Annotated in this window: 36 protein-coding genes (1 of these 36 only partly in view); 16 read left to right on the top strand and 20 right to left on the bottom strand. The window is 50.8% G+C overall.

Annotation, left to right across the window (positions count from 1 at the left end; translation table 11 throughout):
* Positions 1 to 442: 442 nt before the first annotated feature.
* The gene (locus BLU57_RS04165) at positions 443 to 1,021 is read left to right on the top strand and encodes a PEPxxWA-CTERM sorting domain-containing protein (protein ID WP_176776357.1); all 579 of its coding nucleotides are present in this window, start codon (positions 443 to 445) and stop codon (positions 1,019 to 1,021) included.
* A gap of 81 nt (positions 1,022 to 1,102) precedes the next feature.
* Here BLU57_RS04165 and BLU57_RS04160 read toward each other — a convergent pair whose 3' ends face one another.
* On the bottom strand, positions 1,103 to 1,492 hold the full coding sequence (locus BLU57_RS04160) for a RidA family protein (protein WP_090316630.1): 390 nt from the start codon (positions 1,490 to 1,492) through the stop codon (positions 1,103 to 1,105).
* A 109-nt stretch (positions 1,493 to 1,601) separates the two neighbouring features.
* Here BLU57_RS04160 and sbcB point away from each other — a divergent pair, with 109 nt between their 5' ends.
* Positions 1,602 to 3,032 carry an exodeoxyribonuclease I gene (sbcB, locus tag BLU57_RS04155; protein ID WP_090316627.1) on the top strand — a complete coding sequence of 477 codons (1,431 nt, stop codon included), beginning with the start codon at positions 1,602 to 1,604 and terminating at the stop codon, positions 3,030 to 3,032.
* Between the two features lie 97 nt (positions 3,033 to 3,129).
* Here sbcB and BLU57_RS04150 read toward each other — a convergent pair whose 3' ends face one another.
* On the bottom strand, positions 3,130 to 4,137 hold the full coding sequence (locus tag BLU57_RS04150; RefSeq protein WP_090316624.1) for an STAS-like domain-containing protein: 1,008 nt from the start codon (positions 4,135 to 4,137) through the stop codon (positions 3,130 to 3,132).
* 214 nt (positions 4,138 to 4,351) lie between these two features.
* Between BLU57_RS04150 and ilvA the strand changes: the two genes are divergently transcribed.
* The 7 genes from ilvA (at position 4,352) to BLU57_RS04115 (ending at position 17,596) form a co-directional block, all read left to right on the top strand.
* Positions 4,352 to 5,863, top strand: coding sequence for a threonine ammonia-lyase, biosynthetic (ilvA, locus tag BLU57_RS04145; RefSeq protein ID WP_090316619.1), 1,512 nt, complete (start codon positions 4,352 to 4,354; stop codon positions 5,861 to 5,863).
* Between the two features lie 451 nt (positions 5,864 to 6,314).
* The gene (gene epsA / locus BLU57_RS04140; RefSeq protein WP_090316614.1) at positions 6,315 to 7,181 is read left to right on the top strand and encodes an XrtB/PEP-CTERM-associated transcriptional regulator EpsA; all 867 of its coding nucleotides are present in this window, start codon (positions 6,315 to 6,317) and stop codon (positions 7,179 to 7,181) included.
* Between the two features lie 501 nt (positions 7,182 to 7,682).
* Positions 7,683 to 8,486: an FxDxF family PEP-CTERM protein gene (locus tag BLU57_RS04135; RefSeq protein ID WP_090316611.1), complete on the top strand. Its 804-nt coding sequence runs from the start codon at positions 7,683 to 7,685 to the stop codon at positions 8,484 to 8,486.
* 215 nt (positions 8,487 to 8,701) lie between these two features.
* Positions 8,702 to 9,877: a PEP-CTERM sorting domain-containing protein gene (locus tag BLU57_RS04130; RefSeq protein ID WP_090316666.1), complete on the top strand. Its 1,176-nt coding sequence runs from the start codon at positions 8,702 to 8,704 to the stop codon at positions 9,875 to 9,877.
* A 282-nt stretch (positions 9,878 to 10,159) separates the two neighbouring features.
* Positions 10,160 to 12,265, top strand: a complete 2,106-nt coding sequence (locus BLU57_RS04125; RefSeq protein ID WP_090316606.1) for a methyl-accepting chemotaxis protein — start codon at positions 10,160 to 10,162, stop codon at positions 12,263 to 12,265.
* A 40-nt stretch (positions 12,266 to 12,305) separates the two neighbouring features.
* Positions 12,306 to 16,826, top strand: coding sequence for a hybrid sensor histidine kinase/response regulator (locus BLU57_RS04120; RefSeq protein ID WP_090316603.1), 4,521 nt, complete (start codon positions 12,306 to 12,308; stop codon positions 16,824 to 16,826).
* 62 nt (positions 16,827 to 16,888) lie between these two features.
* Positions 16,889 to 17,596: an NlpC/P60 family protein gene (locus BLU57_RS04115; protein ID WP_256206095.1), complete on the top strand. Its 708-nt coding sequence runs from the start codon at positions 16,889 to 16,891 to the stop codon at positions 17,594 to 17,596.
* A gap of 170 nt (positions 17,597 to 17,766) precedes the next feature.
* Here the strand turns inward: BLU57_RS04115 and BLU57_RS16425 are convergent, their stop codons facing one another.
* The 6 genes from BLU57_RS16425 to BLU57_RS04085 all read right to left on the bottom strand — a co-directional run bounded on the left by BLU57_RS16425 (position 17,767) and on the right by BLU57_RS04085 (position 23,873).
* Positions 17,767 to 18,777 carry a PEP-CTERM sorting domain-containing protein gene (locus BLU57_RS16425; protein WP_090316596.1) on the bottom strand — a complete coding sequence of 337 codons (1,011 nt, stop codon included), beginning with the start codon at positions 18,775 to 18,777 and terminating at the stop codon, positions 17,767 to 17,769.
* A 469-nt stretch (positions 18,778 to 19,246) separates the two neighbouring features.
* The gene (locus BLU57_RS04105; protein ID WP_090316593.1) at positions 19,247 to 20,464 is read right to left on the bottom strand and encodes a class II fructose-bisphosphate aldolase; all 1,218 of its coding nucleotides are present in this window, start codon (positions 20,462 to 20,464) and stop codon (positions 19,247 to 19,249) included.
* A gap of 33 nt (positions 20,465 to 20,497) precedes the next feature.
* The gene (locus BLU57_RS04100) at positions 20,498 to 20,845 is read right to left on the bottom strand and encodes a hypothetical protein (protein ID WP_090316591.1); all 348 of its coding nucleotides are present in this window, start codon (positions 20,843 to 20,845) and stop codon (positions 20,498 to 20,500) included.
* A gap of 26 nt (positions 20,846 to 20,871) precedes the next feature.
* The gene (gene cbbX, locus BLU57_RS04095; protein ID WP_090316588.1) at positions 20,872 to 21,813 is read right to left on the bottom strand and encodes a CbbX protein; all 942 of its coding nucleotides are present in this window, start codon (positions 21,811 to 21,813) and stop codon (positions 20,872 to 20,874) included.
* Positions 21,814 to 21,942: 129 nt separating this feature from the next.
* Positions 21,943 to 22,377 carry a ribulose bisphosphate carboxylase small subunit gene (locus tag BLU57_RS04090; RefSeq protein ID WP_090316586.1) on the bottom strand — a complete coding sequence of 145 codons (435 nt, stop codon included), beginning with the start codon at positions 22,375 to 22,377 and terminating at the stop codon, positions 21,943 to 21,945.
* A 20-nt stretch (positions 22,378 to 22,397) separates the two neighbouring features.
* Positions 22,398 to 23,873, bottom strand: a complete 1,476-nt coding sequence (locus tag BLU57_RS04085; protein ID WP_090316584.1) for a ribulose-bisphosphate carboxylase large subunit — start codon at positions 23,871 to 23,873, stop codon at positions 22,398 to 22,400.
* A 162-nt stretch (positions 23,874 to 24,035) separates the two neighbouring features.
* Between BLU57_RS04085 and BLU57_RS04080 the strand changes: the two genes are divergently transcribed.
* The 3 genes from BLU57_RS04080 to ppsR all read left to right on the top strand — a co-directional run bounded on the left by BLU57_RS04080 (position 24,036) and on the right by ppsR (position 28,260).
* Positions 24,036 to 24,995, top strand: coding sequence for a LysR family transcriptional regulator (locus BLU57_RS04080; RefSeq protein ID WP_090316580.1), 960 nt, complete (start codon positions 24,036 to 24,038; stop codon positions 24,993 to 24,995).
* A 62-nt stretch (positions 24,996 to 25,057) separates the two neighbouring features.
* Positions 25,058 to 27,433 carry a phosphoenolpyruvate synthase gene (gene ppsA, locus BLU57_RS04075; protein WP_090316577.1) on the top strand — a complete coding sequence of 792 codons (2,376 nt, stop codon included), beginning with the start codon at positions 25,058 to 25,060 and terminating at the stop codon, positions 27,431 to 27,433.
* Complete coding sequence (ppsR, locus tag BLU57_RS04070) at positions 27,430 to 28,260, top strand: posphoenolpyruvate synthetase regulatory kinase/phosphorylase PpsR (RefSeq protein ID WP_090316574.1); 831 nt, start codon at positions 27,430 to 27,432, stop codon at positions 28,258 to 28,260. The genes ppsA and ppsR overlap by 4 nt, the downstream gene beginning before the upstream one ends.
* Before the next feature lie 91 nt (positions 28,261 to 28,351).
* Here the strand turns inward: ppsR and BLU57_RS04065 are convergent, their stop codons facing one another.
* The 3 genes from BLU57_RS04065 to mutL form a co-directional block, all read right to left on the bottom strand.
* Positions 28,352 to 28,744: a surface-adhesin E family protein gene (locus BLU57_RS04065; protein ID WP_090316572.1), complete on the bottom strand. Its 393-nt coding sequence runs from the start codon at positions 28,742 to 28,744 to the stop codon at positions 28,352 to 28,354.
* Positions 28,745 to 28,816: 72 nt separating this feature from the next.
* Positions 28,817 to 30,169 carry a carboxypeptidase-like regulatory domain-containing protein gene (locus BLU57_RS04060; RefSeq protein WP_090316570.1) on the bottom strand — a complete coding sequence of 451 codons (1,353 nt, stop codon included), beginning with the start codon at positions 30,167 to 30,169 and terminating at the stop codon, positions 28,817 to 28,819.
* Between the two features lie 113 nt (positions 30,170 to 30,282).
* Entirely contained in the window at positions 30,283 to 32,073 is a 1,791-nt protein-coding gene (mutL, locus tag BLU57_RS04055) for a DNA mismatch repair endonuclease MutL (protein ID WP_090316567.1), read from the bottom strand.
* 100 nt (positions 32,074 to 32,173) lie between these two features.
* Between mutL and BLU57_RS04050 the strand changes: the two genes are divergently transcribed.
* Both BLU57_RS04050 and BLU57_RS04045 read left to right on the top strand, forming a co-directional pair.
* Complete coding sequence (locus tag BLU57_RS04050) at positions 32,174 to 32,773, top strand: glycoside hydrolase family 19 protein (protein WP_090316565.1); 600 nt, start codon at positions 32,174 to 32,176, stop codon at positions 32,771 to 32,773.
* Positions 32,770 to 33,279, top strand: a complete 510-nt coding sequence (locus tag BLU57_RS04045) for a hypothetical protein (RefSeq protein WP_090316562.1) — start codon at positions 32,770 to 32,772, stop codon at positions 33,277 to 33,279. Before BLU57_RS04050 ends, BLU57_RS04045 begins: the two co-directional genes overlap by 4 nt.
* Before the next feature lie 16 nt (positions 33,280 to 33,295).
* Here the strand turns inward: BLU57_RS04045 and BLU57_RS04040 are convergent, their stop codons facing one another.
* The 5 genes from BLU57_RS04040 to BLU57_RS04020 form a co-directional block, all read right to left on the bottom strand.
* Positions 33,296 to 34,597 carry a putative bifunctional diguanylate cyclase/phosphodiesterase gene (locus tag BLU57_RS04040; protein WP_090316560.1) on the bottom strand — a complete coding sequence of 434 codons (1,302 nt, stop codon included), beginning with the start codon at positions 34,595 to 34,597 and terminating at the stop codon, positions 33,296 to 33,298.
* Between the two features lie 29 nt (positions 34,598 to 34,626).
* Positions 34,627 to 35,970 (bottom strand): cyclic di-GMP phosphodiesterase, encoded by a 1,344-nt coding sequence (locus tag BLU57_RS04035; RefSeq protein WP_090316557.1) that lies wholly within the window; start codon positions 35,968 to 35,970, stop codon positions 34,627 to 34,629.
* 144 nt (positions 35,971 to 36,114) lie between these two features.
* Complete coding sequence (locus BLU57_RS04030; RefSeq protein WP_090316554.1) at positions 36,115 to 36,978, bottom strand: hypothetical protein; 864 nt, start codon at positions 36,976 to 36,978, stop codon at positions 36,115 to 36,117.
* Positions 36,979 to 36,989: 11 nt separating this feature from the next.
* On the bottom strand, positions 36,990 to 37,391 hold the full coding sequence (locus BLU57_RS04025; RefSeq protein WP_090316552.1) for an ExbD/TolR family protein: 402 nt from the start codon (positions 37,389 to 37,391) through the stop codon (positions 36,990 to 36,992).
* On the bottom strand, positions 37,378 to 38,025 hold the full coding sequence (locus BLU57_RS04020) for a MotA/TolQ/ExbB proton channel family protein (RefSeq protein ID WP_090316549.1): 648 nt from the start codon (positions 38,023 to 38,025) through the stop codon (positions 37,378 to 37,380). The genes BLU57_RS04025 and BLU57_RS04020 overlap by 14 nt, the downstream gene beginning before the upstream one ends.
* A 321-nt stretch (positions 38,026 to 38,346) precedes the next feature.
* Between BLU57_RS04020 and BLU57_RS04015 the strand changes: the two genes are divergently transcribed.
* Positions 38,347 to 38,730 (top strand): surface-adhesin E family protein, encoded by a 384-nt coding sequence (locus BLU57_RS04015; protein WP_090316546.1) that lies wholly within the window; start codon positions 38,347 to 38,349, stop codon positions 38,728 to 38,730.
* Positions 38,718 to 39,092, top strand: a complete 375-nt coding sequence (locus BLU57_RS04010; RefSeq protein WP_371113137.1) for a DUF488 domain-containing protein — start codon at positions 38,718 to 38,720, stop codon at positions 39,090 to 39,092. Before BLU57_RS04015 ends, BLU57_RS04010 begins: the two co-directional genes overlap by 13 nt.
* A gap of 32 nt (positions 39,093 to 39,124) precedes the next feature.
* On the opposite strand, the gene BLU57_RS04005 is transcribed toward BLU57_RS04010, so the two are convergent.
* The 4 genes in view from BLU57_RS04005 to BLU57_RS16415 are tightly spaced (at most 50 nt apart) and all read right to left on the bottom strand, a layout consistent with a single transcriptional unit that may run on beyond the window.
* A complete protein-coding gene (locus tag BLU57_RS04005; RefSeq protein WP_090316540.1) occupies positions 39,125 to 39,664 on the bottom strand; it encodes a YaeQ family protein in 540 nt (179 codons plus the stop codon).
* A 27-nt stretch (positions 39,665 to 39,691) separates the two neighbouring features.
* A complete protein-coding gene (locus BLU57_RS04000; protein ID WP_090316537.1) occupies positions 39,692 to 40,339 on the bottom strand; it encodes a DUF2959 domain-containing protein in 648 nt (215 codons plus the stop codon).
* Between the two features lie 50 nt (positions 40,340 to 40,389).
* Positions 40,390 to 41,364, bottom strand: a complete 975-nt coding sequence (locus BLU57_RS16420; RefSeq protein ID WP_256206096.1) for a hypothetical protein — start codon at positions 41,362 to 41,364, stop codon at positions 40,390 to 40,392.
* Between the two features lie 15 nt (positions 41,365 to 41,379).
* On the bottom strand, positions 41,380 to 41,741 hold the final stretch of the coding sequence (locus BLU57_RS16415; protein ID WP_256206097.1) for a diacylglycerol kinase family protein. Its footprint extends 643 nt past the window's final position; 362 of the gene's 1,005 nt are visible here — the last part of the coding sequence; its start codon lies off the right edge, out of view; it ends in the stop codon at positions 41,380 to 41,382.

The raw sequence follows: 41,741 nt of genomic DNA, 5'->3' as shown, positions 1-41,741 counted from the left end.
TTCCTGACGATCCAATAATGTTAAGCGAGTGCGTTTGTGTATCTTCATCTACAGTATTCTCCTGAATACTGTAAACAACGCTAGGGATTCTTACAATTGATATCTAGTACGGTTGTACTAATTCTTGGAAATGAAATATAGAACAGCTGTACTGGGAAAAAGGTAGTGATTTCCCATTTCCATAAGTGGTGTGAGGAGTTAGCCTACCGGTGTGTATGCGAATATACACAGGAAGAAGGGATTTATTTGTAAGATATTGAAAGAAATAGCTTCTTCTGTATTGTCTGCGATTTAATTCATTACGAGAGTGAACGGATCCAGAGTTGCCGGATTCTGCTACACGTCGTGGAAACTAAAAGACAAGCAGTATTTAATGAGGTGTCTTATTTCCTGGGGTGAGGTTCATTGTCTACTGCTTATTATAAATATGGGGATCATAAAAATGAAATTACATCACTTAGCTTTTGTTGCAATGGCAGCCTTATTTTCAAATAACGCGATGTCATTAGGTACTGCCACGATTCATCTGAATGGCGGTGATTATATTCAATCTGGAACGGTGGTCAATACATCAAGTGTAGGCATTGACATTGTCCAAGTCGTTTACGATTTGGGCACACAGGCCGATGGTATTGCGATTTGGGAAATCAATAGCAGCACAGGCACACATTCAAATTTCCTGACCGGTAACTGGTACTCAACCGAAACATGGGGTGGTCTGACTGTTGGCAGCGGTGCCAGTTTTAATTTTAGCGGTTTGGATATCGATTTGATTGAAACCGTAGTGCCACCGGTTGTGACCGGTTCTACACTCGGCGGTCCAAGCAGTTTAGCTCATGCAAGCGTTAGCGTTTTCTTCAGTGACGGTTCTTTCGGCACTGCAAGTCTGGTGCAGCAAGATTGGACTCTCAGTCAGGATCTCGTCATCGGTGCTGTTCCGGAACCTGAAACCTATGCCATGCTGATCGCTGGTTTAGGATTGCTGGGTTTTGCCGCTCGCCGCAGACAACAAAACGTTTAATCGGAAATAAGCTGTAAAAAGGAGCGCTCGTTCATTCGAGAGCTCCTTTTTATTTTTTTCGATCAGGAAATACAAATGTCATTAAGCTCCGGTGCTGCGATACGCCGTTACCTGAATTTCGATTTTCATGCGTGGATCGGATAGCCCCGCAGTCAGCATCATGGCGGATGGTCTGACATCACCCAGGTACTTGCGCATCACAGGCCAGCATTTTTCGAAATCCTCCGCCTCGGGAAATACATATGTAACTCGCACCACCTCTTTCATGCTTGAACCCGCTTGCTGCAATGCTGCTTCGATATTTTTGAAGCATTGCTCCGCTTGCTCCGATAAATCATCGGAAATGGTCATCTTGCTGTAATCGAAACCGGTTGTGCCGGATACCAGAATCCAGTTATCCGCGACCACAGCGCGTGAATAGCCGATTTCCTTCTCAAATGTAGAGCCAGAACTGATGAGTTTTGTTGCCATGTTGTGTCATCCTTGTGATTAGGTTTGAAATTTTTTGCGTAAGATACCACTATAATTGCGCAACGAACCAGTTTTTTACCGGCACCATCATCTAAATCCACCCACACCCATGGCTACCACATTCTACTGGCATGACTATGAAACTTTCGGCGCCGATCCCAGGCGCGACCGGCCCGCGCAATTTGCTGGCGTGCGCACCGATGAAGCGCTGAACGAAATCGGTGAGCCATTGGTAATTTATTGCAAACCGGCGCGCGATTACCTGCCGCATCCGGAAGCTTGCCTGCTCACCGGAATTACGCCGCAGCTTGCCGACGAACGTGGACTGTTGGAACCCGAATTCATTGCGCGCATTCACGCGCAGTTTGCGCAACCCGGCACCTGCGGTGTCGGCTATAACTCGCTGCGTTTCGATGATGAAGTCACGCGCTTCACGCTGTATCGTAATTTCTACGATCCGTATGCGCGCGAGTGGCAGCAAGGCAATTCGCGCTGGGACATCATCGATCTGGTGCGCATGACGTATGCGTTGCGTCCGAATGGCATCGTCTGGCCACAACATGAAGAAGGTCAGCCGAGCTTCAAGCTGGAGCATTTGGTGGCCGCCAACGGCATCGTGCACGAATCCGCACACGATGCTTTGTCCGATGTGCGCGCTACCATTGCCTTGGCACGCCTGCTGCGCACGCAGCAACCGCGCTTGTACGACTGGCTGCTGCAACTGCGCGATAAACGCAAGGCGGCAGCACAGCTTGATCTGATCACACACAACCCGGTGTTGCACACCACGCGCATGTATCCGGCTAAAACCGGCTGCACATCGCTGGTCATGCCGCTCATCACCGAACTGGGAAACAACAACAGCGTACTGGTGTATGACTTGCGCCACGATCCGGAAATGTTTTTATCGCTTGATGCAGACGAACTGAGTCAATTGCTGTTTACCCGTAACGATGATTTGCCGGAAGGCACGCAGCGGTTGCCGGTCAAATCGATAAAAATCAACAAATGCCCGGCGCTGGCGCCGCGCAATACGCTGGATCATGAGGCCGCCGAACGCATCGCGCTCGATCTGGATGCGTGTTATCGCCACTGGCAAACCCTGTGTGCAGTACCTGATTTCTTTCAGCGCGTGGCCACTGCGTATACCAGCCGCACGTTCGAGTCTTCCGGTGATGTCGACGTGGCCTTGTATGACGGCTTTCTGGACAACGCGGATGCTGGGTCATTAGCTCAGATCCGGCGCGCTTCACCAAAACAACTGGCCAAAATGCGCTTTGATTTTCATGATCAGCGCTTGCCCGAACTGCTGTTCCGCTACCGTGCACGTAACTGGCCGGAAACCTTGACGCCGGAAGAGATGGAGCGATGGGAGCAGATGCGCTTGCAACGTTTGACGCAAAGCGATGGGAATATGACTTTTGCTGAATTTTCTGCGCAGATTGCGGTATTGCGGAAAGCGCATGAAACTGATGATAGCGCTCAGCAGATACTGGAAGCATTGGATGCATGGAAAGATTTGCTAGGTATTTTAGATTGAAATATGCCTCATTCGCAGTGAAATCAAACGCATTATGCAAAAGTGACAATTCTGCTATTTGTGTACCGTGTCTATATTGGGATGCGGATATGAAACATTATCCTGACTTCGCTCGCGATACCATATCTTTCACGGCGGGTGTCATGTTGACCGGTACTAGCTTAGTGTCTTTATGAGTATTCTGAAACACTCGGAATACCTCATCAGAGAAGGCTTGCCCAATTTCTTCCACCCCCGTGAAGTCAAGGAAGACAGTCTTGAATTTCTCAAAGCGGAATATAAGTCTTTTAGCCTGTGATCTGGATACGAGTTTCTCACCCTCGTATTGGCCTAATCGAACAGGAACAATTGTTTTGGCGAATGTGTATTCTTCAGGCGACGCGAATTTATCAAAAATTTCTTTTGTCGTGCGGGTGCAGTCATTCATCAATTGCATGACTACCAGCGTACCCGGTGCATTTTTGGGGCGCTCGATCAATACATCGTTTAATCCATCTTCATGCATAAAATAAAGATTCCCGGATCGAATATCAAAAAGATCAAATACTTTGCTGGAAAAGAATATCCCTTCTCCCGAATGATGCGCCGGATCCGTAGTGAATTTTCCCTTTGCCAGTTCTAATATTGCTTCGCGCGGATCATACAGATTAAGCGCTTTCTGAATTTTATTGAAGATACCTTCGCCGTCATCGGCGACCCAAGCTTGGGTATATAAAGCATTCCTAACTATCCAGACTGAGATTTTATTGGCGGCGGAATGGTCAATCGCATTGTTTACCATTTCGGTAAAACCATAATTCCAGATATCGCGTACATTTTGAGGCAAGTCTGTCACCAATGGCAGGAATAGCGATGACCAAACTCTATCCTCGCATAAACCTTCCCTACCATATTCTCTGTGAGAGCGGCTTAGCTCAGCAAGCGCATATTCAATACCCCTACCGGCACCCTGTTTCGTAATTAATCCTGTCGAAGCGGCAGTCCGCAATCTTGTGCTTGCAGCCTGACGTGATATACCTAAGGCACTGGCAAGTCTGCTGGAAACATTTTTTCCGTTATCAGAAACTAGCTTCAGTAGGATTCGAGTGGATTCATTAATTGACATTTGACGTATTATACGTAAAGGTTGTATGGATTAATTGTAAATTCATCGGTAAATAAATGTAAACATTTAATGATGCAAATAGAAATATAAAAATTCAGAATTCAAACTTAGATGCTACCGATAACTTCAACAAAGATCATGTAACTCTCGATCATGCTAAAATCCCGTCGCGTTTCTTGATTAAAAAATTCGCCTGGATTTAATACTTCCCACCATGAAAAACAATTACCTTGAAAGAATACTAACCGCACAGGTTTACGATGTGGCGATCGAGAGTCCGCTGGAGCTTGCTGCCAATTTATCCGGGCGCATTCATAATCAGGTGTTGTTGAAACGGGAGGATTTGCAGCAGGTTTTTTCTTTCAAGTTGCGCGGTGCGTATAACAAAATGATCAAGTTAGCGCCCGCGGTGCGCAATCGCGGCGTGATTGCCGCTTCTGCCGGTAATCATGCGCAAGGCGTGGCGCTGGCTGCCAAAAGGCTCAATTGTTCCGCTACCATCGTGATGCCGGTGACCACGCCGCAAATCAAGGTGAATGCTGTCATGGGACATGGCGCTACGGTCGCTTTGCATGGCGATTCGTATAACGATGCGTATGAGCATGCGATCCAGCTGGCTGAGGAAGAACAAGCCACGTTTGTACATCCGTACGATGATCCGGATGTGATCGCCGGGCAAGGGACCGTCGGCATGGAAATCCTGCGCCAGCATACCGGGCCGATTCATGCCATTTTTGTGCCGATCGGCGGCGGCGGGCTGATCGCCGGGATTGCGGCGTATGTAAAACGGCTATATCCGAAAATCAAAATCATTGGGGTTGAGCCGGTCGACGCCGATGCCATGTACCGCTCGCTGCAAAGCGGTCGCCGGGTCAAACTGGCGCAAGTGGGCTTGTTTGCCGATGGCGTGGCGGTGCGGCATGTCGGTAAGGAAACCTTCCGCTTGTGCCGCGAACTGGTCGACGAAGTGATTCTGGTCGATACCGACGCCATTTGCGCGGCAGTCAAGGATGTGTTCGAAGATACGCGCACGATTCTGGAACCTTCCGGCGCGCTGTCGATTGCCGGTATCAAAACGTATGTCGCGCGCGAGAAAATCCTGCATAAAACGCTGGTCGCGATCGCATCCGGTGCCAATATGAATTTCGATCGCTTGCGTCACATTTCCGAACGCGCGGAAATCGGCGAGCAGCGCGAGGCGGTGATGTCGGTGGCGATTCCCGAGCACCCCGGCAGTTTCAAGAAATTCTGCAATTTACTCGGGACTAAGAGCATTACCGAATTCAATTACCGTTATGCCGATCCGAAAGTCGCGCATGTGTTTGTCGGCGTATCGGTGCGCAATCAGGAAGAAACGCAGCAACTGATCAAAGAGTTAAAACAGAGCGGTCTGGCCACGGAAGACATGAGCAACAACGAGATGGCCAAGCTGCATGTGCGCCATTTGGTCGGCGGACGGGCGCAGGCGGTTAAGGATGAAATCATCTACCGCTTCGAATTTCCCGATCGTCCCGGCGCATTGATGAATTTCCTGAACAACCTGAGCCATAATTGGAATATCAGCCTGTTTCACTACCGCAATCACGGCGCTGACTATGGCCGCGTGCTGATCGGCATCCAGGTGCCGCCGGAAGAGAAATCCAGCTTCAGGGCTTTTCTTGATCAGTTGGGTTACCACTATTGGGACGAAACCAAGAATCCCGCGTATAAATTGTTTCTTGGGTGATTCCAAATAATCTAAAAATCTGTTTCAAATGCGGCCTTGTGGATTATAAATCCAGCTATCCGGTACGCCTGTAAAGTCACAGGTCCGCTTGTTTTCCACGCACGGAAATATAAACCTCATTTCATCCCTCGAAACTGCATGACCCGATTGTAAATGGGCAGCTGCCACGCGGACAGTATCCGTTATTCATATGGAATTCTGTGACAATATGCCGCATTGACGCCGCTGGCACGCCCGCATAACAATGCGTGAATACTCATCATATCCGGTTGAAATTCTCGCCCCTCTATAGCGGTAATCCTGATGCGATGTCGGCGGGCTATTGGATTGCTGAAAGACATGATGAGTGAGCAAAGAAAAGCGGCCGCGAGTGACTGCATTCAACCTCATCAAACAATAACTGCGGATTACCTTGAATTGATAGCGATACTCCTCTGGCGGATTGTTTCACATGAATGCTTTACCTTCGGTATTTGACGGAAGTTTAGAGCTTTACTTCAATGTTGTCCGGGAAGGAATTGCCGTGCGCAGTCATTATGACTTATTGAAATGGCTGCAAGGAGATGTGCAGCGCTACCTCCCGCATAAGATCATGCTTGCGGTCTGGATGAGTCCCGGCGCGAATCCGGTTGAATACGATGTTGTTTCGGTACTGCCGGGAGTCAGAACGGGTTTTCTACATTCGGAAAGACTTTTAACCTTGCAACGAGAGCTTTATAGCCTATGGATCACGTCCGGTAATGCGCCTTACCGGCAAAGTCTTGATGCGTGCGATTTTCGATGCGGCGACTCCAGGTCGCTATGCAGCATTGGAGAAGTATGCCGCAGCATGCGGTCTTTGCTCGTGCACGGTGTTAGTGACGAGCGTGCTGGTCGAGATTGTCTCTATATAATATTCAGTGCAAATGATAGTTTCGATGCCGCTGCACTGAGCGTTATGGAGAATCTGCTGCCTTACCTTGACACCGCTTTGCGCCGGATCACACCCTTGGTCCGTCAGCGTGAGGTAGCCCTCCCTCCGGCAGATTTACCACAAAGCAGAAAGAAGTACGGATTGAGCATGCGCGAGACCGAAATACTCGACTGGGTCAGATTGGGTAAAACAAATTCTGAAATTGCTTGCATACTGGAGATCAGTGCCTATACGGTGAAAAACCACCTGCAAAGTATCTTCAGAAAATTGGATGTCTTCAATCGCGTGCAAGCCATTACCAAAGTTGGTCCGGCTCCGGTCATCGTTAATCCCGCATCCTTATTTCCGCCTGCTACTACTTCGCGACACCGTGCTCAAGTCCGGTCAATAAAACAGTTATCCTAGGGAAACGCTGATTAATTGACTACACGAGCGAATCACTTCGTTGCGCGGTACTCGCTCCCTTGCCTATCTTGTTGATATGTCTCGGTTGCTGTGTTACGTGCGCATCGTGCTTCATCTCGTTCGCCGAATTAATCTGTGTTTCCCTAGCAATCTCGGTTGATTATTTGCAGCGATAATTCAGCAGACTTCAATAAATCCTTCCACGCTTGATTGTTCGTCCATCTGCTTCGGGAATCACACGCTTTCCATCTTCCAATTGCGATTCCTAGGATTGTCCGGATGTGATTCGATGCTTCCCGTGAGACTCCAATCAATTGCGCTTCCCGCATGCCCCAACAGTAATCCGCTCGTAGTCAATAGTCATCTCGGACTATTGTGAGAGAAAGATGGACTCGCGCATGCTATCGAACGACTGGAAGCAGTCATTCTCAATACATCGTCGTAGTCTTGCCTGAAAAGGGCGAGCTTTCTCTTACACAGGATATAAAGGATAGAAGACTCATGAGACATTCACTTAACTATGCATTGGTTCTTGCCGGTCTGGTCGCGGGATTCGTTTCTGTGCCTGTCAAGGCGCACATTTTTACACATGATTTCGGCGTTTTCGATGGTTCCACCGGCGCAACGGCAACCATCCTGAGCGGCGTTTCCGGCAATTACGGCTGGATCGACGGTACCGATGCCGATTGGGGCGATACGCACAAGCTATCGGTTTATCAGTTCACACTCACCGGTGCTGCCGATGTGCAACTTTCGTTTGAACAAGCGGTTGCCTTGGGTGGCCGCAACGGACTCAACCCGGGCTTCTCGCTCTATTCGGGACTTGTGCATGACCCGGCTTCGCCAGGCGGTCCGGATCACGATTTCTCCGCCGGATCGATATTCATCCGTGACACGGATAGCGGCGGCGCGGTTACCGAAGGTGCATTCAGGGCGTTGCACGACTGGCGGATTACCAATGAATCCGATCCGGCGGTTGTTCCACCGAGTGTCCTTACCTATATCGGTCACGCGTACGATGGCAGTCAGGACTACGGCACGGGTGTCATTCCCGGTGGCGATGGTTTGCTGGATCATAAGGTTACCCAGACTTTCCATTTGGCTGCGGGCGATTACACCGTATTCGCCGGTGGCAGCGATTATGCCAGTCAATTAGCGGCGGTGAAGAGCCTGGGTGTCAGCGGCACGCTCTCGGTGATCTCGGCGGTTCCTGAGCCGGAGACTTATGCCATGTTGCTGGCGGGATTGGGCTTGGTCGGCGCGCTGACCCGTCAGCGCAATACGGCTGGCAAACCCCGGGAATAAGATTTTACGAGGTGATCTCTGAGGAACTCCTATGCGCAGTCATGCTGTGTTGAGATCAAGTGCGGAATGCTCATTTACCCCTTGAGAACTGCGCTTTTTAACCCGACTCCGCCTTGTCTGACTGCTGTTATTTTTCTCAGAATTTCCCTAGCTTTTTATTGTTTACTGCGAAGGACAAATGCGTTCTTCCACGCCAAATTTTTAAAGGAAAAACTATGAAATCTGAAACGATCCGATATTTCAACGTCAAGTATGCCGGTTTAATTGCGGCTGGCATTCTGTTGCTGGCCATTAACCGGGCCGATGCGGCTGGTTACGTTTTCCACGATCTAGGCACCGCAGGCGGACCTTGGTCCAATGCGCTCGCCATCAATAACGCCGGGCAGATCACCGGCGACAACAGCCGCGGAACTTCCACCCGGGATGACGGCGAGATTCTAACGATATGGCATGGCACCACCATGACCACCAACGCTACCAGCGGTATGGACAGCCGTGGCTGGAGCATTAACGCTTCAGGCGCGGTGACGGGTGGCTTCGCGGACCGTGGCTTCTGGTTCTTTTCTTCAACTTGGAACGCTGCCGGTGTGCGAACCGATCTCGGCGATTTAGCAGGGCGCAAAGACGAATTCTGGAGTGTGGGGGAAGGCATTAACGATCTCGGGCAAATTGTCGGAGCTGCGGTTGCAGCTGATAAAAGTTCCTTTAAACCGTTACTCTGGGACAACAGTACGACACCCACTGTGCTGAACACGCTCGGCGGGCAAACGGGTGAAGCATTCGGAATCAACAACGCCGGACTCGCCGTTGGCAATAGTTTTACCAGCGGGGATACTGCCAGCCATGCAACGTTATGGAATATCAACAATGGTTCGGCTACTGATCTTGGCACGCTCGGCGGCATCGATAGCAGTGCGCTGGCTATCAATGCCAGCGGGCAAATTGCCGGGTGGAGTTATCTCGCCGGTGATTTCGAGCAACATGTCACATTCTGGAACGGTTCCAGCCTAATCGATCTGGGTACATTGGGCGGCCCGAACAGTCAAGCGCTCGCCCTCAACAGTCTGGGGCAAGTAACCGGTTGGAGCGAATTGGCGGACGGCTCGCAGCATGCAACATTCTGGGATGGTAGCGTGCTGATCGACTTGAACAGTTTGCTGGATCCCGCACTGGTCAGCGCTGGCTGGGTACTAAAGGAAGCGGCTGGTATCAACGATCACGGTGAAATTGTCGGTACGGCGGTCAATCATCTTTTAGGTATTGATCAGGGGCATGCCTTTTTGCTATCTCCTGTTCCGGAACCTGAAACCTATGGCATGTTGCTGGCAGGCTTGGGCTTGATCGGTGCTGCGGCTCGCCGTCGTAAAGAAACCGGCAAACATCGAAGGTAAAGTTTCGCTAGTTTCCTTTTTCAGTTGCAAAGAACGGATGAATTCATCCGTTCTTATTTTAAACACCGCGAGCAGGCTGTTCTCGTTCTGCCCTGCAATCAATTGAATTTTTTGGTATAAAGTTCTATAGATTCATAAAAAACATTGTTTTACAGGTCTTATCCTGTCTTTGATTAAGCACTCCAGCAGTTAAGCTGTCGTCCGGTATTTCCCCTGTCTGATGCCGTTTATTTTTGAAAAGAACGGACATTCAGAAAGTCTGACTTCAAGCTGGAGAACACAATGGAAGACAATTTTTCTAAATTCGGATTGCCAACCGGTTTGGTTGCGTTAGGTAAGAAGTTGCCGGTGCTTGCGGCGCCCGCAAAGAAAAATATTCCCAAGGATGCTGCGCTGGTAAACAACAGCTGGGTGCTGGGTGGCGTCGTGATGTTTTTCACTGTGCTGTTGTTGATGACGCTAACAATCAGTGTGCGCCAAGCCAGACAGAATGCGATTCAGCCGGAGTTGGCCGCGCAGTTGCAAATTCAGCATGCGCATATCGCCAATGCCCTACAACAAGCGTTGTTTGGCGAAGCAACAGCCTTCACCCGGTTGCGCGATAGCCGCCAGCAATTCAATCATGACATTTCACTGTTATTGCAAGGCGGTTCGTATCGCGGCACAACCGTGGCAGTTGCGGATGATTCATTAGCGCCTGGCTTGCACACTTATTTCAGAAACTGGCAACTGGAAGATCAAAGGATCGATTTGATTCTGAATCAGCAGGAACCTCTAATACGGCTCAACAACAGCATCAAAGCGGTCAATAATGCACACAGCCAGTTGGCGAGACGTATTGATGAACTGATCAATCGCATGACGGAAGCCGGAAATCTGTCCCAAGAAATACGTACCGTGGAAACGATCAAAATACATGCGCGCACCGTGGCCAAAAATGTGAAGACGCTGCTGCCGCTCGAGTCGCCGCTGGCGGAAATCACTGCGCAACTGGCGCAGGATCATGCGCAAGTTGCCGCGATGATCCAAACCCTGAGTCAAGGCAATCATGGTCTTGGTGCGATTTCCAGCAAGCATGAAGTCATCCAGGATCTGTTATCGCATGCGTATGCGCAATTGAGAAAATTTGACGAGCATTTACATATCATCCGCAAAGAAATTCCTGTCGCGCTGACGATGGAATCCGCAATCGACGAGATTGTGAACAGCCATGCTGCGATGCAGGAACAAGCCGCAACGCTCGACGATGAAATACAACAGCAAAACAGTCATTCCGCGCTGCTGCTGAATACGCTGGCAATGATCCTGGCTGCCTGTGCCGTGCTGGCACTGGTCTTGTTAATCCGGTCGGTGCGCCGCAATACCTATCATCAGGATCTGGCCAACCGCAATGAAGTCGAAAAAGCGCAAAAAGCGATTGTGACACTGTTAGATGACATGAAAAGAATCGCCGACGGCGATCTGACGGTGCGTACCGACATCACTAACCATATGACCGGTGCAATTGCTGACGCCATCAACAGTACCATCGAGGAATTGCACACACTGGTGGAACAGGTCAATCAGGCGGGTGCGCTGGTGGTGAAAGCATCCCATCAGGCGCAGCAAGTTTCGTCCGGTTTGTTAACTGCGGCGCAGCAGCAAACGGATAGAATCGAACAAACCACTCTGGCGGTAGTCGGCATGACGGAATCGATCAGTGACATATCGGACATGGCCACAGAATCCGCCAAAGTCGCGAAACAATCATTGGCCGCAGCGGAGAAAGGCACACTGGCGGTGCGTGAGTCGATCGCCGGAATGAACGAAATCCGCACGCATATCCAAGATACCTCGAAACGGATTAAGCGTCTCGGCGAAAGCTCGCAGGAGATCGGCGAGATTGTCGCGTTGATCACCGACATCACCGATCAAACCAACGTGCTGGCTCTGAACGCAGCGCTGCAGGCCACCGCCGCTGGCGAAGCGGGGCACGGATTTACCGTGATTGCACAAGAAGTGCAGCGTTTGGCGGAACGGTCGGCGGAAGCGAGCAAGCAGATCAGCGAATTGATCATCACCATTCAGGGCGATACACAGGATGCCATCGCGGCGATGGAGCGCAGCACGCTCGGGGTGGCGAAAGGCGCGAAACGTTCCGACGCGGCGGGCCGGGCGCTGGAAGAAATCGAACAAGTATCTAAACAACTGGCCCAGCTGGTCACGCATATTTTTGACGTGACCAACACGCAGACACGGGCGGCGCATAAGGTGGTTGCCAATATGGAAGAAATTCTTCATATTACCCGGCAGACGACACAAGGAACGCTGAAAACCACGGGATCGATCAAACAGATCGCGGGATTCGCGTCCGAACTGAAAGCATCGGTATCCAACTTCAAGGTGTGATGTCCGTGCCGGTTTCTCTATCGATTGATGGTACAAAAATATGAGCGCGCAAGCCAAACTGAATATTGCTTCGATTATCGGGATCAAGGACGGGATTTACCAAGTCTTTGCATTGATCGACCAGAATCTGGAGGTATACAGCCAGCATCCCGGCAAGACAGATCTCATCAAGGATTGCCGCGGTTATATTCATCAGTTGGACGGTCTGCTCGAGATGCTGGGATTGACCAGCATTACCATCGTCACCGGAAAAATGGAGCAACTGGTTGAGGCGCTGATCAGTAAGAAAATTGAACCCAGTCCGCCGGTATTCGATGCGCTGAAGCAATCCACCAAGGCGCTGCTGTTTTACTTGAACGAATTGATCGATGGCGCGGAAGAGAATCCGCTACGGCTGTTCCCGGCGTATCGCGGTTTGATGCAGGTGTACGGTTTTGAAAACGCGCCCGAAAGCGATTTGTTTTTTCCCCGTTTAGCGGCCGCACCGGCATTAAAAGCCGAAGCCGCCGCTATCGACGCGGCTGCCGCCAAGATTCTGGCCAAACAATTGGGTGCCGAGTATCAAGCCGGTTTGCTGAAGTGGCTGCGCGATCCATCGAATCAGGACGGCTTGCGGCAAATGGCCGCCGTGGCGGATAAAATCGAGGCGTTTCCGGGAACTACCGATGCGCGTGCATTCTGGTGGGTGACGGCCGGTTTTCTGGAAGATTTGCTGCAACTGGACAGTAGCCAGATCGATTTGCCGGTTCGCCGTCTGTGCGGAAAGATTGAGCAAACCATCCGCCATTTGGCGGCGGGTACGACCGGTAACACGTCCATGTTAATGCGCGAATTGCTGTACCACATCGCGCATAGCGAATCGGACAGCGCGCGCATCAATGCGATCAAGCACAGCTATACCTGGCCCGGTCAAACCAAGGATCAGGATACGCCGACATTCGAACAATCGGAAACGTTGCGTCCCATATTGGACAGGTTGCGCGATACGTTGATGCAGGCGAACGATATCTGGCGCGAGTTCTGTGCCGGGCATCAGGAGAGCCTGGTTACATTATTGGAATACGTTGACTGGCTCAGCCATCAAGCGCGGCAAACGGAGTGCGCGCCACTGGTGAAATTAATCGATGCCATTGGCGATACGGTGACCTACTTGCACGATCATCCGCAGGAAACGAGTGAAGAGCTGGCGATGGAAATGGCCACGGCACTACTGCTGGTTGAAAGCATTATTGACGATTTCTATAAGCTGCCTGACGATCTGCCGTACCAGATCGACGTGATTGATTCCCGTCTGCACGGCATTACGACGGGCGATATCCAGATCGGCGAATTGCCGCCGGCACCGACATTTAAAGTGCTGGATGGCAAAACACAGGAACAAGAATTATTGGCGCAGGTGGCGCAGGAAATTCTGACGAATCTGGCGCACATCGAAAGCATTCTGGATAAATTCTTTTTTGAACCCGCCCAGCGTTCGGAATTGCCGCTGCTGCCGGATTTGTTCAAGCAGGTCTCCGGTACCTTGGTTATGCTGGATCTGGAGCGTGCGCATACGCTGCTGCATCATTGCCACGGTCTGGTTGAAAAACTATCGAAGCCAGGTTATGAGATTGTCGAAACCGAACAAGTTCTGCTCGTCGACGGATTGAGCAGCTTGGGTTTCTACATCGAAGCATTGCGTAGCGGGCAACCCGATAGCGAGCAGATTGTCGAGGAAGCCATCAAGCTGTTCCAGATCGCCGCTAATGCAACCAATGCAACCCATGCAACCCCGCCGTTGCAAACGGCTACGCAACCTGCCGCCGTGCTAAATGCGGATACTGCACCCGCTGCGGCGGTGAGTGACGCGATCGATCCCGAGCTGCTCGGTATATTCCTGGAAGAAGCGGGTGAAGTGCTGGCGGGTATTGCCGGTGATGTGCGCAAATGCCGCATCAATCCAATCGATCAAGAAGCGCTGGCGAGTGCGCGGCGCGGATTTCACACGTTGAAAGGCAGCGGCCGCATGGTCAGGCTCGATGATCTGAGTGAAGTGGCCTGGAATCTGGAGCAAGTGCTGAATCTTTGGTTAAATGAAAAAAGATCCGCTTCCGATCCGCTGCTCGACTTGGTTGACCAAACTTGCCAAGCGTATGGCGGATGGTGTGATGATCTACGCGAACACGGCGTAGCCGAGGTTGATGCGGACGCAATACTGCGAGCGGCACAAGAACTGCTGACGCGCGTCAAAACTGTTGCAGTACCCCTGGTTCCAGACGAACCGGTTCAGACGGCTCAGCCGGAACAGTTACCGCACGCTGCCGCACCGGCAGATCGGATCAATCCGGAATTGCTGGCGGTATTTCTGGAAGAAACGCACGACATCATTCCGCGCATGGGCGCAAAACTGCGTGCGTGGCGCATGTTGCCGCAAGACGAGGATATCCATCATGCATTGCTGCGTTTGCTGCATACCCTGAAAGGTAGCGCGCGCATGGCGGGCGCCATGCAACTGGGTGAATTGATTCATGCGATGGAAAGCCATGTGGAAACGGCTTTCCGCGAGCGCAATATTTCCGATGCCGCGCTGGATCAGCTGGAAAGTGAATTTGACGCGATCAGCGGCGAGATTGAACAGCTTCAGCGCGATGAAAGCGCTGCTACTCCAGCAAGCGATGCACTGACTGCCGCAGCCGTGGCGATCGCCGAACTGGCCCAACCGCCCGCCGAAGCCACCGGGTTGCTGCAATCCAAAACATTGCTGCGTATCAATTCCGAGTTGATTGACCGCCTCGTCAACGATGCCGGAGAAGCCAGCATTCTGCGCTCAAAAATCGAGGCGCAGCTGAACAATTTCAAGCAATCCTTGCAGGATTTGACGGAAAGTACACATCGCTTGCACGATCAGTTGCGCGAAGTGGAAATCCAGGCGGAAACGCAAATGCAATCGCATCTTGTCCATCAACAGGAAAGCGAACCGGCATTTGATCCGCTCGAATTTGACCGCTTCTCGCGCTTCCAGGAATTGACCCGGCTGATGGCGGAAAGCGTCGATGACATCATCAGCGTGCAAAAAAGCTTGCGGACCACGCAGATTGCTGCTGAGGAAGCGGTTGCGCAGCAAGCGGTGATGAACCGGCAGTTGCAGCAATCGTTGCTGCAAATCCGTACCATCCCGTTCAGTAACTATGCCGAACGTTATTACCGTATCGCCCGGCAAGTGGCCGAGGATTTGGGCAAAAAGGCCAGCCTCGAGATTCACGGTGCCGATGTTGAAATTGATCGCAATGTACTGGAGAAAATCAACCCGCCGCTGGAACATCTGCTGCGTAATGCCATCGCCCATGGTATCGAAGAGCCGGGGGAAAGACAGCGGCTCGGCAAATCCGAAACCGGACAAGTCGAAATCCGGCTGCGTCAGGAAGGTAACGAAGTGACCATCACGTTGAGCGACGATGGCCGCGGCCTGAATTTGCCGCGCATTCGCGAGGAAGCGCAGCAGCTGGGTCTGATCCGCAGCGATGCGGTGCTTGGCGATGACAAGGTGATGTCGCTGATTTTCATGCCCGGCTTGTCGACCACCGATTCGGTGACGGGAATAGCGGGACGCGGCATTGGCCTGGATATCGTGAAGAATGAGATTACGATGCTGGGCGGGCGCATCAGCGTGGAATCCACGCCCAATCAGGGAACGGTTTTCACGATTAACCTGCCACTGACCGTATCGGTTGCGCAAACATTGATGGTTCGCACCGGCAAGCAAACCTATGCGATTCCTGCTTTTATTGTCGAACAGCAATGTGAATTCGATGCGGAAACGTTGCAGAAAATTTACCAGGATCACTGTGTTACCCTCAATGGAAAAACCTATCCATTTGCACATCTGTCGCATTTGCTGGGTGAATCCGGCGTTGTGCCGGAAACCGCTAAACGCAGTCAGGTCTTGTTCCTGCATAGTGGTACCCAGCATCTGGCGGTACATGTCGACGAATTGCTCGGCAGCAACGAAGTAGTGGCGAAGAATATCGGCGCGCAACTGGCGCAAGCGCCCGGCGTGGAAGGCGCCACCATTACCGGTGACGGCGAAGTGATTCTGATCCTGAATCCGGTGAAATTGATGCAGCGCAGCGATGTGCAACAAGTGCTCAGTACACCGGTTACCGCGCTGACTCCGGCGAAGAAAAAGAAAACAGCCGCGCCACCCGCTGTCATGGTGGTGGACGATTCGCTGACCGTGCGCAAAGTCACCTGCCGCCTGTTGGAACGCGAAGGTTGCGATGTGCTGATCGCGAAGAATGGCGCGGAAGCGGTCGACATTCTTCAGGAAACCATTCCAGACGTCATGCTGATCGATTTGGAAATGCCGAAAATGAACGGTTTTGAATTGATCCAGAAAGTACGTGATAATCCCGCAACGGCGCATATGCCGGTGATCATCATTTCGTCGCGCACTGCGGAAAAACACCGGAAAATTGCTAAGGATCTGGGCGTTGATGTATTTCTTGGCAAACCTTACAAAGAGGATGAACTGCTTGATCATTTGTCCGACCTGATCGAGAAACGTAAGAAGTGGAAGCCGTAGAGAGAAATACTGCATAATTCCACCCTGGGCTATGTATTCAATTCATAGAAATTCCGGGAGGGATGATGGCAAGCAGTGCAGTCAAACAAATTCAACAAGCGCTGAAAAATAAAGGTTTTGATCCGGGCGAGATCGACGATATCTGGGGACGCAACACCATCGCCGTGGTGATGCAGTTTCAGCAGCGCCAGGGTCTTGAAGTGGATGGTATCGTGGGTCCGAAAACTACCGCAGCGCTTTTTTCCGGTATGCCGTCGGCTATTTCGGCGAACACCCCATTACTCCCTTGGTTTGAAGAGGCGAGGCATTTAATGGGCACGAAGGAAGTGCTCGGCAACAAGAACAATCCTGACATCATGGATTGGGCGAAGAATCTCGATATCAGTTATGCCGGTGACGATGTGCCGTGGTGTGGGTTATTCGTGGCGCATTGTGTCGGTACCACCCTGCAGCAGGAAGTATTGCCGGGAAATCCATTGGGTGCCCGGCAGTGGGAAAAATTCGGCGTCTCTACCAATCCTCGTCTGGGCGCTATCATGGTGTTCTGGCGTGAATCGCTGGCAAGCGGAAAGGGTCATGTGGGTTTCTATGCCGGTGAGGATGACGATGCCTATCAAATTCTTGGCGGGAATCAATCCGATGCCGTGTGTCTGATGTGGTTGGGCAAAGACAGATTGCGCGGCGCGCGCTGGCCTAAAACGGCCATTTCTCTGAGTACCGGTGTAGTTCTAAAAGACCGGGATGAGGGGCTGTCGGTCAACGAAGCCTGAGCTTTTTAAAATATAGCGTGAGGCTTATACCAGACGGTTTTTCAAGTATGGATGAGCGTGGTAAACGATGAGGAATAGCGAAACTATATTCAAGGAATCGAATAGTATGAATCGCTATTCCCGTAACTTAGCTGAAAATATTCCGGTTAAGTATTTTTAGCGATCAGCATTTATACCGCAGTTTCAGTATGTTGCTTTCTGCGGTATACCGAAAAACCAATTAAGCCAAGGCCAGCCAAAAGCATGGCATAGGTTTCCGGTTCAGGAATAGGTGGTGGCGGTACGCCAATTCCGCAATCAATTCCACACGATAGCCGGTAAACGCCGTCTGCAGCAGCCAGGAATAACGTACCATTCAAAACATCGGGAGCGGTGTAATCACCCCGCGTTCCGCCGCTGGCGATCAGTGTGCTGTTACCCGATACCGGATCAATTAAGACGATATCGCCGGAATTCATGTTGGCGATGATGCTGCCATTGAGTGCATCGTGGCTGGTGATCACGCCAGTGCCGTCAACGCCGAAACCGAAGCCTGGAGAATACGATGTTATAAATGCGCCGGTGGCTATGTCATAAGCGCTGATATTGCCTGAAGCCACATACGCAGTAGTACCGTCCGGTGAAACCGACACACCATCTCCAAACACACCTGAATTGATCACACGGAAGGAACCTGCGCCGCCGTCGGCCAGCGGATCAATATCGATCAAACCGGAACCGCTAGTTGCAATGATGTGACCATTGACTGGATTACCCCACATTCCCAGGTATCCGCTGGTCGTGACGCCGGTAAGCACGTGATCGACCGAGCCATCGGCAGCCATCTGGAAAAATGGACCGTAGGCTTTTCCGCCAGCCGTCGCATAACCGCCGGTGAAGGTGGATGAAGGAACCGATGTTATAGCATCAGCCAAAGTCTGATTATCGACATCGTTGAATACGTAGCGCGTACCAGAGCCAGCTACGTTCACCATGACATGGCCGCTGGCTGCGTCCATGGCTATGCCGAAAGGGCCGCTGCAGCAACCGTCGTAGCCTGGGTTCGTCGATACGAATTCTGACAGTGTGAAACCCAAAGCTACGCCATCGGCAGTTAGCGTCAACGCAGCTTGAGCTTGCGTAGTGCCTAATACACTCAACGCAATGAGTGCGGCATAATGATTTTTTTTAAAATTAAACATATTATTTACCTTTGAAAAAAGTTAAAAATATAGGCCTGTAAGCAATTTATTTATTTTTTAGAATCTCAAGTTGCTCCATATTTTTACAAACGGGCAATCATTCTTGCATTCCGCTCATCATTCATAAGATGAGATAAAAGTGTATTTTTAGAATACACTTTTGGAATTATATCGATATAAATTTTCTAGCGATATAGATTTTTTATATTCTATCGAATCTATATATGGCGGAGCTTTCTGGCTATTTATCAATGAGATGTGACTTATGTTCGCGATATGGTTACCTACGGAGCTCGCTGGCCTAGAACCGCTATTTCTCTTAACAGCAGTGTAGTTCTAAAAGGTAGGAATGAAGGCTTGTCGGTAAATGAAGCTTAATTTTTACACTTAACAGACCAACACTTGGCATATTGGGGTGTGATCCGGTTCTGACCAGAGTCGGATTTTAAAAGCCAGACGCAACTACAGGCTATGCATCTACTAATTCCTTAAACCTAAATTCCGTGTTTGATAAAGTCGGAGCAAAAGTAATACTGATTTTTTCAGGATCAATCGATCGGGATAATTGATTGAAAAAATAGATATACTCCGAATGGGATTGTAAGTTGTTGATGGCATCGGAATGGGATAGCTGAATACGCCAGCATAAGCGATACTGGTTCAATTCAGAAGGCGCCCAGCCGGAGAAAACTTGACGTACACCAGGAATAGTTGTCAAAGTTTTGCGGCTTTGTTCGATCAGGGTATCTAATTGCTGTAAGCGATGACTTTCAACGTAGCACAGGATGATCTGTTCCGCGGACTGCCAAGGACGGCACTGAATCAATACTTCTGCTGCGCGGCCTGCAGAGCCCCAAAGATGCATCCGCTGCTTGATTTGTTCAAATAGGCTCTCCGTTACTCCGTGGAGAACCTCGATATAGCCTTTTCTGGCACGCGTTTTAATATTGGAATGAATGGTTGCTGCTGCAATATCGGAAAGCTCTGTATAACAATTGATTTTGGCGACGCCATTTAAGATTAGCTTATGATATTGATCTTCAATCAAGCCGCTGCCGCCATGCAATACCAGTGGAATTCCAATTTCATCATTAATTCGTTTCAGACGTTTGAAATCGAGTTTTATCCGGCTGTGCTGACGGACATGCAGCGTGTCAATGGATACGGCGAGAAAGTCTATGCCGGTACGGTTGACATATGCTTTTGTTTCTTCGGCTGAAGTATAAATAGCTTCGCCAAGGTGATTGATCGCGTTTTCTCCTTCCAGACCACCGACAAAACCAAGCATACCCTCAATTGCAGCGCCACATGCGTGCGCTAATTCTGCGGCGCGGCTGGTTTGAGCGATATTGTCGGTAAACGATTTTGAGGAAACATCCAGCATGACACTGTTGCATCCCAAGTTAATCGCCTCGGCAATGGATTCGTGCTTTTGCGCATAGTCGAAATGAATAGCTATCGGTACTTTAGCCTGATGTGCGGCTCGTTCAACCGCTGGAATGATTAACCTGAAATCATTCGTTTTGAAGAGCGGCTCGGAAATATTAAGAATGGCGGGTGAACGGCAGGATTCGGCCGCTTTGATAATAGCTTCCAGGAAATCCAGGCTTACTAATCCAAAACCACCGATTGCGTAGTTATTTTGATAAGCATGATTCAACATATCGCGCATATCTACAAGTGGCATTTTTATCCTCAAAAATTTAGGGGCGTGAAAAAATTATTTCAATGCATAATTTTCAAGTACCTGATCCAAGTCATCCAGAGCTGAGCCCATGATAAGACCTGCATAGCTATGGTATAGCCACAATTCACAAGAAATCGGCAGATGTAAGTTACGTCGTCCACGAATCTGAAACTCGCGCCATGCCAGAATAGGTTGGTCATCTTTATTGCTATCAACACATAACCACATAGTCTTGTCTAAGATGACTTCTAATCCACGATGCTTCAGTAATGTAACTCGCAGTGGATAGCCTAATCGTAGTAGCGCAAGCCGCCCGCGGTTATAACATGCTGCTTCGATCGTTTTTGGGAAGATGCGCCAGGGTAAAGTCAGCGTTTCCATCGCTATCGAAAATATGTCTTAAGTTTTTATTTTTTATTTTTTGTATTAGGTTCACTATCCAACGCACTTTCAAGAAAAACACGACTCGCTAGAATATCTTCCGCTTCTAATGTGATGAGATCAGTTTTGGATAATGATTTCTTTGTTCCGGAAAATAATCGATTTGCTTGGCGGAGCCGAGCACGATCAAGCGCGTTACGAACCGAGCGCGCATTGGCAAAATGCTCCGACTTCATGCGCAGACGTATATATTTTCCAAATGCTTCTTCCCCGGCTGAACTGAAACAGTAATTCTGGCTTTCTAACATCAAGTTAGCGATCGCAACTAATTCATCCGGACCGTAATCCGGAAAGTCGATATGGTGCGCTATACGCGAGCGCATGCCGGGATTGCTATGGAAGAATTTATCCATACGATCTTTGTAGCCCGCCAAAATAACGACCAAGTCTTCGCGGTTGTTTTCCATCGTTTGCAACAGAATTTCTATTGATTCTGCGCCATAATCACGTTCGTTTTCTGGTTTGTATAGGTAATAAGCTTCATCGATGAAAAGAACGCCCCCCATCGCTTTTTTTATCACTTCTTTTGTTTTGGGTGCGGTATGTCCAATATATTGACCGACTAAGTCATCTCGGGTCACTGAAACCAGGTGTCCTTCACGCACATAGCCGAGGCGGTGTAAGATTTCTGCCATGCGCAGGGCTACTGTCGTTTTCCCTGTACCAGGATTGCCGGTAAAGCACATGTGTAAGCTGGGCGCACCTGCAGATAGTCCCATTTGTTTGCGAACACGATCGACCAGTAACAACGCGGCCGTTTCGCGAATGCGAGTCTTCACAGGGATTAAACCTATCAGCTCACGATCCAGTTTATCCAGTACTTCCTGGATATTCGATTCGCGGAACTCTGCATCTAAATCAATTAATGTGCCTTCGGATGAAGTTAAGTTTTTAGATTGCTTAGGCATGATTAATCACTCTTTTAGGCCATCATGAGATGGAGATTATGAAATGCATTAATTATATTTATTCTGGTAACTGTCTGTATTATCAGTATCTCTCTCCATGGAGGAGAGAGATACTTCATTCTTATTACCCTAGTAGCGCTCAGTTTCCGGCTTGTCAGTTGCATAGGAATGAATGGTGTAACTAACGCTTCGTCCAGCACCTTCCTGGCGTACTAAACTAAACCCTGGCTCTTTCTTGGGTCGATTGACAATGTATGACATGGTTGGACTTTCCACCCCGCGTGTCGAATTAAATGCGGTTACGCGAATATAGTGGTTTGGAAAAGTTTTGCGGCAACTATTGATTTCCAGCAAGATTCCTGCCGGATCTTTCAAATCAAACATTGGATTGCCAAACATTTCCCAATAGGTATTGCGTGGATGAGGATCGTCAGTGTACTCAATGCCGATTGCCCAACCATTTTTCAACGCATATTTGAGCTGTGCTGAAATTTGCTTGTCGGTCAACGGAGGCAGAAAAGAGAATTGTCCCTGTGTGAGTAAATTCCCGTGATTGGTCATCATAATTGTTTCTCCAGAAAAGATTAAGCGTTTGCAGTTGTGGATGGCACAAAGTCAGCGGTATCCGTGGAATCGTAGTTAAAGGTGATGTCTTTCCACGTATCCAATGCTTGTTTAAGCGGCGTGCACCATTTCGCAGCATCTGCAAGAATTTGCGGGCCTTCTTTTACGTAATCCCGGCCTTCATTGCGCGCCATAATCATAGCTTCAAGTGCTACACGGTTTGCTACTGCGCCAGCCTGAATGCCTTGAGGGTGGCCAATGGTGCCGCCACCGAACTGCAGTATCACATCTTCGCCGAGATAATCGATCAACTGATGCATCTGACCGGCATGAATACCACCGGAAGCAACCGGCATACATTTATTCAATGATGCCCAGTCTTGATCAAAGAACAATCCATGCTCCAGGCTTTTTTCAGTGCGTGTTTCGCGTAAAGTATCGTAAAAACCTTTGATCATTAGCGGATCACCTTCCAGCTTACCAACAACCGTGCCTGCGTGGATATGATCGACACCCGCCATACGCATCCATTTACAAATTACGCGGAAATTCATGCCGTGATTTTTTTGGCGAGAATAGGTTGAATTACCCGCGCGGTGCAAATGCAATATCATGTCGTTCCTGCGCGCCCATTTTGCCATTGACTGAATCGCGGTATAACCGATCACCAAATCAATCATAACGATGACTGACCCCAGAGATTTTGCAAACTCAGCTCTTTCGTACATGTCTTCCATGGTGCCGGCCGTAACATTCAAATAATGACCTTTGACTTCACCCGTAGCGGCAGATGCCTTGTTTACTGCTTCCATGCAATACAGGAAACGATCGCGCCAATGCATAAAAGGTTGTGAATTGATATTCTCATCATCTTTCATGAAATCCAGGCCACCTTTAAGTCCCTCATAAACCACGCGGCCATAGTTCCTGCCCGAGAGACCTAATTTAGGTTTGGTGGTTGCGCCAAGTAATGGGCGGCCAAATTTATCCAAGCGCTCACGTTCAACCACGATACCGGTTGCAGGGCCTTGGAAGGTTTTGAGGTAAGCTACGGGAATGCGCATATCTTCGAGACGCAACGCCTTGACTGCTTTGAAGCCAAACACATTACCAATAATGGAAGCGGTTAAGTTTGCGATCGAACCTTCTTCAAATAAATCTATATCATAGGCAATATAGGCGAAGTATTGCGCTTCGTTGTTAGTACCTGGGCCAGTGTTTGGTACCAGCTCAGACTTATATGCTTTAGCGCGATAGAGTTCGCAAGCAGTCAGTCGATCCGTCCATACCACGGTCCATGTTGCTGTAGATGATTCGCCCGCGACTGCCGCCGCTGCTTCTTCATGATCTACTCCTGGCTGAGGGGTAATACGAAACAGCGCAATGACGTCCGTATCTTTGGGTACATAGCTGGGTTCCCAATAACCCATTTTTTTATAAGGGATAACACCAGATTTGTAACGCTCTTTACCTTCTTTCATAGTTTCAGAAGCCATAATTTTCTCCAAGTTATTGAAAGCACACGCTATAAACCTTAGTCAGGAAGTAGCTATCAGCGAGTGAAAATTATAGTAGAATCATTCAATCATAAATAACAATCAATTGTTCCAATGGTATTGATAGATTTTGTCTATGATTAAAATGGAAAGGAGAGTCTCGTGCGCCATAGCACCATACGACAATTGGAGGTATTCGAAGCGATCGCGCGATTGAAGAGCTTCACGCGTGCGGCCGAAGAATTGTTTCTGACACAACCGACAGTATCGATGCAAATCAAAAAACTGACGGATGAAATTGGCTTGCCATTGTTTGAACAAATCGGTAAAAAAATCTATCTGACTGATGCAGGAAAAGAGCTATATAAAACCTGTCTGGGTATTTTTGAACATTTCTCCCGTTTTGAAATGATCGCATCGGATATGAAAGGTCTGAAATCCGGCAAGCTCCGGCTCGCAGTGGTGACTACCGCGAAATATTTTACGCCGCGTTTGCTGGGTATGTTTTGTCAGAAATATCCAAACATAGATGTCGCGCTAAAAGTGACGAATCGTGAGCGTGTTTTGGAGCGATTAACCAACAATCAAGACGATCTCTACATTCTGGGCCAAGTTCCGGATGCGGTTGATGCCGTAGCGGAAGTGTTTTTAGACAATCCACTGGTTGTTATGGCATCGGCCGATCATCCATTGTCTTGCGAAAAAAATATCAGCATCGAGCGTATTTGCGATGAACTCTTCATTATGCGCGAACCGGGTTCTGGAACGAGAATGGCGACAGAACGTTTTTTTTCAGAGCAAAATAAAAAATTGAAAGTCCGCATGGAGTTGGGAAGCAATGAAGCGATTAAGCAAGCTATTGTCGGTAGACTGGGTATCGCTGTCTTATCAAGACATACCTTGACACTCGATGCGCCGATGGGGCAGCTGGCGATACTCGATGTTGATGGATTTCCAATTGAACGTGATTGGTACTTTGCTTATCCATCCGGTAAACAGTTATCGATTGTAGCGCAGACTTTCTTGGAGTATTTGCGTCAGGCATCGGATTACCTAGATGATTTATCATGCCGCCATGCAATTTCCGGGCATTGCCCGTTATTAAAAGACAGCCAGCATTAAGTTTGCTGCGTAACCGTCTACTAAAAGTTACTTGTTAATTATTCGCCGATAGGAGTTTCCCAATGACACACTATATCGCCTGGTTTGATCAATTGACGATGCACGACGTCGCTCTGGTGGGCGGAAAAAATGCTTCGCTGGGGGAGATGATCAGTCATCTGGCGCAGGCCGATGTTAATGTACCGGCGGGTTTTGCTACTACCACCGAGGCATACCGGGAATTTTTGAACGTCAATGGGCTGACGGATCGTATCAATCAGTTGTTGAACGGCTTGGATGTCGACGACACGCAAGCGCTATCCGCTGCCGGTAAAGCGATACGCGGCTGGGTGCTGAATGCCGCGCTGCCGGATGCATTGTTGCAGGCGGTATCGCAAGCTTACGAGAAACTTGCGGCCAATAGCGGCGAAAATGTGTCGTTTGCGGTGCGTTCGTCGGCAACTGCCGAGGATCTGGCCGACGCATCGTTTGCCGGACAGCAGGAAACGTTGCTGAATGTGCATGGCTTGGATCAAATCATCGCAGCCATCAAGGTGGTGTTTGCTTCGTTGTATAACGACCGGGCGATTGCATACCGCGTGCACCAGGGATTCCCGCACGACAAAGTGTATCTGTCCGCCGGGATTCAGAAAATGGTACGCAGCGACCTGGGCGCGAGCGGTGTGATGTTTACGCTCGATACCGAATCCGGTTTCCGTGAAGCGATTTTTATCACAGCGGCGTATGGATTGGGTGAAACCATCGTGCAGGGCATCGTCAATCCGGATGAGTTCTATGTCTATAAGCGCGGGCTGGCGGCCGGTAACCCCGCCATTTTGTCGCGGCGGTTGGGTACTAAAGCCATCGAGATGGTGTACGCGGATAAAAAGAGCAGCGGCGCTGCATTGACGTTGACGCGCGATGTTGAAACTACGCGGCGCATGCGTTTTTCGCTATCGGATGAGCAAGTCGAAGCGCTGGCGCGGCAAGCGGTGATCATCGAACAGCATTATGGTCGTCCGATGGATATCGAATGGGCCTTGGACGGGCAGGATGGGCAGCTGTACATCGTGCAGGCGCGGCCGGAAACGGTGGAAAGCCGTTCCTCATTGGTGCTGGAGCGCTTCAAGCTGACGGGCCAAGGGGCCGTGCTGGCCGAAGGGCGTGCGATTGGCAGCAAGATCGGTCAGGGAACGGCGCGCCTGATCACGAAGATTGATCAGATGCATCAAATTCAGCCCGGCGATGTCTTGGTGACCGACATGACCGACCCGGATTGGGAACCGATCATGAAACGCGCCTCGGCGATCGTCACCAATCGCGGCGGACGGACTTGTCACGCGGCGATTATCGCGCGCGAAATGGGCATTCCCGCCGTGGTCGGCTGCGGCGATGCCACATCGCAAATCAAGGAAGGCGCGGCAGTTACGGTTTCCTGCGCGGAAGGTGATAGCGGTTATGTTTATGACGGTTTACTGGCCTTTGAACATACCACTGCGGATGCCGGAAAATTGCCGGACTTGCCGCTGAAAATCATGATGAATGTCGGCAATCCGTCGCACGCTTTTTCGTTCTCGCGCATGCCGAATCAAGGCGTGGGGCTGGCCCGGCTGGAATTCATCATCAACAACATGATCGGCATCCATCCCAAGGCGTTGCTGGAATTCGATCAATTGCCCGATGATTTGAAACGGGAAATTGCTAGCCGCATCGCCGGTTATCAAAACCCCATCAGTTTCTATGTGGACAAATTGACCGAGGGCATCGCTACGCTGGCGGCGGCGTTTTATCCGCATGCGGTCATCGTACGCACCTCCGATTTTAAATCCAACGAGTACGCCAATTTGCTCGCGGGCGACCGCTACGAGCCGCACGAAGAAAATCCGATGATCGGCTTTCGCGGCGCATCGCGCTATCTCGCGCCCGCGTTCCGCGATTGTTTTGAACTGGAGTGCCGCGCGTTGCGCAAGGTGCGCGACGACATGGGGCTGACCAACGTTGAGATCATGATTCCGTTCTGCCGCACCTTGGAAGAAGCGGAACAAGTGATCGCGTTGCTCGCTTCGCACGGGTTGGAGCGCGGCAAAAACGGTTTGCGCGTAATCATGATGTGCGAGATTCCATCCAATGCGTTGCTGGCGGAAGAATTCTTACAGTATTTCGACGGTTTTTCGATTGGCTCCAACGACATGACGCAACTCACGCTCGGCGTTGACCGAGACTCCAGTCTGGTCGCGCATGTGTTCGACGAACGCAATCCGGCGGTGAAAAAATTGCTGGCAATGGCCATCGATGCGTGCCGCAAGCAAGGCAAATACATCGGTATTTGCGGGCAAGGACCGTCGGATTATCCGGATTTCGCTGCTTGGTTATATGAGCAAGGCATTGGCAGCCTCTCGTTAAATCCCGATTCGGTGATGCAGACCTGGCTGGATCTGGCTAAGCTGAGCAAGCGATGACGAAGCAAAAACGCACGGTTTTCTATTTGTCCGACCGTACCGGCATCACTGCGGAAACGCTCGGACATAGTTTACTGACGCAATTTGACGGTATCGAGTGGGAGACGGTCAACGTACCCTTTTTGGATGACATGGATAATGCCCAAGCCGTGTTAGCGCAGATTAATCACGCTGCCGAACGCGACGGGCATCGGCCTTTGGTGTTCAGTACTTTGCTGAAACCGGAAATTCTGGAAGTCATCAAACAAGCGAACTGCTGCATATTTGATTTCTTTGAAGCTTTTATCCGCTCCATCGAAGAGGAATTGCATCAGCCGTTTGCGCGCATGGCCGGGCGTTCGCACGGCTTGCAGCATCATTTGTCGTATTTCAAGCGCATTGCCGCGATTAATTACGTGATGGCGCATGACGACGGCGTCAATCCGAAGCATTTCACCGATGCCGACATCATTCTCACCGGTGTTTCGCGCTCCGGTAAAACGCCGACCTGCCTGTATCTGGGGTTGCAATACGGCATCGCTGCGGCAAACTATCCGCTGACGCCGGACGACATGGACGTGCAACAGCTCCCGGCGGTGCTCGAAGCGGTCAAGCACAAACTGTTCGGCCTGACACTGACCCCGGCGCAACTGCACTTCATCCGCCAGGAACGCCGCCCGGACAGTCAATACGCTTCGCTGGCGCAATGCCAGCGGGAAATCCAATGGCAGGAAGCGCTGTTTAGCCGCTACGATATTCCGTATCTCGATACCACGCGCATTTCCATCGAGGAAATCAGCGCGATCATTCTGGATCGCTGCGGGTTGAAGCGGCAGTTGTATGGGTGAACGTTTTGTTAAAGTGGGCCTACGGATAGTACGGCCCTATCAGCTTTTGACTACCCGATGGCCGGTTGATGAATTTGCGGAACAATGAGTTTTACTCACTACACGCTACTTTCCACTCCACTTCTTCCAGACTATCCGGTTTCACCATTTCCCATTTCTGCGGCTGGTTATACGAGCGGATTAGGTCGCCGTGTTCCATGTTCAAGCTAAAGAGCGAGTAGGCGAGGGTACGGATTTGTTTTTCCTGACAGTTGTATTCGCGCCGGATTTTTTCTGATAGAAATTCCGCACCGGCGGCTTTTTGCAGCGCCGGGTAATCGAACAGAACCGCCATTTTGGCCCGGCCTGCTGCTTTGCGGAGCGAGGTTGGATCGGCATACAGAACTGAACCGCCTTTGCGGTCGCTTTCGCTGATGCGGGTCCATTCCGCCATTGTGCCGGTGCTGACGAACATCAGGGTTAAACCAAAGAGTACTTTTCTCATAAAGCCTTATTGTTGTTTTTTGTTATCCGGGCGGAATTGCGCCGGGTGAAAATAATGGAACGTAATATTCCGTTATTTTTGTCCTCCATCATCGACGGCGATTGCCAGGTTCTTTTTCACGATGGCTTGCGCGCGTTCGATTTTTACCGTGTCTTTTTTCAGGATCGCTTCATTGTCGATCGATTTGACGCTGATGCTGTGCTCGCCGACCGGCACGTTACTCAACACATAAAATCCTTGCTCGTCGGTAATCGAATGAATTTGCGGTAATTCGGTCAGGAATACTTCCGCTTTCTTTCCGGCAGCGTCTTGAATGGTGACGACACCGGCAATCGCGCCATATTGTAGTGCTTCGCCGCTTCCCGGGGTGATTTTGTTGGCGATCGAGCGCACCATCAGCAGAATCGTTTCCGATGCGAATCCGGCGGTGAAGGCCAGCACGACCGAATTGGTGATATTACCCGGTTCGATCAGATAATACGCCAGGATAGCCAGTAGTGGCGCTGAGATGTACTGCACCATCTGAAAGATCAGGTGCTCGCGGAATTCGTATTGCGATAATTTGGGTTGTTGTTCCGTGGCGATGTGCTCCGCGCCCGCTTGCTTTTGCAATTCAGGTAATCGCCGGGTGAGGCTGATACTGCCGCCCATCAAAGCCAGGATGATGAAATAGAGCGGAATGAGCAGGCCATCCTTCACTTGGCAGGAGACCGACTTACCAAAGTCTGGGTCGCTGTCTTTAGTGCACTGTTCGATATGTCCGCCGATGTTGATGACCCATGCTTTGCCGGCAGTTCCGCCTCCCGGATTTTGCGTTTTACCAGCATTTTCGGCTTTGGGCGAAGACTGGGAACTCGATTCATTTTCAACTCCGGTTTTAGCTTCCGGCTCCGAGCAAAGCAGGGTTTTTGCTTTCGGATCCAAAGAACAGCCGACAAATACAGCGATCGGCCGTTCACGCAGTGTTTTCAGGTATCGCCCCGCATCGGGTTTTGCCGGTTTTTGTTCAGTGGATTCCTGTTGCACGGTTCCGTCAGAATGGCTGGATGTTTTTTCCACAAAACTGAATAGCGGGTTGATGAAGGGATAAAAAGTCAGCAGCAGTGATATCAACATGAAACTATATGCAAAGATCATCCACTTATTGCGCTGCCGGGATCTTATTTCTTCGATTCTTTTTCTCTCGTCTTGTGTCGATCCTTCTGCCGGTAACGCTTCAATCGGATAAGTGAAGATATGCACGAAGACGATGCACATGGAGATGACGACGGGAAGTATGGGAATGCCGCTTTCGCCATCCAGTATTTTAAAGATATAGATGATTATGCCAAACGATAAGTTAATAACATGAGCGGCGATCCATAGTACGTTAACTTTTGCCCATTCTTTCATTTCCGCAAAGAAATCTCCGCGACCTGCACTCATGTTATTTCCCCTTTTTCAATTTCCAGGATCAAGAAAAAGAACTGCTTTCTGACCACTGATGGTAGCTTAATGTTAATGATCTGTACCGTAAAGCGATTAACTCTCAAAAATCGTTATTTCCCGCGCATGAACAATTTATCCAGTTCGGCCAGACTGGTTTCAAACCACGTTGGTCTGCCGTGATTGCATTGACCGGAGCGCTCGGTTTGTTCCATGTCGCGCAGCAAGGCGTTCATTTCCTCGAGGGTCAATCTGCGGTTGGCGCGGACTGCACCGTGGCAAGCCATCGTGGCGAGGATTTCATTGCGTTGCGCGGTGAGGATCTGGCTGGCGCCGTATTCGCGGATTTCGCGCAGAATGTCGCGCGCGAGCTGGGCGATATCAGTGTCCTTGAGCGAGGCCGGAACCGCGCGTACGGTCAGCGTGGCGGGTGACAGGATCGCGATATCAAACCCCAGTTGTTCCAGTGTGCTGTGATTTTCTTCAACCACGGCAACCTCTAGGCTATCGGCGTGAAGAACGACTGGGATCAACAGCGGTTGCATCGCGATTTCGTGCTGATCGAGCGCTTGTTTGAGTTGTTCGTACATAATCCGTTCGTGTGCCGCATGCATGTCGACAACCACCAAGCCGCGCGCATTCTGCGCCAGGATATAGACGCCGTGCAGTTGTCCCAGCGCGAAACCAAGCGGATGGTTGTCCGATTTTTCTTGCGCAGTGATGGTTTGATCGGGTTCTGCAGTTTGTACAGCGAAAGTATTGGCCGGTGTTGCCGGGTATGCGCGCGGCTCCACGCCAAACAAGGTGCCGTAAAAACTGCCGGGCTGCGACACCGGTGCGGATTGTGCCTGACCGGTCTTGGGGTAGGCAGGGAATGACCGGGCTGGTTGTTCCGGTTCAGCGGTATTCATGGTTCTGCTGGGAGTGGCGAGCGCTTTGTTGATCGCATGAAAAATGAATTGATGCAGTGCGCGCGCTTCACGGAAGCGGACTTCGGTTTTGGTGGGATGCACATTGACATCGACGCTTTCCGGGTCGATTTCGAGAAACAACGCGAAGGCCGGGTGTTTGTCCAGATGCAATACATCGCGGTAGGCTTCGCGCAGCGCGTGCGAAATCAATTTATCGCTGACAAAGCGGTTGTTGACGAAAAAATACTGCGCGTCGCGTGAAGACCGCGCATAAGCTGGTAATGCCACCAGGCCATGCAAGCGCATGTCTGCGGATTGTTCGTCTACCGGCGCCGCCGTTTGCCCGAATTCTTCACCCAGAACCGCCGCGATCCGTTGCGTGGAACTCGTAGCGCGTAACAGGCGGCGCACTGTACCGTTGTGTTGTAACACGAATTCAATTCCGGCTTGCGATAGCGCCAGGCGTTTGAAGGTTTCATCGCAGTGCGCGAACTCGGTAGCTTCTGATTTCAGGAATTTGCGCCGGGCGGGAATGTTGAAGTACATATCGTTGACATCCAGCATCGTTCCACCGGCCAGCGCGGCGGGTTCGGGTTGCGAGACCGCTTTGCCTTCAATGCCGATCTGCCACGCATGGTTTTGCCCGGCTTGACGGCTGGTCAAGGTCAACCGGGAAACAGCCGCGATACTGGCGAGCGCTTCGCCGCGAAAACCCAGGCTGGTGATCCGATGCAGGTCTTCCAATGTGCTGATCTTGCTGGTGCTGTGGCGCGTCAGCGCCAGCAATAATTCGTCTTTGGCGATGCCGCTGCCGTCATCCGTGACGCGAATTTGCTTCACCCCGCCCTGCTGTAATTGTACGGTGATTTTTTTGGCGCCGGCATCGATGCTGTTTTCCAGTATTTCCTTGAGCGCCGACGCAGGGCGTTCGACCACTTCGCCAGCGGCAATTTGGTTAATCAATAATTCGGGGAGCGGTTTAATCGTGGGCATAACAAGCTGCGGTTATAAAATTGTGATTATAATGCGGAAGCAACCAAGTTCATTGTATGCCGACCAGTCATTTCACTGTTAAACATTTGGGAGAGCGAAAATGTTACCCCTGGATAAACTGAAAACCCATGTTCCCGATGCCGTGCTGGCCCAAATCCCGGATTGCGCCGCCAAGTTTGGCATCGATTCACCCTTGCGTCTGGCGCACTTTCTCGCACAATGTGCACACGAAAGCGCAGAATTCAAAGCTTTGGAGGAAAACCTGAATTATTCCGCCGATGGGTTGAGAAAAGTATTTTCAAAATACTTTCCTGGCGATCTGGCGGATAGTTATGCCCGTCAACCGGAGAAAATCGCCTCGCGCGTTTATGCCAATCGCATGGGAAACGGCGACGAGGCTAGCAAAGAAGGCTATAAATACCGTGGCCGAGGCTATATTCAACTGACCGGTAAAGACAATTACAGCGCGTTTGCCAAGGCGATCGGCGATGATGTGACCGCCAGTCCGGATTGGGTCAAAACCAAATATCCGCTGTTATCCGCGGCGTGGTTCTGGAGTACCAGAGCGCTCAATGATCTGGCCGATCAAGGTGCGAGCGATGACGTGGTGACCAGAATCACCAAGAAGGTGAATGGCGGAACGCTGGGGCTGGATGACCGGATTAACCATTTCAAACAATACTACGCGTTATTGACTTGAAAACGGTTGCGTTAATCGGCGGATTGCTCGGTCTGATTGCTGTGCCCGTATGGGCCGGGGAATCGCATTGCCAAACGGATGAGCAAATCATATTTTCGTGTTCATTCGGAAAGAAAATAGTTTCGGTATGCGCGTCGAATGATCTCTCCGCCAGTAAAGGCTATCTGCAATACCGTTTCGGATTGAAAGGCGCGCCGGAGCTGGTGTTTCCCGATTTGGCGAAAGCCGCCCCGGCCGCATCGTACGTGCAAGCGCGAACGTTGATGTTCGCAGGCGGTGGCGGCGGTTATCTGCGTTTTATCAGCGGACAGCATCACTACATCGTGTATAGCGCAATTGGCAAGGGATGGGGTGCGAAAGACGGTGTTGCGGTGGAGAAGAGCGGGCAATTAGTTGCGAACCTGGAATGCCGGGATGTGCCGGTGTCAAAATTAAGCGAGGAGTTTTTCAGCCATACAAGCCTGCCTGCTGACCGGGATGAATTCCAGATTCCGGGGCTTGATTAATACGGTAGAGCACAGTTCAGTTTTCGGTTGCCGTGTGCGGCGAAGTTCTCAAAAAATCGAAGGATTGATTATTGACAGCTTCGATAAGCTCCGGCAGCGGCATGGCTTTGCCGATGAGGTAGCCTTGGATGACGTCACATCCTAATGTCCGTAGGCGCTGGTAAGTCGCAAGATCTTCCACGCCTTCGGCAACCACTGACAGATTCAGGCGGTGCGCGAGAGTGATCATGGAATCGACGATACGCTCATGCTTATGGCGGGTTGCCATATGCCGGACAAATATCATATCGATTTTCACTTCATCCAAAGGCAAATCCAACATGCGCGCCATCGATGAATATCCCGTTCCAAAATCATCCATAGCGAGTTTTAAGCCCATTTTCTTAAGCTGATACAAAGTATCCAGTGTGCCGGCATGATTGGCCATTACCGCTGTTTCGGTCAGTTCAACGGTGATATCGCCAGCCGGTACATTCCACAAAGCTAAGCCTTGCGCGACCAGTTCCGTGAGTTCCGGATCGCGCAGATCGTCGGCAGAAAAGTTAATCGAAATCCCAGCATGTAATCCGGCCTTGCGATACTCGGCGCATTCTCTTAATGCGGTGTGGAAAACCCACAAGGTGAGTTTGGGCATAAGCGCGGTTCCTTCCGCGATCTGGATCAATTTGTCTGTTCGGATCGGCCCATGATTGGGATGATGCCAGCGCAGTAACGCCTCGGTTGCCTTGATCTTGCCGCTGGCGATTTCGATTTGCGGTTGATAGCCCAAATGCAATCCGCCTGTTTCGATGGCGTTTCCCAGATCGGACCAGAGATCAATCTGGAAAAGCAATGGATCTTCCCGTTCGTTAAGAAAAAGCTTGATCGGGTTTTGTTCCAGTTTTGCCTGCCGTACGGCCGCGCTGGCGTTACTCATCAATTGATCGAGCGTGTTGTTGCTTTCATTGAGTAATGCCACGCCAATGCGCGGAGCAAGGATGATGTTTCTTCTGCCAAATGCAAAAGGCTGCGCCAGAATCCGGATAATTTTATGCGCGGCCAGCATGGCATGCGCATCGGTGAGCAAATCGGCCAGCAAACAGCACAATTGATAGCGTCCGGTTATTCCGACCAGATCTTCGGGACCCAAAGCGTTTCTGAGCTGACCGGCGATTTGTTGCAGAATGTCGTCGACGACGGTGAATCCAAGTGCGCCATCCAATTCGGCCAGCCGCTCAAAGTTGACGATCAGCACGGCACTGCGCAGACCGGCCGGATGCGCACTGTTCAATTTGCGGGAGGCTTGTTGCAAGAAATCCTGATAAACAAGTACAGTCATAAATTCACGGTGCCAGTAAGTGCGGCGGCTTATAAGTAATATTTTTGAGGATCGATTCCGTAAGCGCCCTGGGGTAAATCATTGACGATGGCATACTGGATACCGCTTGGGCTTGCGCCAGCGGTTCTTAAGTCCAGGGTCAACGGGGTGCTGTAGGGTTTCTTTCCGGCATCGCAAATGATCATGATGCAAGGAAGAAAGCGTTGTGTGCGATTATGTGTGAGCACGATGGCGATCTCGCCCGTATTGAGCTCAACCAAGCTGCCTACCGGGAACATGCCGACGCACTGGGCAAATTGTTCCACCAAAGTATAATTGAGACCGTTATGCGCATTTTCCTTGAGTTCCTTCAGCGCCTGGAATGGTTTCATGCCCGGCATGCCGGACTCTCCCCAGATGATCTCTTCATAGCAATCGACGATAGCCGCCATGCGCGAATAAGCATGCAATTGATTGGCGTACAAACCGAAAGGGTAGCCATTGCCGTTCTCGCGTTCATGGTGCTGAAGAATAATTTTAATGACTTCTTCCGGCGCGTTACTGAGCTGAGAAACTATTTCTTCTCCATAGGCGATGTGCCGTTTCATCAGTTTGCGCTCGTCAGGGGTGAGCGACATGTTTCTTTTGGCTTGAAACGCTTTGGGTAAACGTAATTTGCCGATATCCATCAGCAATCCGCCCAAACCCAGTATTGACAATTCCTTGCGCGGAAGGCCGAGATGCCGTCCGAAGGCCAGTAAGTGCACCGAAGTTTTGATGGCGTTGTCGTAAAGCGCTTTCCCGGTGGTCTTAAGCTGCGCTAGCAAAATCGCTGCATCGGGATTACGGATAACGCTTTCACACAATGTGTCGACAACCTCATGAGCCTTCTGCATATCGATCTTAATGTCGTGTTCAAGGTTGAAATTGATATCGTTGAACAAGGCAGACGCGATGTTGTAAGATTTTGTGGCGGCAGGAATCTCTTGCTCCGCCGTGCAAATATCCGCATAGGTTTGAACGCGCCGCAGCACATCCAGCGATTCGGTTTCTTGCGCTGAGGCAGGTGGCCGGTGCCAGCTCGCAGCGCCGGATGAAATGCGGGAATCGGCGTGAGGCATGGGGCGGTGCAGCCCTGGAGATTGCTGGAGAGAAGAATCCGGCGGGACAGCGGCATGCGGTGCGTGTTGTTGCGCAATGAATGGCTTACTTCTATCCATGTCCACGTAAACATGCATGCAATAGCGCTTAAGCTCGTCAATGTCATTCTGGGACAGGATCAGGATGCCTTGAATCAGATAGGGTGTTTCAAGCCAAGGGCGATCAAGATCACTGACAAACATTCCCAGTTGTAAGTCATTAACGGACACTTCGATTGTACTATTGCTTATCATTCTAAGAAGGCTGGCGGATAGGTAAATAATATTTATCTATCTGAGTTTAATGTTTAATTCCGGGTTAATAAAAACAGAGATCGTGGAAGCTTTCTCATATTTTATTGTTACGACGTATTGGAGTGTTTCTTAAGTCCGGCAGGCTTACCGTACAGGATTAATAAAGAATTCGCGCATCAGAAATTCTTCCAGTCCTGCAGTATCTTTCTCGCGTGCTGATAACACGACGACACGGTGCAGGCGGTGCGATTCCCAGTTGAAATCTTCCTTGTAATGTTCGCGGATCAATTGAATCATGCGGCGGATAATGGCGAGCTCGACATTACCATCCGGCCCGGCTTCGACGTGAACCGTTTGCAGGCGCGGATTGGTTTGCCCCGTGGTCCAGGCGCGAAATGAGAATTCGGCGGTGCGCGGGCCGATGCGGATAATCTGGAATATGCCGCTGGTGCCGGGGTTTTGCAGATTGCGCCGGATATTGGCCATGCGGATTTCATCCGCGGACAGCTGCTTGGTAGCGGCGGCGGGAGCGGAATCCGGCGTATCGAAAAGCCCTTCTGCGCGGCGGCGCGCTTTGGATTGATTGATATATTCGGAAAGATCCGACGGCGCATCGGCGGGCGGTTGCGGCGGTGCTTTGGTTTTTGCGACTTCTTTCGCCGGAATGGGCGCTTTCGGTTTTACAGGTTTTTCAGCTGCCTTGGGCTTGGTTTGCGGCCTTGCCTGAGCAGGCAACGGCGGCGATTTGGGCGCGGGCTTGGGTTCTTCGATTTTGGGTTTTTCCGGTTCCGGCGGGGGCGGGTTGGGCGCGGAGGCCGGCATCGAACTGGTGGCGTTCTCGTCTTCGCTCAGGTCGATAAAGCTGGCGGCGATGGGCGGCGGTGTGTCAATTTCCACCTCCGGCATGGACAGAAAAAATCCCAAGCCCCAGATAATCAGCACCCAGACGAGCGCAGCCAGCGGCAACGGCCACCATAGGCGAATTTCTCTCGATCGGGAGCTGGCCATGCTTTTTTACGTTATTTATGTTTCACTGCAATCAGAAAATGCTGAGCCCCGGCGGCGCGGGCGCGCAGCATGGCTTGCACGACCATGCCCTGCGGCGCATCGTTATCCGCCGATACGATCAATTTTTGCTTGGAATCCGCCAGTAACGGTTTGAGCGTATTGGCCAGTGTGTCCAATGTGACGGCTGTCTGATTAATATAGATTTTGCTGTCCTTGGTTAGTGTCAATGTAACCGGTTTTTCCGCGCTGAGCTTTTCCGCCTGCCCTTCGGGCAAATCCACCTGCAATGAATCCAGATTTTGCATCGATAACGAAGCCAGCATGAATGTCGCCAGTAAGAAAAACATCACGTCGATCATCGGGATGATCTCGATCCTGCCTTTCGGAACCGCGCGCGATTTACGGAGCTTCATCGCTATTGCCCTGTTGATCCAGACGGATGTTATCGATCAGCCGCGTACCCAGGCGTTCCATTTCATCCATCGTCAGCGATTGCAAGCGGGAAAAATAATTGAAACCGAACAACGCCACCAGCGCAATCGCCAGACCGACCACGGTCGCAATCAGCGCTTCCGCCACACCGCCGGTAACCGCCGTGGGATTCACCACGCCTTCGCTGCCGATCACCTGGAAGGCGCGCATCATACCCACCACGGTACCGACCAATCCCAGCAGCGGCGCGGCGGTGACGATGGTTTCCAGCGCCCAGAGGCGGCGCGCCAGCGCTTCCTCGATGATCTGCGCTTCATCGGCGGCGCGCGATTCCGTCCACCAAGCCGGTTGGTGCCGGTTGGAAATCACCACTTCGAAGAAACGCTTGTAATAGTGGCGGCTATCCAGCCCGGAAAGAATTTTTTCCAGATCGTTCCATTTGAAGCCGTACGTTTCCACCAGGTTTAGCAAATCGCTGGAAAGGCGCGCATAACGCCAATAGATAAATGCTTTCTCAAACATGATCGCCAGCGCGACAATCGCCAGCAAAGCCAGCGGTACGATAATGATCCCGCCAAGCTTCAACATGACCCAGGCTTGATTCAATTCTTCCATTATATTTAACTCCAGATTAATGCTATTCATAACGCGGTAGACTTCCAGTACCCGGCGGATTTAATGCACACAAGAAATTCTTGCAGTCAGTCAAACGATGCAAAATATCCGCACAAAATAAATTTTCATTGCTGCCATGACGAGGCTGACTGGATGCTAAGAATAGTTGAAAACACCCACAGTGGAAACTATTTAGTGGCAAAATGACCGGCATTTATTGCTTTCTGCAACAAAGAAGAAACCCCGGTTGGAGTGACCTGCGGCGTGGGGATTCTGGGGGAAAGAAAATTAAATTGCACCAACCAATTATAGCGATTAATCATGAAAAAATGTGTATTGGTACTCGTTTTACTGCTGACTATGCTACCCGCGCAAGCCAAATGGACTGGCGTGGATATTGCCGGGAAACCCGGTGAAGCGCATTACTTCGATCCGGACACCGTGCGGAAGGACGGTCAATTCAGAAAAGTCTGGGTGCTATCCAGCTACGAAGAAAAGCAAAAAGGCGGGCATCATGCGGTAAAAACCCTGTACGAATTCGATTGCACGCGGGACAAAGCACGTTCGATCACGATGCTGATGTACCCGGATAAAGAAGCTACTGGCAAAGTGATCGGCGCACATCACGAGGAATCGACCGATTGGTTCGGTTTCTCGGCGAACTCGATTTTCCGGAGAATTGAAGAGACGGTTTGTGCGAACTGAACAAGCCAATGGTGATTCTGCTAAAACGAGCATACGAACCACCCGGGCCGGATGACGGATTTCGGATTTTGGTGGATCGGCTATGGCCGCGCGGGGTTTCCAAGGATGCAGCGCGGATCGATTGGTGGTTCAAGGAGATAGCGCCCAGCATACCGCTACGTAAGTGGTTCAGTCATGATCCGTTGAAATGGGATGAATTCAGGGAGCGTTACTGTCAGGAATTGGATCAGAATCCGGCAGCGGTCGGACAACTCGTCGATCATCTGCGCCGTGGTCCGATTACACTGGTTTACGGTGCGAAGGATACGGAACATAGCCATGCGCTGGCACTTAAAACATATCTCGAGACCTTACCGCATTAGACTCAGCGTTCTCCACATACAGTTTGGCCGGATCAACCGGCAGCTTGTAACACCGTCCAGTTCACCTCACACTCCCCTCCTTCCGCCGCCACATAAGCCGATTGTTCGCTAATGGTGACAGAGATATCCATCGTTCGTTGTACCAACTTGGCCAATGCCTGAATGTCCGGCGATTGAAACTGGAAAATGGTTGCGGCCAGTTCTTTGAATTTTGCTTGTTCCTGCATCCACCAGATGTTCGATTTGGAATTGAAGCTATACACCTTGACGGTTTGCGCGATCCGGGTGGCTTTTTTGATGCGTTCGGGGGCGGGTTCGCCGACGTCGATCCATAGCGCAATCCGGCCGTCCGGGGTGTGCGCCCAGAGGTCGGATTCTTCGGCGCTGCTGAGTCCTTTGGTGAACGTTAGCGATTCCTGCGCATTGAGGCAGAACGCGAGCATGCGCGCCATCATCCGTTCCAGCGTTTCGGACGGATGCTGGGCGATGGTCAGATTGAGCGTATCGTAATACTGGCGGTTGAGGTCGGTCAGCGCGATTTTGAATTTATAAATCGTTGGTTTCAATGCCATGAAAAGTTCTCTAGCGCAGGACCGGCATCATTTGTTCTCCATCGTGCTGATGAACGCATTGGCCTCGTTAATCGATTTCTCCATGGAGGAAACCAGCGCCGACACGTCGGATTTGATGTTGCCCAATTCGCCTTTGAGCGAAGCGATGGCGCGTGCATTCAGATTGTGCTTGAGGTACATGACTTGGTCGTGAAACACGGTGAGAATGGGTTCAATCTTGGCTTCGGCCTGTTTCATCGCGGCGATCAGCTGACGGTAATGCACCTGGGTGGCGTCGAGTTTTTTCTGGCTGTTTTGCCGCAACGATGCATTGCTGTACTGCGTGATTTCCTGCTTCCACTCGGTGAATAGCGCTTCCGAGACGCTTTCGATGTCGGCGATGCGGCTTTTGACTTCTTCTGCTTTACCGGCGCTGGCTTCATACGCATCGTTCAGTTTCTTATAGGTGGCTTCCAAATCACCGCCTTGGAAATTCGTCGCGGCGGTGAATTGTTCCAGGGCGGACTTGAATTGTTCCTTGGTTTCTTGTTGCGTGTCGCGCGCTTTCTCAACGCGATAGACCATCACGTCGCGTTTGGGAATGCCGACCTTTTCCAGGCCTTCGAGATACATCGTGGTGCAAGCCGTCAGCATCAATAATACCGGCAGGCTAAGTAAACGAATGACATGATTCATGCGTGTCTCCAATGAAAGTGAATGTTAATCGACAATGGTAATGATGTTCATCAGCGTAATACGCCGCGCCGCAATAATTGCCGGGCGACTTTCAAGCCCCACAAAATAGGGTGGCGGCGTAGCATCGGCGTGACTTCCACGCGCACACCGGTGTGCCGCTCGATTTTCCAAGCGGCGTAGTCGACGCTATTGCTGAAGGTCAGCGTAGCTTTGGCCAAGCGCAGAATCGATAGGACTCTGCCCTGCCAGCGGCGTAGCCGCCAGCGCCACAACGCTTGCCGTTGACTGACTGGACGGGTCAGGCAGCGATATTGCCCGTTTCCCTGTTTTTCCAGGATTTCTGTCAAAAGCGGACTGGCGGCGGCTGTCAGGCGGGTAAACGCATCTCGGTTGGCTTGTGCCAGATGACGCGCGCGCGATTGGTTTTCGGCGCGCAATTCAGCGGCGTAGGTGAGGATCAAGCAACGGGTCCAGATTTCTTCGACATCCAAAGTGTCGGCTTCAAGCGCGGGCACGCCGGATTTTAAAAAGGTAATGACGGAATGCGCCAATGCGGCATAAATACGTTGCCGTACCATATCGTCGCGCGTATATAGCAGCCGTGACGGTTGCGCAAAACGCGCCCAAATGTAGGAATGAAACCAGAACTGCGCGCCGTGCGCAAAATCGGCGGTGGAAATGACGGCGTATTTGGCGCGCAATGTTTTTTCCTGATGCGGTACTTCCAGATAAAACACATTCGGCGCCAGCCAGGCATTGAGGGTGGCCAAATGGCGCTCCGTATACGCTTTATGATAGCTGTCAACGACGACATACAGGTCGACGATGCCTTCTTCCAGGCTCACGGCGGAGTGCAAGCAGGAGCCATACAGAATCACGGCATCCAGCGATTCGCCAAAGCGCATGATGAGCGCATCTACCAAAGGGACGAAATCAGCGGAAACAGCCTTTTTGCTTTCCTCCGCGACTTCATCGATCAATTCGGCAGGCAGTTGCACAATGGCTTCGAGTAAGGGGTTGGTCATGGCGATATCCTATAGCTATAGCACGAGAAATGTCACGGGATCGGTGGCGGTGATGGTGATTGGCGTTTGTGGATTGGCCGACCGGTACAATTCACCGTCGACAATATATTCGTCGTCCATGTGCACAGTTAAGGAGCCGGTATTGTGGCTGTAGTAGCCGTCTTTTTCCTGTAGCACCGCGCCGTCACCCGACAATATCGGCCATACCGAGCGCCACAGGCGCTTATGTTGCTGATCGACCAATGTCACATGCAACGGTGCCGGTTCTGTCCCCCAATACGGGCGGATGTTCAATAACAGGCAATCCAACGCGCTGACCAATGCGAACAGATAAGTACCCTGGTGAATTCGTCCGCCGGCTTCCGTCAGGGTCATGT

Origin of the sequence: Nitrosomonas oligotropha, assembly GCF_900106555.1 — a bacterium.
GTDB lineage: Bacteria > Pseudomonadota > Gammaproteobacteria > Burkholderiales > Nitrosomonadaceae > Nitrosomonas > Nitrosomonas oligotropha_A.
Note: the sequence above shows the minus strand (reverse complement) of the source record. Positions and strands in the feature narration are given on the sequence as shown.

Coding starts and splice junctions, on each gene's coding strand:
- BLU57_RS04065 (WP_090316572.1), bottom strand. CDS start 28,744: ATGAGAAAAGTACTCTTTGGTTTAACCCTGATGTTCGTCAGCACCGGC.
- BLU57_RS04050 (WP_090316565.1), top strand. CDS start 32,174: ATGTTACCCCTGGATAAACTGAAAACCCATGTTCCCGATGCCGTGCTG.
- BLU57_RS04165 (WP_176776357.1), top strand. CDS start 443: ATGAAATTACATCACTTAGCTTTTGTTGCAATGGCAGCCTTATTTTCA.
- BLU57_RS04160 (WP_090316630.1), bottom strand. CDS start 1,492: ATGGCAACAAAACTCATCAGTTCTGGCTCTACATTTGAGAAGGAAATC.
- BLU57_RS16420 (WP_256206096.1), bottom strand. CDS start 41,364: ATGACCAACCCCTTACTCGAAGCCATTGTGCAACTGCCTGCCGAATTG.
- epsA (WP_090316614.1), top strand. CDS start 6,315: ATGAATGCTTTACCTTCGGTATTTGACGGAAGTTTAGAGCTTTACTTC.
- ilvA (WP_090316619.1), top strand. CDS start 4,352: ATGAAAAACAATTACCTTGAAAGAATACTAACCGCACAGGTTTACGAT.
- BLU57_RS04085 (WP_090316584.1), bottom strand. CDS start 23,873: ATGGCTTCTGAAACTATGAAAGAAGGTAAAGAGCGTTACAAATCTGGT.
- BLU57_RS04130 (WP_090316666.1), top strand. CDS start 8,702: ATGAAATCTGAAACGATCCGATATTTCAACGTCAAGTATGCCGGTTTA.
- ppsR (WP_090316574.1), top strand. CDS start 27,430: ATGACGAAGCAAAAACGCACGGTTTTCTATTTGTCCGACCGTACCGGC.
- BLU57_RS04030 (WP_090316554.1), bottom strand. CDS start 36,978: ATGGCCAGCTCCCGATCGAGAGAAATTCGCCTATGGTGGCCGTTGCCG.
- BLU57_RS04125 (WP_090316606.1), top strand. CDS start 10,160: ATGGAAGACAATTTTTCTAAATTCGGATTGCCAACCGGTTTGGTTGCG.
- BLU57_RS04025 (WP_090316552.1), bottom strand. CDS start 37,391: ATGAAGCTCCGTAAATCGCGCGCGGTTCCGAAAGGCAGGATCGAGATC.
- BLU57_RS04150 (WP_090316624.1), bottom strand. CDS start 4,137: ATGTCAATTAATGAATCCACTCGAATCCTACTGAAGCTAGTTTCTGAT.
- BLU57_RS04005 (WP_090316540.1), bottom strand. CDS start 39,664: ATGGCATTGAAACCAACGATTTATAAATTCAAAATCGCGCTGACCGAC.
- cbbX (WP_090316588.1), bottom strand. CDS start 21,813: ATGCCTAAGCAATCTAAAAACTTAACTTCATCCGAAGGCACATTAATT.
- mutL (WP_090316567.1), bottom strand. CDS start 32,073: ATGCCCACGATTAAACCGCTCCCCGAATTATTGATTAACCAAATTGCC.
- BLU57_RS04135 (WP_090316611.1), top strand. CDS start 7,683: ATGAGACATTCACTTAACTATGCATTGGTTCTTGCCGGTCTGGTCGCG.
- BLU57_RS16425 (WP_090316596.1), bottom strand. CDS start 18,777: ATGTTTAATTTTAAAAAAAATCATTATGCCGCACTCATTGCGTTGAGT.
- ppsA (WP_090316577.1), top strand. CDS start 25,058: ATGACACACTATATCGCCTGGTTTGATCAATTGACGATGCACGACGTC.
- BLU57_RS04035 (WP_090316557.1), bottom strand. CDS start 35,970: ATGATAAGCAATAGTACAATCGAAGTGTCCGTTAATGACTTACAACTG.
- BLU57_RS04060 (WP_090316570.1), bottom strand. CDS start 30,169: ATGAGTGCAGGTCGCGGAGATTTCTTTGCGGAAATGAAAGAATGGGCA.
- BLU57_RS04115 (WP_256206095.1), top strand. CDS start 16,889: ATGATGGCAAGCAGTGCAGTCAAACAAATTCAACAAGCGCTGAAAAAT.
- BLU57_RS04090 (WP_090316586.1), bottom strand. CDS start 22,377: ATGATGACCAATCACGGGAATTTACTCACACAGGGACAATTCTCTTTT.
- BLU57_RS04105 (WP_090316593.1), bottom strand. CDS start 20,464: ATGCCACTTGTAGATATGCGCGATATGTTGAATCATGCTTATCAAAAT.
- BLU57_RS04120 (WP_090316603.1), top strand. CDS start 12,306: ATGAGCGCGCAAGCCAAACTGAATATTGCTTCGATTATCGGGATCAAG.
- BLU57_RS04040 (WP_090316560.1), bottom strand. CDS start 34,597: ATGACTGTACTTGTTTATCAGGATTTCTTGCAACAAGCCTCCCGCAAA.
- sbcB (WP_090316627.1), top strand. CDS start 1,602: ATGGCTACCACATTCTACTGGCATGACTATGAAACTTTCGGCGCCGAT.
- BLU57_RS04020 (WP_090316549.1), bottom strand. CDS start 38,025: ATGGAAGAATTGAATCAAGCCTGGGTCATGTTGAAGCTTGGCGGGATC.
- BLU57_RS04015 (WP_090316546.1), top strand. CDS start 38,347: ATGAAAAAATGTGTATTGGTACTCGTTTTACTGCTGACTATGCTACCC.
- BLU57_RS04000 (WP_090316537.1), bottom strand. CDS start 40,339: ATGAATCATGTCATTCGTTTACTTAGCCTGCCGGTATTATTGATGCTG.
- BLU57_RS04100 (WP_090316591.1), bottom strand. CDS start 20,845: ATGGAAACGCTGACTTTACCCTGGCGCATCTTCCCAAAAACGATCGAA.